This window comes from Pseudonocardia sulfidoxydans NBRC 16205 (assembly GCF_007989085.1).
GTDB classification, from domain to species: Bacteria; Actinomycetota; Actinomycetes; order Mycobacteriales; family Pseudonocardiaceae; genus Pseudonocardia; species Pseudonocardia sulfidoxydans.
In genome coordinates this window covers 1-40,678 of sequence record NZ_BJVJ01000054.1, presented here as the reverse complement: position 1 = coordinate 40,678, position 40,678 = coordinate 1, and the positions used below count along the sequence as shown (strand labels likewise).

The 40,678-nt window shown below is 73.5% G+C and carries 31 protein-coding genes and 1 pseudogene; 8 read left to right on the top strand and 24 right to left on the bottom strand.

Annotated elements, in window-relative coordinates:
* From PSU4_RS22045 to PSU4_RS22035, 3 genes are all read right to left on the bottom strand, one after another.
* Positions 1-635: hypothetical protein (locus tag PSU4_RS22045; RefSeq protein ID WP_147111723.1), on the bottom strand; the 635-nt coding region annotated here is incomplete at its 3' end.
* Positions 636-696: 61 nt separating this feature from the next.
* Complete coding sequence (locus tag PSU4_RS22040; RefSeq protein ID WP_186817112.1) at positions 697-1,857, bottom strand: glycosyltransferase family 4 protein; 1,161 nt, start codon at positions 1,855-1,857, stop codon at positions 697-699.
* Positions 1,850-3,388: a sugar transferase gene (locus tag PSU4_RS22035; protein ID WP_147111718.1), complete on the bottom strand. Its 1,539-nt coding sequence runs from the start codon at positions 3,386-3,388 to the stop codon at positions 1,850-1,852. Before PSU4_RS22035 ends, PSU4_RS22040 begins: the two co-directional genes overlap by 8 nt.
* A 472-nt stretch (positions 3,389-3,860) precedes the next feature.
* Here PSU4_RS22035 and PSU4_RS22030 point away from each other — a divergent pair, with 472 nt between their 5' ends.
* The 3 genes from PSU4_RS22030 (at position 3,861) to PSU4_RS33190 (ending at position 9,579) form a co-directional block, all read left to right on the top strand.
* Entirely contained in the window at positions 3,861-4,895 is a 1,035-nt protein-coding gene (locus PSU4_RS22030) for a glycosyltransferase (RefSeq protein WP_186817111.1), read from the top strand.
* Positions 4,892-6,028 carry a glycosyltransferase family 4 protein gene (locus tag PSU4_RS22025; protein ID WP_147111712.1) on the top strand — a complete coding sequence of 379 codons (1,137 nt, stop codon included), beginning with the start codon at positions 4,892-4,894 and terminating at the stop codon, positions 6,026-6,028. Before PSU4_RS22030 ends, PSU4_RS22025 begins: the two co-directional genes overlap by 4 nt.
* Positions 6,029-6,189: 161 nt before the next feature.
* Positions 6,190-9,579, top strand: coding sequence for a lipopolysaccharide biosynthesis protein (locus PSU4_RS33190; RefSeq protein WP_147111708.1), 3,390 nt, complete (start codon positions 6,190-6,192; stop codon positions 9,577-9,579).
* A 289-nt stretch (positions 9,580-9,868) separates the two neighbouring features.
* Here the strand turns inward: PSU4_RS33190 and PSU4_RS22015 are convergent, their stop codons facing one another.
* The 6 genes from PSU4_RS22015 to PSU4_RS21990 form a co-directional block, all read right to left on the bottom strand.
* Complete coding sequence (locus tag PSU4_RS22015) at positions 9,869-10,681, bottom strand: polysaccharide deacetylase family protein (RefSeq protein WP_147111705.1); 813 nt, start codon at positions 10,679-10,681, stop codon at positions 9,869-9,871.
* Positions 10,682-10,715: 34 nt separating this feature from the next.
* Complete coding sequence (locus tag PSU4_RS22010; RefSeq protein ID WP_147111703.1) at positions 10,716-11,777, bottom strand: glycosyltransferase family 2 protein; 1,062 nt, start codon at positions 11,775-11,777, stop codon at positions 10,716-10,718.
* Positions 11,774-12,343, bottom strand: coding sequence for an acyltransferase (locus tag PSU4_RS22005; protein ID WP_147111700.1), 570 nt, complete (start codon positions 12,341-12,343; stop codon positions 11,774-11,776). Before PSU4_RS22005 ends, PSU4_RS22010 begins: the two co-directional genes overlap by 4 nt.
* The gene (locus tag PSU4_RS22000) at positions 12,340-13,449 is read right to left on the bottom strand and encodes a DegT/DnrJ/EryC1/StrS family aminotransferase (RefSeq protein WP_147111697.1); all 1,110 of its coding nucleotides are present in this window, start codon (positions 13,447-13,449) and stop codon (positions 12,340-12,342) included. The genes PSU4_RS22005 and PSU4_RS22000 overlap by 4 nt, the downstream gene beginning before the upstream one ends.
* Positions 13,446-14,567: a DegT/DnrJ/EryC1/StrS family aminotransferase gene (locus PSU4_RS21995; protein WP_147111694.1), complete on the bottom strand. Its 1,122-nt coding sequence runs from the start codon at positions 14,565-14,567 to the stop codon at positions 13,446-13,448. The genes PSU4_RS22000 and PSU4_RS21995 overlap by 4 nt, the downstream gene beginning before the upstream one ends.
* A 67-nt stretch (positions 14,568-14,634) precedes the next feature.
* Positions 14,635-15,774 (bottom strand): Gfo/Idh/MocA family protein, encoded by a 1,140-nt coding sequence (locus PSU4_RS21990; RefSeq protein WP_147111690.1) that lies wholly within the window; start codon positions 15,772-15,774, stop codon positions 14,635-14,637.
* Between the two features lie 268 nt (positions 15,775-16,042).
* On the opposite strand from PSU4_RS21990, the gene PSU4_RS21985 reads away from it, so the two are divergent.
* Positions 16,043-17,101 (top strand): glycosyltransferase, encoded by a 1,059-nt coding sequence (locus tag PSU4_RS21985; RefSeq protein ID WP_147111687.1) that lies wholly within the window; start codon positions 16,043-16,045, stop codon positions 17,099-17,101.
* A 93-nt stretch (positions 17,102-17,194) separates the two neighbouring features.
* Here the strand turns inward: PSU4_RS21985 and PSU4_RS21980 are convergent, their stop codons facing one another.
* The 6 genes from PSU4_RS21980 to PSU4_RS21955 all read right to left on the bottom strand — a co-directional run bounded on the left by PSU4_RS21980 (position 17,195) and on the right by PSU4_RS21955 (position 25,451).
* Positions 17,195-18,154, bottom strand: a complete 960-nt coding sequence (locus PSU4_RS21980; RefSeq protein ID WP_147111685.1) for an NAD-dependent epimerase/dehydratase family protein — start codon at positions 18,152-18,154, stop codon at positions 17,195-17,197.
* 9 nt (positions 18,155-18,163) lie between these two features.
* On the bottom strand, positions 18,164-19,333 hold the full coding sequence (locus PSU4_RS21975) for a GNAT family N-acetyltransferase (RefSeq protein ID WP_147111682.1): 1,170 nt from the start codon (positions 19,331-19,333) through the stop codon (positions 18,164-18,166).
* 207 nt (positions 19,334-19,540) lie between these two features.
* Positions 19,541-20,725 carry an FAD-dependent monooxygenase gene (locus PSU4_RS21970; RefSeq protein WP_147111680.1) on the bottom strand — a complete coding sequence of 395 codons (1,185 nt, stop codon included), beginning with the start codon at positions 20,723-20,725 and terminating at the stop codon, positions 19,541-19,543.
* Positions 20,726-20,958: 233 nt separating this feature from the next.
* Positions 20,959-21,669: a phosphatase PAP2 family protein gene (locus tag PSU4_RS21965; protein WP_147111677.1), complete on the bottom strand. Its 711-nt coding sequence runs from the start codon at positions 21,667-21,669 to the stop codon at positions 20,959-20,961.
* The gene (gene pepN / locus PSU4_RS21960; protein WP_147111674.1) at positions 21,666-24,242 is read right to left on the bottom strand and encodes an aminopeptidase N; all 2,577 of its coding nucleotides are present in this window, start codon (positions 24,240-24,242) and stop codon (positions 21,666-21,668) included. The genes PSU4_RS21965 and pepN overlap by 4 nt, the downstream gene beginning before the upstream one ends.
* Before the next feature lie 108 nt (positions 24,243-24,350).
* Positions 24,351-25,451 (bottom strand): class I SAM-dependent methyltransferase, encoded by a 1,101-nt coding sequence (locus PSU4_RS21955; RefSeq protein WP_147111671.1) that lies wholly within the window; start codon positions 25,449-25,451, stop codon positions 24,351-24,353.
* A gap of 105 nt (positions 25,452-25,556) precedes the next feature.
* Here PSU4_RS21955 and PSU4_RS21950 point away from each other — a divergent pair, with 105 nt between their 5' ends.
* Positions 25,557-26,099, top strand: a complete 543-nt coding sequence (locus tag PSU4_RS21950; RefSeq protein ID WP_147111669.1) for a dTDP-4-dehydrorhamnose 3,5-epimerase family protein — start codon at positions 25,557-25,559, stop codon at positions 26,097-26,099.
* 83 nt (positions 26,100-26,182) lie between these two features.
* Here the strand turns inward: PSU4_RS21950 and PSU4_RS21945 are convergent, their stop codons facing one another.
* The 3 genes from PSU4_RS21945 to PSU4_RS21935 are packed head-to-tail and all read right to left on the bottom strand — an operon-like array spanning position 26,183 to position 29,166.
* On the bottom strand, positions 26,183-27,205 hold the full coding sequence (locus PSU4_RS21945; RefSeq protein WP_147111666.1) for an NAD-dependent epimerase/dehydratase family protein: 1,023 nt from the start codon (positions 27,203-27,205) through the stop codon (positions 26,183-26,185).
* A gap of 15 nt (positions 27,206-27,220) precedes the next feature.
* A complete protein-coding gene (locus tag PSU4_RS21940; protein ID WP_147111664.1) occupies positions 27,221-27,871 on the bottom strand; it encodes a PIG-L deacetylase family protein in 651 nt (216 codons plus the stop codon).
* Positions 27,871-29,166, bottom strand: coding sequence for a class I SAM-dependent methyltransferase (locus PSU4_RS21935; protein WP_147111661.1), 1,296 nt, complete (start codon positions 29,164-29,166; stop codon positions 27,871-27,873). Before PSU4_RS21935 ends, PSU4_RS21940 begins: the two co-directional genes overlap by 1 nt.
* Before the next feature lie 229 nt (positions 29,167-29,395).
* Between PSU4_RS21935 and PSU4_RS21930 the strand changes: the two genes are divergently transcribed.
* Complete coding sequence (locus tag PSU4_RS21930) at positions 29,396-30,022, top strand: mycothiol-dependent nitroreductase Rv2466c family protein (protein WP_147111658.1); 627 nt, start codon at positions 29,396-29,398, stop codon at positions 30,020-30,022.
* Positions 30,023-30,107: 85 nt separating this feature from the next.
* On the opposite strand, the gene PSU4_RS21925 is transcribed toward PSU4_RS21930, so the two are convergent.
* A complete protein-coding gene (locus tag PSU4_RS21925) occupies positions 30,108-30,542 on the bottom strand; it encodes a CBS domain-containing protein (RefSeq protein ID WP_147111656.1) in 435 nt (144 codons plus the stop codon).
* Between the two features lie 152 nt (positions 30,543-30,694).
* On the bottom strand, positions 30,695-31,576 hold the full coding sequence (locus PSU4_RS21920) for a DUF7161 family protein (protein WP_147111653.1): 882 nt from the start codon (positions 31,574-31,576) through the stop codon (positions 30,695-30,697).
* Positions 31,577-31,738: 162 nt separating this feature from the next.
* On the opposite strand from PSU4_RS21920, the gene PSU4_RS21915 reads away from it, so the two are divergent.
* Together PSU4_RS21915 and PSU4_RS21910 are read left to right on the top strand one after the other, a co-directional pair.
* The gene (locus tag PSU4_RS21915) at positions 31,739-33,163 is read left to right on the top strand and encodes an aldehyde dehydrogenase family protein (RefSeq protein WP_147111650.1); all 1,425 of its coding nucleotides are present in this window, start codon (positions 31,739-31,741) and stop codon (positions 33,161-33,163) included.
* 144 nt (positions 33,164-33,307) lie between these two features.
* Positions 33,308-34,873 carry a serine/threonine-protein kinase gene (locus PSU4_RS21910; RefSeq protein ID WP_147111647.1) on the top strand — a complete coding sequence of 522 codons (1,566 nt, stop codon included), beginning with the start codon at positions 33,308-33,310 and terminating at the stop codon, positions 34,871-34,873.
* 1 nt (position 34,874) lies between these two features.
* Here PSU4_RS21910 and PSU4_RS21905 read toward each other — a convergent pair whose 3' ends face one another.
* The 4 genes and pseudogenes from PSU4_RS21905 to PSU4_RS31470 form a co-directional block, all read right to left on the bottom strand.
* Positions 34,875-36,764, bottom strand: coding sequence for a S9 family peptidase (locus tag PSU4_RS21905; RefSeq protein WP_147111644.1), 1,890 nt, complete (start codon positions 36,762-36,764; stop codon positions 34,875-34,877).
* On the bottom strand, positions 36,765-38,546 hold the full coding sequence (locus PSU4_RS21900; RefSeq protein ID WP_147111641.1) for an N-acetylglutaminylglutamine amidotransferase: 1,782 nt from the start codon (positions 38,544-38,546) through the stop codon (positions 36,765-36,767). It lies immediately after the preceding gene.
* Positions 38,547-38,985: 439 nt separating this feature from the next.
* A complete protein-coding gene (locus PSU4_RS21895) occupies positions 38,986-39,759 on the bottom strand; it encodes an MBL fold metallo-hydrolase (protein WP_147111638.1) in 774 nt (257 codons plus the stop codon).
* 325 nt (positions 39,760-40,084) lie between these two features.
* Positions 40,085-40,678: pseudogene (locus PSU4_RS31470) on the bottom strand (hypothetical protein); the annotation flags it as partial.

Sequence of the window (40,678 nt, the reverse complement as noted above, 5' to 3'; positions counted from 1 at the left end):
GGGGGCGGGGGCACGCGGCGGGCGGGGGCGGGCTCGGCCGCGGCAGGCTCCTGCCGGCGCGCACGCGCACGGGTCACGACCAGCGCCACACCGGCACCGATGAACAGTCCACCCGCGAAGACGACCATGAGCAGCTGGCCCTCGGGGATGCCGGCCGAGACGGCCGTTCCCGCGGCGGGCTGCGCGACCTGGAGCACGTACGGGCCCGACACCTGCTGGACCGTCGGCGTCGCCGCCGTGACCAGCGCGGTCGCGGCCGCCTCGGCGCCCTCGGGGCTCGTCGTCGTCACGGTGACGGTGATGAGGCTGGTGCTGGCGGTGGCGGCAGCGGTAACGGTGACGTCGGCCGGGCTGACGTTCGCGGCCTGCGCCGCGGGGGCCAGCCACTGCGTCTGCTTGAGGACCTCCGCCCCGATGGTCGCGGCCTGACCGCCCGCCAGCGACTCCCAGTACGAGGGCACCTGCTCGGCGGGCACCGTGGGCGCCGGCACGAGGGCGACCTGCGTGGTCGCGCGGTACGTCGGCTGCGCGGAGCCGACGACGAGGTGGGTCACGAGCAGGGCGAGGAGCGCGGTGACCAGTCCGGTCGCGGCGATCACGAGCAACGCCTTGCGACTGAGTCCCTGGTCGTTCACGTCGCCTCCTTATGGGTCGACGGTGAGGACGGTCGGTCGTGTCGTCCCAGGTGGGACGGGGTCAGACGCGCACCCGGCGTGAACCGGCCGCCTTCACGGCGAGGGCGTCGTCGTACAGGTCCGCCAGCCGACCCGCCCAGCGGCGGAGGTCGAAGCGATCCTCGGCGAGTCTACGGGCCGCCTCTCCGAGCTCCGCACGGCGTGCGTCATCGGTGAGCAGCGCGATGACCGCGTCACCGAGCGCGGTGGCGTCACCGGGGGCGACGAGCAGGCCGGTGCGGCCGTCGTCGACGATCTCGGGGGTGCCGCCGACGGTGGTCGCGACGGCGGTCAGGCCGCTCGCGGCGGCCTCGATCACGGCGGTGGGCAGCGCCTCGGTGAGGGAGGGCAGCAGAGCGAGCGTCGAGCCGCGCAGGATGGCGGGTACGTCGTCGCGGGAGCCGGCGAACACGACACCCTCGCCCGCGAGCGACTCCAGCGTCGCGCGGTGCTCGCCGTCGCCGACGATCAGCAGGACCGCTCCCGGCACGCGCTCGCGCACCGACGGCCACGCCCGCAGCGCGACCTCGTGGCCCTTGGGCTTGCGCAGGGCGGCGACGATCGTGACGACCGGCACGCCCGACGGCACGCCGAGGTCGGCGGGCAGCGGCTCGGGGACACCACCCGCGGCGGGACGGAACGACGACATGTCGACGCCGTTGTGCAGCACCCGCCACGACGGTCGGGGCGAGCCGTGGATGGCCTCGGCGGCCGCGCGGGCGGCCTCGGAGACGAAGATGAGGGAGTGGCCGCGGCCCGCGGAGCGGATCGCGAGCTTCTCCTTGGTCCGCGCCGGCAGGGCGCGGCCGTGGGCGGGCAGGTGGTGCAGCGTCGACAGCACCGGAACCTTGGCCAGCCGGGCGGCGAGCGGCACCAGGACCGACGACGTCCCCAGGTGGGCGTGCACGACGTCGGCGCGCGACTCGCGGATCTTCTTCGCGATCAGCGGGACGGCGTTGCGCTGGCGCATGAGCCTGATCCCGATGTAGCTGGGATCGAGCCCCGCGTCCTGCAGGACCGGGAAGCTCAGTGAACGTTCCGGGGTCGGTGGCGCGAGGGAGGCCACCGACATGTGCAGCCCGAGGTCGGGGGCGACCCCGTTGAGGGTGGCGAGCAGCCGCTCGGCACCCCCGTAGGCGAACGTGTCGATGATCTGCAGGACGCGGAGCGAACGGTCAGTCACGGGGAAGGGTGATCTCGTGGGTGATCTCGAGCGACGCCGCGGTGGGCGCGTCGCGGACAGCGTCGGGGTCGGGGACGCTGGTGTGCTGCGGGAGCCGCGGCAGCACCGTGGTGGGGGCGTCGTCCATCGGGGCCGGCGGGGCCGGGACCTCGGCGGGCGGGGACGGCACCGGCAGGACCGCCTCGGGGGCACGCTTCGGGACCAGCTGCGAGATCGTCCAGAAAGCGATCTTGACGTCGAGCCAGACCGACCACGACTCGGCGTACAGGTTGTCGAAGTGCGCGCGCTGGTGGATCGAGGTGTCGCCGCGCAGACCCTGGACCGCCGCGTAGCCGGTCAGACCGACGGGGACGCGGTGGCGGAACCGGTAGCCGGGGATCGTCTCGTTGAAGCGCTCGACGAAGTAGCCGCGCTCCGGGCGGGGGCCGACCAGGCTCATGTCGCCCTTGAGCACGTTGACCAGCTGCGGGAGCTCGTCGAGGCTGGTGGCGCGGATGAACTTGCCGACGCGGCCCAGGCGGGTGTCGGTGTCGATGTTCCAGCGGACGTCGCCCTCGCCACCGACCGGGATCAGCGAGCGGAACTTGAACAGGGTGAACGGGACGCCGTGCTGGCCGATCCGCTCCTGCTTGAAGATGACGCCCGGGCCGGTCTCCTTGCGGACGGCCGCGGCGATGACGGCCAGCACCGGGCTGACCATGACGAGCGCGACGGCGGAGACGGTGACGTCGATCGCGCGCTTGATGCGCCAGGCGCCACGGGGGTGGCTGATCGGGCGCAGCCGCTGCAGCGGGATCCCGTCGACCATCTCCGAGACCTTGTTGCGCTGGTGCAGCTCGAACATGCGCGGCACGACGTAGACCTCGGCGCCGGAGCCGGTCAGCTCGCGCACGGCGTCGACGACGGCGTCGTCGCGGTGGGCACCGAAGGTGACCAGGACGACGTCGATGCGGTGCTCGTCGACCAGCTGCGGCAGCAGCTCGACCGATCCGAGCTGCGGGCCGAGGTCGGCGAGCAGGGGACGGTCGTCGTCGACGAACCCGACGACGCGGATGCCGTACTGCAGGCCGTGGTCGAGGCTGCTGCCCAGCCGGGTGCCGGCCTCGTCGGAACCGACGATCAGGGCGCGCAGGTGGTCACGGCCGTCCTTGCGGCGGCGACGCACGACGGCGAAGGCCACGGTGCGGGCCAGGGTGAGCGCGACCAGCGCGGCGGCGCCGGTGAGCAGCACCTCGAGCGGGCGCGCCAGGCCCAGCGGGACGAGGACGGCGTCGGCCAGGACCGTCGGTACGGCGACGAGCAGCGCGGTGGCCGGCAGGTCGTCGAGGACGGACAGGGCGAAGCGCCAGGCGTTGCGACGGCTCACGAGGACGCCGATCGCGATGGCGGCGGTGACGGCCACGGCGGGCAGCGGCGCGAGCAGCCACGCCGACAGAGCGGCCACCGCGACGAGCGCGGCGACCTCGAGGCTGTTCACGATGACCGTGAACTTGTTGCGAGCCGCGCTGCCCCCGCGCGCATGCCTGCCCATCGCCGATGTGCTCCCCCCGGCGGACGGGTCCGTCGGCGGTGCCGTCGGACGCTTCGCCGAATCGAATACCTCGGTCAACTACGTTCCTCCTCGAGAAGGCTCCGGGCCCCCTTGCTGTGCGGCGCGTCTTCGACGTCCACACGACCCGGGCACTCACGACGGCCATCGCCGCTATCCCTAAAGACGTTTCACCGCCGGGGATGTTGCTTCCGGTTCCTGAACAACCCATCGGGCTAGTCGGTGCCCCCTTCAGTGGGGGTCTAGTCACGGTCGGTCTCCGGCGTACACCGTTCGGCCTACCCGTTCGGGCGATCGGCCGTATGCGCGGCGCGGCGCGGCCGGCCCGGGCGAATCCGCAGGTCGTCGCCGGATCCGCGGCAACGTGCCAGGTCGGCGTCGGGGCCGGGATCGCCCGGTCGGTGCTGCCGAGTACGGTCGGGCCGCCCCGACGAACTGCCGGAAGGTGGAGTCCGTGACAGACCCGGAAACGGTCGCGCAGACCGTGACGGAGACCACACCCGCCGCGGCGGGCGACCTGGTGACCGTCTTCGTCCCCGCGCGTGACGAGTCCGGCTTCATCGGAGCCTGCCTCGCGTCCGTCCGCGCCCAGGACCATCGCAACCTCCAGATCGTCGTGGTCGTCGACGGCGGCAGCCGCGACGACACCGCCGCCCAGGTCGCCGCGATGGCCGCCGAGGACCCCCGGATCGAGATCCACCGCAACGACCGCGGCGGCATCCCCGTCTCCCTGAACATGGCCGTCGCGGCCGCCCGCGGCCGCTGGCTCGTCCGCGTCGACGCGCACTCCACGGTCCCGGCCGACTACGTCTCCACCGCCGTCGCACTCCTGCGCGAGGGGGAGTGGGGCGGGGTCGGCGGCCGCAAGGACGGTCGCGGCGTCACCCCCGAGGGCCGTGCCATCGCCGCCGCCCTCGGCAGCCCCTTCGGCGTCGGCGGGTCGGTCTACCACCACGGCACCGAACGCCAGGAGGTCGACCACATCCCGTTCGGCGCCTACCCGACCGCGCTCGTGCGCGAGCTCGGCGGCTGGGACGAGAACCTCGTCGCCAACGAGGACTTCGAGTTCGACCACCGGCTCCGCCTCGCCGGCCACAAGCTGCTGTTCGACCCGTCGATGACGATCAGCTGGCACAGCCGCCAGACGGTCCGCGACCTCTACGAGCAGTACCGCCGCTACGGCCGCGGCAAGGTCGCCGTCGCGCTGCTGCACCCGAGGTCGATGCGCCCGCGCCACCTCATGGTGCCGGCGTTCGTCGCCTACCTGGCCGGCGCCGCCGCCGTCGCCCTCAAGCGCCCGGCGCTCGGCGCCGTGCTCGTCGCGCCCTACGCCGCCGCCGTCGCGGCCGCGTCCCACCGCACCGCCCGCGCCCTCGAACCCGGCGACGGCCGCCACGTCGCGCCCGCGTTCCTCGCCATGCACATCGGCTGGGGCATCGGCTTCTGGACGGGCGTCGCCGACGCCGTGAAGGAACGGGTGTCTCGATGAGTGCCCAGGACACCACGTCGTCGGAGGCCGCCGTCGAGCCGACCGGGCGGCGGATGCGGGTGCTGCTCGTCGGCAAGTCCTACCCCGACCGTGGCGGCATCCCCACCTTCCTGGAGATGCTGCGCGGCGGCGCGCTCGCCGAGCGCCACGACGTCCGCCTGCTCAACGTCGCCCACTCCGGCGTCCGTGAGGGCGGCAAGTTCACCACCGGCAACATCGGCCGCACCGTGCGCGACGCACTCGACGTCCGCAAGCACGGCCGCCGCGCCGACGTCGTCCACATCCACTCCGCGCTCGCGCCCGCCGTCACCGTGGTCCGTGCCGGGCTGCTCGCCCTCGCCGGCCGCAGCCGCGGCTGCACCGTCGTCGTCCACGCCCACGGCGGCAACATCCAGACCTGGCTGACGACGCCGCTGCGGCGCGCGATCATGCGCCTGGCGATGGCGCCCGCACACAGCGTCGTCGCCGTCTGGACCGCCGGCGAGACCGCGCTGCGCGACGTCCTGCCCGCGGGCAAGGTCACGCTGATCGACAACGGGGTGCCGCTCGACCGCGTCCCCGAACCCGGCGCCCCCAACGACCCGCCGCGCATCCTCTACGTCGGGCTGCTCACCCCGCGCAAGGGCGTCCTCGACCTCGTCGAGGCCTCCCGCATCCTGCGCGAACGCGGCGCCGACCACGAGCTCCACCTGCTCGGCGGCGCCCCCGACGAAGGCCCCGAGGCCGAGGCCGCCGTCCGCGACAACCTGCCGCCCTGGGTCACCCTGCTCGGCACCCGCGACCCCGCCGACATGCCCGCCGAGTACGCCGCCGCCGACATCTTCAGCCTCCCGTCCTGGTGGGAGGCCATGCCGCTGTCGATCCTCGAGGCCATGGCCGGAGGCCTGCCCGTCGTCGGCACCGACGTCGGCGACATCGGCCGCGCGATCGACGACGGCGTCACCGGCCGCGTCGTGCCCGTGCAGGACCCCGAGAAGCTCGCCGACGCCCTCGAACCCCTCGTGCGCGACGTCGCCGTCCGTCGCAAGATGGGTGCCGCGGGCCGGCGCCGCGTCGAGGAGCACTTCGCCGCCGACGTCACCGCGCGCAACCTCGACCGGCTCTACCAGGACCTCGACCACCGGAAGCGGTGACGCCCGCGGCGAGTTGGTCCGGCCGTCGCAACGTCGAACGGGCACGCCGTTACCCTGCTCGGGGTAACACTTCGCCGAGGCGATCCGAGGATGCCGAGTTGACCAGTGCACGTGGAACGGCCGTGGGCCGTCCCGTCGTCGCTCCGGCAGGGCGGTGCTGAGTGGCTCTCGGGAAGCACCGGGCGAGCGTCGCCACCACGCGGGAAGCGACGAGTGACCCGGACATCTCCACACTCGGCAGCACGCTCAAGCGCGGCGCCATGCTGTCGGCGCTCGCGCTCGGCCTCGTGCAGGTCGTCTCGTTCGTCCAGACGCTGATCCTCGCCCGCATCCTCGACCCGGAACAGATCGGCCTCTACGCGGCCGGCACCGTCCTGATGGGCTTCCTCCTCGGGTTCTCCGAGGGCGGACTGCGCGGGGCGCTGATCCAGCGCGAGGGCGACGTCGAGGACGCCGCCGACACCGTCTTCTGGGTCACCTTCGTCTCCGGTCTCGGGCTGGCCCTGCTGTCGCTCGCGACGGCGCCGATCGTCGGCATGGTGTTCAAGAGCGAGGTCGCCGGCACCATCGCCGCCGTCTCCTCCGGTGCCGTCGTCCTGCACGCGCTCACCAACGTGCCCGACGGCCTCATGCAACGCCGCTTCAACTTCAAACGGCGCCTCATCGTCGACCCCACCCGTGTGCTCGGCTACGCCGTCGTCACCATCGCCCTCGCCGCCCTCGGGTTCGGCGTGTGGTCCATGGTCATCGGCAACTACGTCGGCATCGCGATCTGGCTGTTCCTGAGCTGGCGCTACGCCCGCTGGCGCCCCGGCGTCGGCAAGTTCTCGTTCCCGCTCTGGCGCCAGATGGCCGCCTACGCGGCCCCGCTGCTCGTCGAGGGCATCGTCGACCGGGTCCGCACCGCAGCCGAGACCGCCCTCATCGGCCGCCGCCTCGACGCCAACACCCTCGGCCAGTACCGCTACGGCATGAGCCTGGCGCAGCTGCCGTCGCTGGTGATCGTCCAGATCGGCTCCTACGTCCTGTTCCCGGCGTTCTCCCGGCTGCAGTCCGACCCGCCGCGCTTCGCCCGCGCCGTCGAACGCGCCCTGCAGGTCACCTGGGTCGGCGCCGCACCCTTCGCCGGGCTGATGATCGCGGTCGGCGAACCCGCCGTCGTCGTACTCCTCGGCGAGAAATGGCGCGAGGCCGGCGTCGCGCTCATGGTCATGTCCGGCTACGGCGTCGGCATCGCGCTGCAGGCCGTCGGCAGCGAGGTCGTCAAAGCCGTCGGCGCGTCCAAGATGCTCAACTGGACGACCGCCACCAGCCTCGTGCTGGGCATCGGCTCGCTGGTCGCGCTGCTCCCGCTCGGCCTCATCGGCGTCGGCATCGCCATGTCGATCACCGAGATCGTCGTCGGCATCGTCGTGCTGATCCTGTCGCGGCGCGTCGTGAAGTTCTCCGTCGGACGCCTCGCCTGGATGCTCGTCCCGCCCGCCATCGCCGCCGCGATCGCCATGGCCGCGGTCTGGTGGCTCGACCGCAACGTCTTCGGTGCCGACGAGCACGGCGTCATCCTCGGCATCCTGCTGCTGATCCTCGAGACGATCATCTTCGCGCTGATCTACCTCGCGGTCCTCACCGTCATCGCCCCCAAGCTCGGCCGCTCCCTGATCGGCGCGGTGATGAACAAGGTCCGCCGCGGCGGTGGCGACGACGAGGACGACGAGGACGGCGACGAGGACGACAACGCCGGCGTCGGTTCGGGCCCCCGCCCCACCGGCCCCGATCGCGAGCTGGTCGGCGCCGCACCCGGCGCCTCCGAGATGACGATCCAGCTGCCGCCGATGACCGCCAGCGGCATGATCGGGCTCGCGCGCCAGGTCATCTCCGAAGGACTCGACGACGCGACCGTCCAGATGCGGCTCATCCAGCCCATGCCGACGGTCCGGTCCCGCAACCGCAGCGACCGCAAGCTCCCCCTCGCCCCGTTGCCGCAGCGCACCAGCGCCGACGACGGCCGCAACGCCACCGACGAGACCATCGTCATGAAGGCGGTCACACCCGACGGCCCGTCGCCCGCCGCCGCGGGACCGGCGCCCGCCGGACCGGTGGATGCGGAGAAGACCGTCACGACGCAGGCCGCGGGCAGCAGCGGTTCCGACCTGTTCGCGGCACCCGACGACTCCTCCCGCGACGCAACCGTCACCAGCGACGGCCGACGCTGGAGCGGACAGCTGGAGAGCCTGCGGCCGACCTCGGGCTCGGACCCGGCGAAGGGCGCCGCAGGGAAGCCTGACGCAGACGAGCCTGACGCAGCGAAGTTCGCCGCAGGGAAGCCTGACGCAGCGAAGTCCGGCGCAGGGAAGTCCGGCGCGGGCGTGCCCGATGCGGGCAAGCCGGGCCCTGCGGCACCTGCGACGTCCGGTCCTGCGGCGCGCGGCGACGCGACGTCCGGCGCCGCGAAGCCCGGCCCGGCCGCGGATCCGGAGGCGACCCGCGCCCAGGCGCCGGTGTCGCCGAAGCAGGGCGCCGACGCCGAGGCCACGACGGTCACGCCTTCGGTCACCCCGCCCCCGCCGTCCGGTGCGGCCGCGCCCCGGCGTCCCTCGCCGCGGCCGCGCCCCACCCCGCGCGACGACAAGGCCCAGCCGCCGGGGGACTCGTCGGCGACGGCCAAGGTCCCCGCGGCTCCGGGGAAGCCGGTTCAGCCGCCGAAGGCGACCGAACGGCCCACCGAGCAGAAGTCGGCGCAGCCGGGGAAAGCTCCCGGACCTGCCCCCGGCACGCCGGCGCAGGCCCCGGCCGACCGTCCCGCGCCCTCGCCCGCGAGCGGCCCCGCCGACGAGGAGACCCGGAAGCTGGCCGCCCGGCCTCCGCAGGGCCCGACGAAGCAGGGCCCGGCGAAGCAGGCCCCGGCGAAGCAGACCCCGACGAAGCAGGCCCCGACGAAGCAGGCCCCGACCCAGAACGGCCCGGCGCCGCACAGGCCGGGCTCGAACGGTGTGCCGTCCCGCACCGCTGGTCCCGGCGGAACCCAGGTGCCGCCGACGGGCCCGAAGACCGCACAGCCGAAGCCCGCCGGCCCGAGCGGCACACCGCAGACTCCCGGCCGACCGAACGGCACCACCCCGGGCGGGAGCCCGAACGGTGGCGGCCCGAGCAAGGGCAGCCCGAACAGCGCCCCGCCCAGGAGCAGCAGCCCCAACGGCGCCCCGCCCAGGAGCAGCAGCCCCAACGGTGTCCCGCCCACGAGCGGAGGCCTCAATGGCGTCCCGCCCACGAGCGGGCACCCCAACGGCGCCCCGCCGACGGGCACCGGGTCGAACGGCGCTCAGCCGCGGACACCGGTCCAGAAGGGCGCGCTGCCCGGAACCAACGGCAGCCGGCCCAACGCCGCCAACGGGAACGGACGGACAGACGGCACCTCCCGCGACGGCGGCACCCCGCGCGGGAGCAGCGCCGCCCGTGACGGCGGTGCCGACGAGAACGGCTCGGCTCCGCGCCGGCCCTCCCCGCGCCCTCGTCCGCGGCCGACCCCGCCGGACGGCAACCCCCAGAAGTAGTCCTTGCGCACGGACACCGGGCGTTCGTCGTGCGGGGGGCATGGGCGTCACGATCGGCGTGCAGGTCCCTGTTCCAGCGATCGCGACGGCCCAGCCTCGACGCGCGGCCGCCTCCCGCCGCGCGCAACCTCACTGCTGTCGCAAGCGCGAGCACGACCGTCAGGTTGCGCCCGGATTCCAGCAGCCACCACCACCGCCACCACCACACGCAGCCGCTCGGGCCCGGAGACGCGAATGCCCGCCTCGCGCGGCGAGACGGGCACCCGGCAGGACAGGGCTGCTGCTGAGGCTAGTACCACTCTTCCCAGCGGTCGTACGCACCACCGAGGGCGGCGCGGAAGATGCGGTCGTCGTCGAAGCGGGTCACGAAGGTACGAGGCACCGTCCCGGTGGGGCGGCGGTCCATCGACTGTGCGTAGACCGTCGTGTAGCCGGCGTCGGCGGCGGCGCGGCGCGCTGTCTCCGGCCAGTCCTTGGACTGCCCGAAGGGAATGGCGAACTCGGTGGTCTCGATGCCGAGCTTGGCGCGCAGGGCGGCCCGCGACGTCTCCAGCTCGTCGACGACCTGCCCGTGGGACAGCGTCGCGAAGTTGGGGTGGGTGACGGAGTGGCTCGCGATCGTCACGCCGCGGTCGTGGAGGCCCTCGACCTCGTCCCAGTTCAGGAAGTCCTCGTGGCCCTTCTTCCCGTCGGCGAACCCGCTGACGATGAACGCGGTCCACGGGATGTCGAGGGAGCGCAGCAAGGGCTCGACAGTCGTGAGGATGCTGCGGAAGCCGTCGTCGAAGGTCAGTGCGATGCGGCGGTCGCCGGGTGTCGGGTCGGTCGGCTCCGCCACGAGCTCGGAGGCGGGCACGAACCGGTACCCGGCGATGCGCGCCATCTCGAGCTGTCGACGGAGGCGCTGCAGGGAGACGTCGTTGAGCCCCATCTTGGGCATGCCGACCGTGTGGTAGCAGAGGATGCGGCTGGTCGGCGGCTTCGGCGTCGTCGCGCGTGCGATGACCTGCCGTTCCGCGTAGGCGCGGCCGCGGGCCGCCCGGTCGCGGGCGGCTTCGGTGCGCCACTCGGCGGAGTGACGGACGCGCTCGATGAGCGACACGGTTGTCCCTCGGCTTTCCGGAGATGAACGGCGATCAGATGCCGACGCGGACCAGGCGGGCGGTGCGGCCCTCCTGGCGGATGCGCCGGCCGGCCTTGCTCAGAACGGGTGGGCGGACGACCTGGCCCAGGGGGCCCAGCCAGCGGCGCAGTCTCAGGGTCCGCCATTCGGGCAGTGTCGTGACGTCGCCGGTGATCTCGGCGGCCCAGTCGGTCAGCAGCTGCGCGGCGTCGCCCAGCTCCCAGCCCTTCTCCTCGGCACGCTCGACGCGCAGCATCGCCTCGCGCGCGAGAGCGCGGCGCATGCGCTCGTCGAGGTCGTTCGCCTGGGTGTCGCCGAGGACGGTCCGGCCGTGGTCGAGCGTCGCGTCGAAGGCGAGCTTGCGCATCTTCAGGTCGGGCAGGCCGGCGTCCTTGTCGTAGTAGGCCTGCGACATGTTCGCGCCGTGCACCCGGAACCACGCCTGGTCGACGCCGGAGACGAAGGCGACGTCGGAGTAGAGGGCGAGCTTGAGCCACATGTGCAGGTCGGAGGTCTGGAGCATGCGGGCGTCGTACCCGCCGACGCGCTTCTGCAGCTCGGTGCGGATGACCGCCGACGGGGAGAACACAGGGTTCGAGCCGCGGCTGTAGACGCGCCGCAGCCAGGACTCGCTGGTGTGCACGACGGGTTTCCAGCGACCGGTGCGGACCTCGGGGCGCGGGTTGCCGGTGACCCAGCGGACGGAGTGTCCGTAGACGAAACCGACGTTCGGGTTGCGATCCATCACCTCGGTCGCACGCGCGAGGGCGCCGGGGGTGAGCTCGTCGTCGGCGGAGATCAGCAGTGTGTAGGGGGCCTGTGCCCAGTCGAGGATGCCCTCGTTGAACGTGATGATGTGGCCCTTGTTGGTCTCGTGGATCTGGGCTTCCACGCGCTCGTGCTGCGCGGCGAGCTCGCGTGCCACGTCGGCGCTGCCGTCGTCGGAGGCGTCCTCGATGATCAGTACCCGGACGTCGACGTCGTTCTGGGCCAGTACGCTGCGCACCGCCTCGGGCAGGAGGTGGCCGTACTTGTAGCAGGGGATGACGACGTCGACCTTCGGACCTTCGTTCATGCCTGGACGAGCCCCTTGTCGCTCTCGCGGTAGCGCTCGCCGCATTCGGTGCAGGTGAGCTCGCTGTCGAGACGGGCGCCGCAGCGGCAGACCCATCCCTTGTGGACGGCAGGATTACCGGCGACGAACGAGTGCGCAAGGACGTCGCGGGTGACGACGGCTCCGGCGCCGGCGAACGCGTACTCACCGATCTCCGTGCCGCACACAACGACCGTGCCCGCCCCGAGTGACGCTCCGCGCCGCACGAGGGTGGTGACCAGGGCGTCGGGGTCGACCTTGTTGGCGGCGCGGGGGCGCAGGTCGTTGGTGAACAGCACGTTGGGCCCGAGGAAGACGTCGTCCTCGCACGTGACGCCGCGGAAGACCAGGGTGCCGTTCTTGACGGTGACGTTGTCGCCGAGGGTCGCGCCGTCCTCGACGAACGCGCAGTCGCAGATGTTGCAGTCGCGGCCGACGCGGGCGCCGGGCAGGACGTGGGCGAACGCCCACACCCGGGTGCCCTCGCCGACGTCGTCGCTCTCGCACAGCCCCTGCGGATGCACGCGCACCCCGGCGACCGCGGTCATCGAACGACGGCCTTGGCCAGCGCCTCGACGACGCGCTCCTGCTGGGTCTCGGTGATGCCCGGGAACAGCGGCAGCGACAGGATCTCCCCGGCGAGGGTCTCGGAGGCGGGGAACGCGCCCGCGCCGTGCCCGAGGTGGGCGAACGCGCCGGTGAGGTGCACGGGCGTCGGGTAGTGGATGCCGGCGCCGATGCCGGCGGCGTGCAGGTCGGCGAGCACGCGGTCGCGCTCGGCGACGCGGACCACGTAGAGGTGCCAGACGTGCTCGTTGCCCTCGGCCGTGACCGGGGCGACGACACCGTCGACGTCGGCGAGCAGGCCCGCGTAGTGGTCGGCGGCGGCGCGGCGCTGCGCGTTCCACTCGTCGAGGCGGCGCAGCTTGGTCGAGAGGACGACGGCCTGCAGCGCGTCCATCCGGCTGTTGAAACCGACGACGGTGTGCTCGTACTTGCGGGGCGAGCCGTGCTCACCGAGCAGCCGGACCGCAGTGGCGAGCTGGGGGTCGGAGGTGAGGACCGCGCCTGCGTCGCCGTAGGCGCCGAGGTTCTTGCCCGGGTAGAAGCTGGTCGCGGCGAGTGCACCGAGGGTGCCGGTGGGCTCCCCGTGGCGACGCGCGCCCTGCGACTGCGCGGCGTCCTCGACGATCGGGACGTCGCCGACGGCGGCGCGGATGGCCTCGACGGGCGCGGCCTGGCCGTAGAGGTGCACCGGCAGGACGGCCTTGGTGCGCGACGTGACGGCGGCGCCGGCGGCAGCGGGGTCGAGCAGCGCGGTGGCCTCGTCGCAGTCGGCCGGCACGACGGTGGCGCCGGTGCGGGCCACGGCCTCGGCCGTCGCGATGAAGGTGTTGGCCGGGACGATGCACTCGTCGCCGTGGCCGACGCCGAGCGCGCGCAGGGCCATCTCGATCGCGTCGGTGCCGTTGCCGACACCGATGCAGTGCGCGGCGCCGGTGTAGGCGGCGTAGGCCTCCTCGAACTCCTTCACCGCCGCACCGCCGACGAACGCGGTGCGGGCGAGGACGGCGGCCCAGCCCTCGGCGACCTCGTCGGCCACCTGGCGGTGCTGGACGCCGAGATCGACGAGGGGAACGGGGGTGTCGGTCACGATGCTCCAGTCGGGACGGCGAGTGCGGCGGTCAACGAGCCGACGACGTGGTCCTGGTCGGACTCGGTCAGCTCGTGGTGCAGCGGCAGGATGATCGTGCGCCGCGTCAGGTACTCGGTCACGGGCAGCGGGACGTGCGGGTGCCCGTCGAAGGCCGGTTCGAGGTGGGAGGCCATGATGCCGCGCCGGGCGGAGACGCCGGCGTCGGCGAGTGCCTGCAGGACCTCGACGGAGTCGGGGGCGTTGTCGGGCAGGTGCACCCAGTACGACTGGAAGCTGCTGGTCCCGAACTCCGGGTCGCCTACGGCGCGCAGGCCGACCTCGCCCAGCAGCCCGGCGTAGCGGGCGGCGAGCTCGCGGCGCTGCACGATCAGGCCGGGCAGCCGGCCCAGCTGAACCAGGCCCATGGCGGCCTGCATGTCGGTCATCCGGTAGTTGAACGCCGTCTCGAGGTAGGCCTCGAGCTTGACCGTGTTGCCCGCGGCGTGCCGGTCGGCCGCGGAGACGGACATGCCGTGCTCGCGCAGCCGGCGCAGCCGGGCGGCCTGCTCGGCGTCGTCGGTGGTGACCATGCCGCCCTCACCGGTGGTGAGGAGCTTGCGGGGATGGAACGACCAGGCCGCGAGGGTGGCGCCGGTGCCGACCGGCGCGCCGCGCAGCGTCGACCCCGCGGCACATGCGGCGTCCTCCAGGACGGGCACGTCGCCCGCGACGGCGCGCAGCGCAGCGATGTCGGCGGGCTGGCCGCCCTGGTGGACGGCGAGCACGGCCTTCGTCCGCGGCGTCATGACCGCCGCCACCGAGGCCGGGTCGAGGTTGCCGTTGGACTCGCACACGTCGGCGAACACCGGGGTGGCCCCGACGTAGCGGACGCAGTTGGCCGTCGCGATGAACGAGAACGACGGCACGACGACCTCGTCGCCGGCGCCGACGCCCAGCAGGTGCAGCATCAGGTGCAGGCCGGTGGTGCAGTTGGACACCGCGACACCGTGCTCGGCGCCCACCGACGCGGCGAACGCCTTCTCGAACTCGGCGACCTTCGGGCCCTGTGCCACCCAGCCCGACCGCACGACCTCTGCGATCGCCTCGGCCTCCTCCTCGCCGAGGAGCGGCTTCATGACGGGGATCACGCGGACGCCCATCCGATGGCGACGCGGATGCGCCGGCCCGCGTTCGAGGCGGTACTCACACCGTCACCTCTCCGCGGCCGCGCCGTGCCTCGTCGATCGTGGTGGCGGGCGCGCCGCCGATGGGCCGGGGGGTCCGCTCGCGCACGATGTCGGGCACCGGGACGTACACCCCGTCCTTGGCCAGGCTCGTCGCGGCGGCCTCGAGCAGCGCCAGCACCCGCAGACCGGAGCGGCCGTCGGTGAACGGCGCGCGGTTCTCGGTGATCGAGTCACGGAACTCGACCATCACGCTGCGCAGCGCCTCGGTGTTGGCCAGTGCCGGCGCAACGGTGTCGCCGGTCCGGTAGGAGACGATCGTGCGGCCGCGGTTGTCCGGGCCGAGCGTCGTCGGGTCGGAGGTGTCGACGCCCCGGTCGTGCACCGACAGCCGCTGCGTCGGGTTGAGGTCGTCCCACACGATCATCCGGTTCGAACCGCCGACGATCATCGTGCGGATCTTGGTGGGGGACAACCAGTTGACGTGCACGTGGGCGAGCGCCCCGTTGGACAGCTGGATCGTGAGATGCGCGACGCACGCGTGGCCGGCGCCGACCGGGTCGGACCCGTGCGCGGAGACCGCGACGGGGAACAGGTCGTCGGGCAGGATCGCGTCGAAGATCGACAGGTCGTGCGGGGCGAGGTCCCACAGCACATCGACGTCCGGCTGCACCAGCCCGAGGTTGATCCGCACGGAGTCGAGGTACTGCAGATCGCCCAGCTCGCCGCTGCGTAGCCGGTCGCGGATGTAGCCGACCGGCGAGGTGTAGCAGTAGGTGTGGTCGAGCATGAGGATGCGGCCGTGCCTGTCGGCCGTCTCGACGAGCGCCTTGCCCTCCTCGAACGTCGGCGCCAGCGGCTTCTCGACCAACACGTGCTTGCCGGCCTCGAGGGCAGCGGTGGCGACGGCGAAGTGCGTGGCGGCCGGGGTGGCGATGGCCACCGCGTCGACCTCGGGATCGGCCAGGACCTCGTCGAGCGACGGGGTCGTCGTCACCGTCGAGTACTCACCGAGGACGGTGCGGGCTCGCTTCTCGTCGATGTCGCACAGGTACCGCAGCCGCAGGCCGGGTGTTGCCTGCGCGTTGCGCACCAGGTTGGGTCCCCAGTACCCGGCTCCGACGACGGCGATCCCGATCTGTGGGTTTTCGGTGGTCACGTTGGTCCTTCCTACGCCAGGCCCGGTTCGGGGAGGGAACGGGGTCCGGGGCGGAACCCCCGCCGTGCGGCGTCGGCGTCGACGGTCCAACGATAAGGTGAGGGTCGGAGATGCCGACCGGCGGGCCGCGTGGCCCCTCGCGGTCGTCTCCGCCCGCAGCGGTGACCCGAGGCCGCACCGGCGGGCCCGGGCCTCGACGCGCACAGAGTCGCGGGCGGGACCCGGGTCGCTCCCCGCTCCGCCGGGTCCCGCCCCGAGCTACGGAGGAATGTTGGGACTCCCGACGTTTGACGTCGCCATCCCGTGTTACCGGTACGGCACCATGCTCCCGACGGCGGTGCGCAGCGTGCTGGACCAGGAGAGCGTCGAGGTCCGGATCCGGATCATCGACGACGCGTCCGGCGACGGCAGCGCCGACGTCGCGCGTGAGCTGGCCGCGGCCGACCCGCGGGTCGAGGTCGTCGAGCATCCCGTGAACAAGGGCCACATCGCCACGTTCACCGAGGGTGTCATCGACTTCCCGACGGGTGACTACACCCTGCTGATGTCGGCCGACGACGCGCTGACCCCGGGTGCCCTGCGCCGCGCCGCCGACCTCTTCCGCGAGCGCCCCGACGTCGTGCTGGTCTACGGCAACGCCATCTACTGGGACGACGGGGAGCCGATGCCGACCGCGCGCACGGGCCCGGCGCGCCACATCGTGTACGACGGCCGCGACTGGTTGCGCCGCCGGTTCGCCGTCGGCGCCAACTGCGCCGCATCGCCCGCCGTGATCACACGCACCGAGACCCAGCAGAAGGCCGGCGGCTACGACGCGGCGTGCCTGCACACCAGCGACTTCGAGATGTGGATGCGGCTGTCGCTGTACGGCTCGGTGGGTTTCCTCGCCGATGTCGACCAGGCCTACTGCCGTGGTCACGGCGAGAACATGTCGGTGGAGGCCGAGGAGCGCAACGGCGGCGTGGGCGACCTGCGGATGCGGCTGCTGGCCTGCACCGTGCTGCTCGACAAGGCCGGAGTCATGCTTCCCGACGCCGACAAGCTCGACCGCACGGTCCGGCGCAGGCTCGCCGCCGACGCGCTGCTGCGCGTGTCCCGTTCCTACGACAAGGGCGCCCGCGACGAGGATGCCAACCGTCAGCTCGTCGAGTTCGCCCGTGAGGCCGTCGACGATCTGGCGTCGCTGCCGGAGTGGCATGCCCTGAAGCTGCGTGAGCGGCTCGGCCCGCGGGTCAGCCACGCGGTCAGCCCGCTCGTCATCACCGCCGCGGGTCGTCGGGTCCGCCAGATCTGGCGCGACCGCCGACTCGACCGCGCCGGCGTGTGAGGCGGATCGCCGCGATGCGTGCGCTGCGTCGCGGCGCGGTCACGGAGATCACCACGCGCATCCGCGCGTGTGCCCCCGCGTGAGTGACGGGGCTCAGGCGCCCGGTGTGACCGTCCGCACCCAGTCGAGGGTGGCGCGCAGGCCGTCGGCGAGCGGTGTCGGGGCCCCGAGGCCCAGGTCGGTGCGGGCGCGGGTGACGTCGAGGCAGCTGCGCTGCACCTCGCCGTGGCGGGCCTCGGCGAGTTCGGCGGCGAACGTCCCAGGCGCGAGCCCGGCCGCGGTCCCGACGGCCTCGACCAGCTCCAGCACGCTCACCTCGGTGCCGGTGCCGACGTTGTAGCGGTCGAACCCGGGCGCCTCGGCGCGGGCGGCGGCGAGGTTGGCGGCGACGATGTCGCCCACGAACACGTAGTCGCGCGTCTGCGCGCCGTCGCCGAACACGGTGGGGCGGCGGCCGGTGAGCACGCGGTCGCAGAAGATCGCGATGACGCCCGCGTCGCCCGCCGGGTCCTGCCGGGGCCCGTACACGTTGCCGTAGCGCAGCGTCACGGTGTCGAGGCCGTGCGCGGCCCGGAACCAGGCGGCGTACTCCTCGGCGGTGCGCTTGGACAGCCCGTAGGCCGACAGCGGCTGCGCGGGCTCGGTCTCCGGCGTCGGCACCGTCGTGGTCTCGCCGTAGATCGCGCCCCCGGTGGAGGTGTTGATCACGCGCCGCACCCCGGCCTCCGCCGCGGCGGCCAGCACGTTGACCGACCCGACGACGTTGGTGGTCGCGTCGAGGGCGGGTTCGCGCATGGAGACGCGCACGTCGATCTGCGCGGCCAGGTGGAACACGACTTCGGGGGCGAAGGCGGTGACGGCCTTGGTGACGGCCGCGCCGTCGCGCACGTCGACCTGCTCCAGCCGGGTCCCGGCGGCGAACGCCGCGGCGAGGTTGGCCTCCGAGCCGTGGCTGAGGTCGTCGAGGACGAGCACCTCGTCGCCTGCGGCGACGAGCCCGTCGACGAGGTTGGACCCGATGAACCCGGCACCGCCGGTGACGATTGCGCGCACGCGGCGAGCCTACGAGGGCGCGGGACCCGGCCCGTCGGCACCCGTTTGCGGGGTCCTGTCCCCGGACCGGGATCCCCTGCTCACGACGGCACCGATGGCCCGCACCGGGCGGTCGGCCAGCCGGCCCGCGACCGTGCCGGCCCGCCGCCCCGCCGTCTCGCCGAGACCTGCCAGCCGCGCGGCGCGTCCGCCGACGGTCGGCGGGAAGAGCCGGACCTGCTCGATGCACCGGGTCTCACCGGTCCAGCGCATCTTGTCCTCCGACGCCGACCCCATGAACTCGAACGTCGCGAGCCCCTGGGAGAAGGACCGTTCGATCAGGTCGTGGGCGAGGATGAAACCGGGGCCCGCCGCGCGGAACCCGGGGTCGATGCCCATCTTCAGGCCGTAGTGCGACTGTCCGTCGACCAGCGCCAGCTCGCCGGCGATCGCGCGGCCCCCGAGCGTCAGCAGCGACAGCTCCAGCAGGCCCGCCGTGGCCGCCCAGCCGGCGACCGAGCGGTAGAAGCGGTGTGTCGAGGCCTGGGCGAGGATCGACGACCCCTGCTCGGCCTTCCAGCCGAGGTTCTCGATGCGCAGCAGCTCGCGCAGCGCGGGCTCGACCTCGTCCGGTGCGGTGTGCACCACCAGGCGCAGCTCGCCCGACTGCTCCAGCTTGCGCCGCCGCGACCGGATGCGGCCGACGAACTTGGAGCTCAGACCGCTGCGGTAGGCGTCGAACGTCCCGTCGAGCGGCACGTACGGCGAGCGCTGGATCATCGAGCGGCGCACCCGGCAGCCGCGGTCGGCGGCGAGCGCGGCGACGTGCTCGGCGTCGTCGCTGCCGAGGTGCCCGAGGTCGGCCGACAGCCCGGCGGCGCTGATCGCGCGGTCGACCAGCGACGACCGCGTCGCCGCGTCCTCGGCGAGCGGGCCGCACAGGAAGCTGTGCCAGTTGTCGAGCGTCGTGACCCGGCCCCAGCGGCGCGTCACCGGCAGCACCCCGGCGAGGCGGCCCTCGCGGCGGACCTGCACGAGCCGCACCGAGCTGGTGCCGAACGCCGACCACCACGCCCGGTACCAGCCGGGACGCTGGAAGGGGCCGGCCCCGACGCGGTCGGCGAGGTCGTCCCACTCGGCGAGCAGCGCGTCGTCGGCGAGGACGGAGGTGCCCGGTGAGGCCACGAGCGCGGCGGTCACCGGACGTCCACGGTGGGGGGCGGTGTCGTCGACGGCCCTGACGACGGCTGGTGGAACGACAAGCCGGAACTCCTCGGTCTCGCGAGCGCGGACGGCTCAGGTTCGCGAGGTGCTGCACCCGGCGTTACCGGGACGGTCGCAGCTCGCACGCGGCGTCGTCCGACGGCTGAGCCGATGCGTCGAACGGTTGAGCGGTCGGGCGGCCGATCAGCCGTGACGACTGCGCAACGCGCGCAGCGCCGCACGGGCCGGGCGGGCGACGGGGGCCGCCGCGGCGGCGCGGCGGAGCCGGCCGTAGCCGAGGTAGGCGCCCGGGAGCCGGCGCACGATCGGCCGGCGGCGGTTGATGAGCAGCCGCGCGAAGTCGGGAGCCGGGTGGGCGATGTGGCGCGGGACGTCCTCGAACCAGCGGGCGCTGCCGCGGGCCTCGGTGACCAGCGGCGCGATCTCCGACGTGCGGCGCAGCCCGTAGGCGGCGAGCGCGGCGGTGACGGTGTCGTGGCGGCCGAGCTCGGCGGCCAGCGCGATGGCGTCCTCCAGCGCCAGCCGGGTGCCGGAGCCGATGGTGAAGTGCGTGGTGTGCGCGGCGTCGCCGAGCAGCGCGACGTTCCCGTCGTACCAGCGCTCGTTGCGCACCGTGCGGAACCGCAGCCACGGCAGCGTCTCGCCGGTGCCCTGCGGCGCGTGCAACGGGTGCCCGTCGAGCTGCGCCGCGAACAGCTCGCCGACGAGGGCGAGCGCGTCGGCGGTGGGCATCGTGTCGAGGCCGAGCGCCGCGTGGGTGGCCGCGGTGGTCTCGACGACGAACGTGCTGGCCCCGGGGGCGTAGCCGTAGGCGTGCGCCCACAGCCAGCCGTGCGCGGACTCGACGAACGGGAACGTGAACGAGTCGAACACCGTGCTCGTGCCCAGCCACACGTAGCGGTTGTCGCCCGGGGTGACGGTGGTGCCGAAGTTCCCGGCCGCGCGCACGGCGCTGCCCACCCCGTCGGCACCGACGACGACGTCGTAGCCGGCGAGCGTCGCCGGGTCGAGCTCCGCGCCGAACCGCACGTCGACGCCGACCTCGCGGGCGCGCGCGGTGAGCAGCTCACGCAGCTGCGCACGGCCGGTGCTGTGACCGTGCCCGCCGAGGTTGACCGGTTCGCCGCCCGCGACACCGATCACCTGGTCGTGCCAGGTGAAGGCGACGTCGCGCAGGGCACGGGCGGTCGGGGCGTCGGCGGCGGCGAGGTCGTCGAGCAGCTCGTCCCAGAAGACGACGCCCCACCCGTAGGTGACACCCTCGGGCGACCGCTCGACGACGGTGACCTCGTCGACCCGGGGCAGCTGCGCGGCGAGGATGGAGAAGAACAGCCCGCCGGGGCCCCCGCCGATGGTTGCGATGCGCACGGCGCGACGCTAGGAGATCACGGACGGTGAACCCGATGGGGTGCAGGTCACACTCGGGTCCGACACGCCGACCGGTCACGCACATCGTTCCCCGTCGGATCCGCACGATCGTGCGCTGCACGGGCGGCGAGCTGCGCTCGGCGGTCAGGGACACGGAGATCGAGCGGCTGCCCTGGGGCGCGTTCGTCACCGGCATCCGGCGTCCCGCGGTGGCGCGGGCGGCCTGACCGGCGTCAGGCCGCGTTCCCGGCGCGCCGGGCGAGGACCTGGCCGGCGGTCCGGTCGATCACCAGTGCCACGGTGAGCACCGCGACCAGCGCCGTGCACGCGCCCCCGACGGTGTCGGTCGGGTAGTGCACGTTCTGCACGACCAGTGCGGTCGCCATCGTCGCCGCCACCACTGACGGGAGGACGACGACGATCACGATCCGCGCCGCCGTCGCCCGCACCGCCGACGCCAGCAGCAGCGCCACGACCAGCGTCAACGCCGTCGCAGCGCCGGTGTGGCCGCTCGGGTAGGAGTCGGCGCCGTCGAGTGTGCGCCCCACGACCGGCTTGAGCACGATCGACGTCAGCACCCCGGTCAGGGCCGGCCCGAACAGCGCCAGCAGCGCGATCCGTGGCCGCCCCACCGCCAGACACACCGCCGTCACCACCACGACCAGCACGACCATCGACGCCACGTTGCCCAGCGCGATGACCACCGGGAAGAAACCCGCCCGGCCGGCCCGGACCGCGCCGAGCGACTCCTCGATCCGCTCGTCGAGCGCGCTGCCGTAGTCGTGGCCCGCGACCAGCACCGCGCCCACGACGAGCACGACCAGCGCCGGCACGATCACGACGACCGCGATCACGTTCAACGGGCGGGGCAGGACGACACGGTCCCAGCGCAGGGTGGTGACGGCCTCCCGCGCCTCGGACCGCAGCCGTTCCGCCCCCGTCACGACCGGTCGAACTCGCGGGCAGCCAGGGCCCGGACGATCCCGGCGCGGCCCTCGGACACCAGCCGGCGCAGCGCCGGCGGGTGCGACTCGTCGGCCAGCCACGCGTCGGCGGCGTCGACCGTCGACTTCTCGACGGCCCACGACGGGAACAGCCCCAGCACGACCGACTGCGCCCGCTCCGACGTGCGCCGCTCCCACACGTCGGCGACCTCGGCGAAGTAGCGCTCCACGTACGGCGCGAGCAGCGGCCGCTGGCCGGGGTGGGAGAAGCCGCCGATGATCGCCTCGTTGACGGCGTTGGGGAGGTCGTCGTCGTGGACGGCGCGCTCCCACGCGGTGGCCTTGGCCTCCGCGGTGGGCACGAGGGCCCGGGCCCGCTCCGCCTGCCGGCGCCCCGTCGACGTCGGGTCGCGCTCCAGCTCGGCGTCGATCTCGGCGTCGGTGGCCTTGCCGTGCGCCGACAGCGCCTGCAGCAGCCGCCACCGCATGTCGGTGTCGACGCTGAGCCCGTTCGGCACGTCGACGTCGAGCAGCCAGCCCCGGAACCGCTCCAGCGTCGCGTCGTCGAGGACGCACGCCGCGAGCGAGTTGACCACCGACAGCTGCGCGTCCGACCCGGGCGGGGCCGTGTCGAGGCGGAACCGCAGCGCATCGACGAGCAGCGGCCAGCCGCGCTCGGCCGCCCAGGTCTCGTCGGCGTAGGACGCGACCGACGTCTGCGCCTGCATCAGCAGCCGCTGCACGACGCCGATCTCGGTCTCCGCGCCGAACCCGCCCGCCACGAGCGAGACGAAGTCGCGGGCCTTCAGCTCGGCCTCCCGCGTCATCTCCCACGCCGCCGACCAGCACAGCGTCCGCGGCAGCGGCTCGGCGATGTCGCCGATGCGGTCGACCAGCACCGTCAGCGAGTCCGGGTCCAGCCGCAGCGCGCAGTAGGTGAGGTCGTCGTCGTTGACCAGGACGAGCTTGCCGCGCGGCACCCCGATCAGATCCGGGACCGGGGTCCGCTCGCCCGTGACGTCGACCTCGACGCGGTGCGTGCGCACCAGCCGCGGGCTGCCCTTCGCGTCGCCGGCCTGCGGCTCGTCGTCGTAGACACCGACGGCGATGCGGTGCGTGCGCAGCTCACCCGCACCCGGGCGGGCACCGCCCTGCACGACCTCGAAACGCACGATCCGGCCGTGCTCGTCGACGTCGAACGACGGGCGCAGCATGTTCAGCCCGGTCGTGCGCAGCCACTGCGCGCCCCAGTCGGACAGGTCGCGACCCGACGCCTTCTCCAGCGCGCCCAGCAGGTCGCCGAACGTCGCGTTGCCCCACGCGTGCGCCTCGAAGTAGGCCCGCAGGCCCGTCATGAACGCGTCCTGCCCCACGTAGGAGACCAGCTGCTTGAGCACCGACGCGCCCTTGGCGTAGGTGATCCCGTCGAAGTTGACCTCGACGGCCTGCAGGTCGGGGATGTCGGCGGCGACCGGGTGCGTCGAGGGCAGCTGGTCCTGCCGGTAGGCCCACGACTTCTCGACGTTCGCGAACGTCGTCCACGCGTTCGTGTACTCCGTCGCCTCGGCCTGGCAGATCACCGACGCCCACGTCGCGAACGACTCGTTGAGCCACAGGTCGTCCCACCAGCGCATGGTCACGAGGTCGCCGAACCACATGTGCGCCATCTCGTGCAGGATCGTCTCAGCGCGGCGCTCGTAGAGGAACCGCGTCACCCGCGACCGGAAGACGTAGTCCTCCAGGAACGTCACCGCGCCCGCGTTCTCCATCGCGCCCGCGTTGAACTCCGGCACGAACAGCTGGTCGTACTTGCCGAACGGGTAGCGCACCCCGAAGTTGCGGTGGTAGAAGCCGAAACCCTGCTTGGTCTCGGTGAACATCCGCTCGGCGTCCATGTGCTCGGCCAGCGACGCCCGGCAGTAGATGCCCAGCGGGATGTCGGGGCCGTCGCCGTCGGAGTAGACATCGGTCCACACCGCGTACGGGCCCGCGATCAGCGCGACCAGGTAGGTCGACATGACCTCCGTCGTCGCGAACCGGTGCACACCCCCCTCGACGCTGTCGGCCGCGGCGTTGGAGACGACCTTCCAGCTCTGCGGCGCCGTCACCGTGATCGTGTAGCGCGCCTTGAGGTCCGGCTGGTCGAAGCAGGCGAACAGGCGCTTCGCGTCGGCCGTCTCGAACTGGGAGTAGAGGTACACGCCGTCGTCGACCGGGTCGACGAAGCGGTGCAGGCCCTCACCGGTGTTCATGTACCGGCCGGTGGCGACGACCGTCAGCTCGTTGTCGGCCGCCAGGTCGGGCAGCGCGATCCCGTCGTCCTCCCGGTAGCCCGAGACGTCGAGCGCCGTGCCGTTGAGCGTGGCCGACTCGACCGAGTCGCCGACGAAGTCGATCCAGCTCGACGACCCGGGCGTCACCCCGCGGAACCGGACCGTCGTCGTCGTCGCGAAGGTCGTCTCGCCCGGGGCGCCCGCGCCGTCGGTGAGGTCGAGGTCGACGGTGTAGGAGTCGACCTCGATCGCGGCTGCGCGCAGCTCGGCGTCGGCACGGGTCAGGTTGGGCGGGGCCATGCGTTCTCGGAACTCCTCCGGGGGGCGGTTGCGACGGGTGCGATCCAATCACGGAACGGACGCCGCGTCGCGCGCGATCCCGCCGCGGAGGTGACCCCCGTTACCCGGTCAGACCGTGGCGCCCGCGGCCACCCAGCGTCCGCCCGCGGCCTCGACCTCCGGCAGGGCGCGGCGTACCTCGTCCATCAGGTCGGGGACGAACAGCACCACCACCCCCGGCTCCGCGACCAGGAGGTCGGCGGGCGGGACCACCGGGATCCCCGACCCCGGCATCCGGCAGCCGTGCTTGGCGGGGGAGGCGTCGGCGACGGCGGTCAGGGTGTCGGGCCCGACCCCGGCCATGTGCAGCAACGCCACCGCCCGCGAGGCCGCGCTGTAGCCCATGACCCGGCCCCCGCAGGCGACCGCGGCGTCCACCGTCTCGCGCAGCGCCGTCGCCGACGTGCCCACCGACTCCTGCAGCGCCGCCGCCCGGACCGGGTCGTGCACCCCACCGGCCAGCTCGGCGTCGACGACCTCGCCGACCGACGGCCCCGCGGCGCCCCCGCGCCGGGCGGCCAGCAGCACCGTGCCGCCGTACAGGGGGAAGGTCCACGCGTCGGTGACGGTGAGCCCACGCCCGGCGAGCATCGCGACGGCCGTCGGCGCCGAGTAGTAGGCGAAGTGGCCGTGCCGCACCGCATTCCACTGCCCGTGGCGCAGGATCGCGGCGAACGTGTGGAACTGGAAGAGGAAGACGCCGTCGTCGGCGAGGCGCGCCAGCAGCCCGTCGAGTGCCGCGGCCTGGTCGCGGGCGTGCATCAGCCCGAACGACCCGTCGACGACCACGTCCGCACGGACGCCCGGCCCGGCGGGGTGGATGCCGCGCGCGGACAGCTCCGGCAGCCACGACCCGCCGTGCGGGGTCGGGCCCTCGACGACGGTCCCGCCCGACGGCAGCAGACCGGCCGCCGCGGCGGCGGCCACGGCGTCGCGGCGCTGGTCGGTGAGGGCCCGCGGCTCGACGCCCTCCGGCTGTTCGGGGACCTCGTCGTCGTCGGGGAGCTGGGCCAGCCCGCAGCCCGCGCACAGCCAGAGCCGCAACGGGAACAGCGGGTCCGGGCCCGGTTCGGTGATCGGCGGGAAGTACTCGCTCGCGGGCTGGGCGCCCAGGTCGAGGACGAGCTCGCCACGGTCGCCGCCGCACCAGCGGCACACGATCGACGACACGGACCGGTCCTTCCGCAGCGGGTGCCGGCGACCCCGGCCGGCACCGGGTCACTCGCTGTCCGACCCCACTGCGTTACCCCTCCACATGTGGAGCAGAGTGGCCACGTGGACGTTCGCACCTGCGCCATCGAAGGCGTACTGCTGTTCGTACCGACCCCGTTCCGCGACGACCGCGGCCTGTTCACCCGCACCTTCGACGCGGCGGTCGGCGCGGCCCACGGGGTCGACCTCGGCCCGCTGGCCCAGGACAGCCAGTCCCGGTCGCGGCTCGGCACGATCCGGGGCATGCACGGCCGCCGCGGCGAGGGTGAGGCGAAGCTCGTCCGCGCCGCCCACGGCGCCGTGCACGACGTGCTCGTCGACGCCCGCCCCGGCTCCCCGACGTTCGGCACCGTCGCCTCGTTCCGGCTCGACGACGAGGAGTTCCACCACCTCTACGTCCCCGCCGGGCTGCTGCACGGGTTCCAGGCGCTCACCGAGGTCGCCGACGTCTGCTACCGCATCGACCGCCCCCACGCCCCGGGGGAGGACGTGTCGGTCGCCCACGACGACCCCGACCTCGCGATCGCCTGGCCGCTGCCGGTCACGGCGATCAGCGACCGCGACCGCGCGGCGGGCAGCTGGGCCGCCCTCGTCGCGGCGACGTGAGCGACGTCAGCAGCGCCGGGCCGGCCGCGAGACCCCTGTGAGCGGTAATAGTCGCTATAGCGACTATTACCGCTCACAGGGGTTCATGCCGGGCGCAGGGTCGCGTCCAGGGTTCCGGCGGCCTGGCGGTCGGCGAGCACCGCGAGGCGGGTGAAGCGCCGGTCGAACGCCTCCTGGGTCAGACCGTGCGTCCGGTAGGCCTGCGCCAGCTCGGCGGCGCCGTCGGCGACCGACCACGCCGCGCGGAAGTCGGGCAGCAGCTTGCCGATCTTGGTGAAGTCGACGCGGTAGGAGCGCGGGTCGCCACCGGTCTCGCCGGTGACCAGCAGCTCCGCCTCGGGCACGACCTTCGCGACCTCGGCTGCGATGTCGCTGACCTGCACGTTGTTGTCGGTCGACCCGACGTTGAACGCCTCGCCGCGCACGACGTCGGCCGGTGCGGCCAGCGCGGCGACGACGGCGCCGGCGATGTCGCGGGCGTGCACGAGCGGGCGCCAGGGCGTGCCGTCGCTGAGTACCTTGATCGTCCCGGACAGGACGGCGTGCCCGACGAGGTTGTTGAGGACGATGTCGGCACGCAGCCGTGGCGAGAACCCGAACGCGGTGGCGTTGCGCAGCGACACGGGCACGAAGTCGGCGTCGGCGAGGTCGACGAGGTCGCCCTCGACGCGGACCTTCGACTCCGCGTACGGAGTCACGGGCCGCATGGGTGCGTTCTCGTCGAGGATGTCGTCGGTACCGGACGCGCCGTACACCGAGCACGTCGACGCGTAGACGAAGCGCCCGACGCCCGCCTGTTTCGCCAGCCGCGCGAGCCGCGTCGAGGCGTGGTGGTTGATGTCGTAGGTGTGCTGCGGCGCGAGGGAACCGAGCGGGTCGTTGGACAGCGCCGCGAGGTGCACCACGGCGTCGAACCCGGTGAGGGCGTCGACCTCGACGTCGCGCAGGTCGACGGCGATGCCCGGCGGGTCGGACGGTGCGGGGCCCAGCACGGACGTCGCGTAGAGGCCCGAGTCGAGGCCGACGACGTCGTGGCCCGCGTCGGTGAGGATCGGGGCCATGAGCGTGCCGAGGTAGCCCTGGTGGCCGGTGAGCAGGACGCGCATCGCGCAGTTCCCCTTTCAGGCGCCTGGAGCGCCGACGATCATCCGGGTGGGGTGGAAGCCCTCGGCGTAGCGGCGCCCGCACTGGACGCCGCGGATCCGGGCCAGACCGCGGAACGTCTCCTCGTCGAACCAGTGCCGGGCCTTCTGCGACGGGTAGTGCTCGTGCAGCAGCCGCACCTTCTCGTCGACGACGTCGGCGTCGAGGGGCCACAGCACCGCGGGCTGGGCGAGGTCGGGCTCGGCCTTGAGGATCTCGTAGCCCAGCACCAGGTGGTCGCGGAAGACGGTGGGCGCGAGCCGGGCGAGGCCGCGGTGGTCCTGGTGGTCGTCGTGGCGCGACGTGCACAGCACCAGGTCGGGTTCGCAGGTCCGCCGGAACTCCTCCAGCGCCTCCTTGGCCCGGTCCCAGTGCGCGGGCAGCCGGCCGTCGGGGACGTCGAGGACGGTCACGGCGAGGTCCGTGTCCGGGCAGAACGCCGCGAGCGCGGCACGTTCCTCGGCCTCGCGGTCGGTGCCGGCGCCGGACAGGACGAACGAGCGCACCCGCAGCCCGGGCCGTGACCGGCACAGCGACAGGACGGTCCCGCCCGCCCCGATCGCGATGTCGTCGCAGTGCGCGCCGAGCAGGACGAGCTCGTCGAGTGTCTCGGGGGCGAGGCCGCGCATCAGGTGCGCGCCCCGGGGTCGACGACCTCGAGCGCCGGGATCGGGAACACCAGCTTGCCGCCCCACGCACCCACGACCGGGGCGAGCTGCGCGGTGATCTCCTCGCGCAGGTTCCACGGCAGGACCAGCACGTAGTCGGGGCGGTCGGCCTCGATGCGCGCGGGGGCGTGGATGGGGATCCGGGTGCCGGGGGTGTACCGGCCGTGCTTGTACGGGTTGCGGTCGACGGTGTAGGCGAGCAGGTCGGGCCGGATGCCGCAGTAGTTGAGCAGCGTGTTGCCCTTGCCCGGCGCGCCGTAGCCGACGACGGTCTTCCCGGCGTCGGCGGCGTCGATGAGGAAGCGCATCAGGTCGTTGCGGATGCGGGACACGTCGTGGGCGAACCCGGCGTGACCTTCGACGGTGTCCAGCCCGGCGGCGGCCTCGGCGGCCAGTACCTCGGCGACGGCGGGCGCGGGCGCCGCACCCAGCTCCGACGGCCGGGCCCACAGCCGGATCGAGCCGCCGTGGGTGGGGACGAGCTCCACGTCGACGACGTCGAGGCCACCCGCCGCGAGCGCCTTCTGCGCGGTCGCGACCGTGTAGTACTGGAAGTGTTCGTGGTAGATCGTGTCGAACTGGCGCAGCGCCACCAACGTCAGCAGGTGCTGCACCTCGATCGACACCCAGCCGTCGTCGGCGACCATCGCCCGCAGGCCACGGGCGAACCCGACGACGTCGGGGATGTGGGCGAACACGTTGTTGGCGACGACGAGCCCGGCTGGCCCGTTCTCGGCCCGGACCCGGGCCCCGGTGCCGGGGGACAGGAACGCGGTGAGCGTCGGGACGCCCTTCTCGCGCGCGGCCTCGCCGACGTTGACGCTGGGCTCCACCCCGAGCGCGCGGATGCCGCGGGCGACGACGTGCTGCAGGAGGTAGCCGTCGTTGCTGGCGGCCTCGACGACGAGCGAGTCCGGGCCCAGGCCCGCCCGCTCGACCGCGGCGTCGACGAACCGTCGCGCGTGCTCCACCCACGAGGAGGAGAACGACGAGAAGTAGGCGTACTCGGTGAAGGTCTCACCGGGGTCGATCAGCGGTGGCAGCTGCACGAGCAGGCAGTCGGCGCACACCCGCGCGTGCAGCGGGAACGTGGCCTCGGCCCGTTCCAGCGCCTCGGCGGTGAGGAACAGCTCGCACGGCGGCGTCGCACCGAGGTCGACGAAACTCCGCAGATCGGTCGAGCCGCAGAGCCGGCAGCTCAGCGCGACCTCGAGCACGGGTGTGCCCGCCGCGCGCTCGGTTGTCGACGACGTCATCGGTTCCTCCGGTCGGCCGAACGTGTCTCACGTCTGGACTCGGATCGGACGCCGATTACGTTTCGTGAGCGCCGGCGGGGCCGTGTGGTGACCGGCCGGCCGGGGGGAACACGTCGCGACACCCCGGGGTTGTCAACGTCGGGGAGGCACGTCCAGGTCAGAGAGCTCCGCATCCCGGCCCGTTCGCGGACCCCCACGACGAACCCGGAGAAGGACGAACGGAGAGAACGTGAGCAGCACCGAGTCCGCACGGACGCGAGTCGACGTCTGGTTCGACCCGAGGTGCCCGTGGGCCTGGCTGACGTCGCGCTGGATCCTCGAGGTCGAGAAGGTCCGCGACATCGACGTGAACTTCCACGTCATGAGCCTGTCGGTCCTCAACGAGAAGCGTGAGGACCTGTCGGAGAAGTACAGGGCGATGCTCGGCCCCGGCTTCGGCCCGGTGCGGGTGTGCATCGCCGCCGCGCGCGAGCACGGCCAGGAGATCCTGCGCCCGCTGTACACGGCGATGGGGGAGCGCCTGCACAACAAGCAGATCAAGGACCTCGACCTCGTGATCAAGGAGTCGCTGGCGGAGCTGGGCCTGCCGGAGACGCTGGCGGAGGCGGCCACCAGCACCGAGTTCGACGAGGAGCTGCGCGAGAGCCACCACCGCGGCATGGACCCGGTGGGCGCGGACGTCGGCACGCCGACGATCCACGTCGACGGTGTGGCGTTCTTCGGCCCGGTGATCTCGCGGGTCCCGAAGGGGGAGGAGGCGGGATCGGTGTTCGACGGCGCCCGGCTGCTGGCCGCGTATCCGTACTTCTTCGAGCTCAAGCGCACCCGCACCGACGACCCGCACTTCGACTACTGACGCTCCACGCACACCCGGAACGGCCCGCCACCCCCGCGTGGCGGGCCGTTCCCTGTGCGGCGAGGTGTCAGCGCGCGGCGAGGTGTCAGCGCGCGGCGAGGTAGGCGTCGCGCAGCACGCCCGTCTGCAGCTCCATCTCGCGCACCCGGTGCTGCACCAGGTCACCGATGCTCACCAGCCCGACCAGCTGCCCGCGGTCGACGACCGGCAGGTGCCGGTAGCGGCCGCGGGTCATGAGGGCCATGGCGTGCGTGAGCGACTCGGTGGAGGACGCGGTCGAGACGTTGCGCGTCATGATGTCCTCCACGTTGGCGGCGAGCAGGCGCGTGCCGCGCCGGGCCAGCTCCCGGATCACGTCGCGCTCGGAGACGATGCCGTTGATGCGGCCGTCGCCGTCGCTGACGAGCAGCGCTCCGACCCGGTGCTTCTCGAGGCGTTCGACCGCCTCTGCCACGGTCGCCCAGGGCACCACACTGTGCACGGTCCGCCCCTTGGCATCGAGGACGTCTGCGATGTTCATGAGTTCCTCCTCGCGGTGGCGCGGCCCCGGTGACCGGGGCCGACGGCCAGACTGCTCCCGCGCGGGGCGGTCCGCCTCACCGACGCGGGTGAATTCGGAGCGGACCCGGTCGGCCGTCCGGGGGACGTGGGCCACCACGCCGACGACGGCGCTCAGCCGCGGCCGAGGTGGTGGGCGGCGATCCGGACCACCTCGCCGGTGGTCCCCGGCAGCCGGACCCCCACGTCGCCCCGTTCGTCGACGGCGTCGTCGACGATCCGGACGAACGGTGTGCCGGGTGGCAGCCCGCCGACCGGTGCGCCGTCCGCGGTCGTCGGACGGTCGGTGAGCACGGTGACGAGCTTGCGCGCGAGCCGGGTGCCGTCCCGCGGGATCGGGGTCAGCCCGGGGAACCCGGCGGGCGGGAGCCAGCGATCGGCGTGCTGTCCGGCCCGGCACTGCGCGGCGAAGCGGCGGGCCGCGTCCGGTTCCGCGCCGAACGTCGTGTACATCGCGATGTCGATGCCGAAGTACTCCCGGTACTCGCCGTCGCGCTGCGGCATCGGTGTCCGCAGGTACCGCCGGCCGGTGTGCTGCTCGACCCCGACCTCGAGGTGCAGTGACCCGTCGTCGATGCGGTGCGAAGCGGTGTAGGTGAACGTCGGGGGAGAAGCGGTGGGTCCGGTGGGCTCGGTGGGGACCGTACGGCGACGCCGCTCCTCGTCGGTGCCGAACACCCGGACGTTGACCACGACGATCCCGAGTCCGAGCGCGTACACCACGACGGCGGCGAGGGTGCCGACGACGAGGGCGAGCAGCGGGAGGTGGAACGTGACGCCGTCGGTGCGCAGGGCCAGGACGACGGCCGTCACGTAGGCGGCGATCACGGTGGCGGGGACGCCGACCACCGCCAGCGCGACCCCGAGCCAGGCCACCCCCGGCGTCCCGCTGTCGGAGAGCATCACGGCCGAGGTCCCCACGGCGAGGCTCATCCACACCCAGGCCAGCAACACCACGAAGAGCAGCACCGTCACGACGGCGTCGAGGACCTGCACGCACACGATCCTGCCAAACCGTACTGATCGGGCACGCCGTGTCGCACCGGCGAGCGGCTGCGCAACGACCGGCCCCGGTTGTGACCGATGTCGTGCCCCGGGGCGCGGATCGGCCCCGCCCGACACGGCACGACCCCGGGCAACCGTGTGAGGATCGGGCGCATGGCAGCACCGACGCTGAACACAGCCGGACACTGGATCGCAGGAGAGACTGTCGCCGCGACGGGCGAGACGATCGACGTCGTCAACCCGGCGACGAGCGAGGTCGTCGGCACGGTGCCCGCGGGCACCGCCGAGGACGTCGACCGCGCGGTGCGCGCGGCTCGTGCCGTGCAGCGGGAGTGGGCGGACGTCGACGTCGCCGAGCGCGCGGCCGTCGTCCAGCGCATCTCCGACGGCCTCAAGGCCCGCGCGGAGGACGTCGCGTCGTCGATCACCGCCGAGATGGGTTCGCCGATCACCTTCTCGCGCAAGGTGCAGGCCACGATGCCGGTCGGGTCCTCGCGCGGGTTCGCGAAGCTCGCCGCCGACTTCCCGTGGCAGGAGGAGATCGGCAACTCCCTGGTCGTGAAGGAGCCGATCGGCGTGGTCGGGGCGATCACGCCCTGGAACTACCCGCTGCACCAGATCGTCGCGAAGGTCGCGCCCGCGCTGCTGGCGGGCAACACCGTCGTGCTGAAGCCGACGGAGATCGCGCCGCTCACGGCGCAGCTGCTCGCGGAGGTCGCCGCGGAGGCCGGCCTGCCCGCGGGGGCGTTCAACATCGTGCACGGCACCGGCCCCGTCGTGGGCGAGGCGATCGCGGGGCACCCGGACGTCGACATGGTGTCGTTCACCGGCTCGACGCGGGCGGGCAAGCGCGTGTCGGTCGTCGCCTCGGAGACGGTGAAGCGCGTCGCGCTGGAGCTGGGCGGCAAGTCCGCCAACGTGATCCTGCCCGACGCCGACCTGGGCAAGGCCGTGAAGCTCGGCATGGGCAACGCCTGGATCAACGGCGGCCAGACCTGCACGGCGTGGACGCGGATGCTCGTCCCCGCCGACCGCCAGGACGAGATCCTCGAGATGGTCGAGGCCGCGGCCGCGAAGTACACCGTCGGCGACCCCGCCGAGGAGACCACGCGGATCGGCCCGATGTCGTCGGAGACCCAGCGCCAACGGGTGCACGGCTACATCGAGCGCGGCATCGCCGACGGCGCGCGCGTCGTGTTCGGCGGTGCCGGACAGGTCGAGGGCCTGGAGGCGGGCGCCTACGTCCGGCCGACGGTGTTCGCCGACGTCGCCCCCGACGCCGTCATCGCCCGGGAGGAGATCTTCGGGCCGGTGCTGTCGGTGATCCCCTACCGCGACGAGGAGGAGGCCGTCGCGATCGCGAACGACACCGTCTACGGCCTCGCCGGCGCGGTGTTCGGCGAGGACGACCACGCGCTCGCCGTGGCGCGGCGGATCCGGGCGGGACAGGTCGACGTCAACGGCGGCGCGTTCAACATCATGGCGCCCTTCGGCGGCTACAAGCAGTCGGGCAACGGTCGCGAGCTGGGACGATACGGTCTCGAGGAGTTCCTGGAGACGAAGGCCATCCAACGCTGAGACTGGCGCATCCGGGCGACGGACGGCGTCGCTGAGCGTGACGAACCGGGCCGAACCGGACGGGGTGCATCCCCGCCCGGGCGGCCCGGCGTCGCTCGATAGGATCGTGGGGAGCCGAACCGCGACCCTCCACGCTGGAGTTCGATGAGCCCGCCCGAGTCCGACGTCCGCCCCGAGAACTCCACCGTCCGGCGGATCGGGAACCGGTACCGGCTCGACGAGCGGATCGCCGCCGGAGCCATGGGTGCGGTGTGGCGCGGCACCGACGAGCTGCTGAACCGCACGGTCGCGCTCAAGGAGCTCCTCGCGGCCGCGTCCCCCGGCGAGGAGGACACCCTCGAGGAGTCGCGCCAGCGGATCCTGCGCGAGGGCCGGATCGGCGCGCGGCTGCAGCACGCGCACGTCATCAGCATGTTCGACGTCGTGGTGCACGACGACCGGCCGTGGCTGGTCATGGAGTACCTGCCGTCGCGGTCCTTCGCGGCGGTGCTGGCGGAGAAGGGCCCGATGGTGCCGCGCGAGGCGGCGGCCGTCGGGGAACAGGTGGCCGACGGGCTGGCGGCCGCGCACGCGGCGGGTGTCGTGCACCGCGACGTGAAGCCCGGCAACGTGCTGATCGCCGAGAACGGCACCGCCAAGATCACCGACTTCGGGGTCTCCCGCGCGGTCGACGACGTGCAGCTCACCCGCACCGGCATGATCGCCGGTACCCCGGCGTTCCTGGCGCCCGAGATCGCCCGCGGTGGCCAGCCGACGCCCGCGTCCGACGTGTTCGCCCTCGGCGCCACGATCTACACCGCCGTCGAGGGCCAGCCCCCGTTCGGCCTCGACGACAACGCGTACGCGTTGCTGCACAAGGTCGCCACGGGTGCGGTGCACCCGCCGTCGTCCGCGGGTGAGCTGGCGCCGGTGCTGTCGACGCTGCTGGCGCCCGACCCCGCGAACCGGCCCACCGCCGGCCAGGCCCGGGCAGCCCTCGCGGCCGTCGCCGCCGGGCGGGAGCCGTCGGGTCTGCCCGCGGGCACCGCGTTCGCCACGGGCGAGAGCGCCGACCCCGAGGCGACCCGGCCGGCCGCGCCGTCGGTACGGCCCACGGTCGCCCCGCCCGCCGCGACGCCGACGCTCACCGCCCCGCCCGCGCCCCCGGCGTCCACCGGCCCCTCGGGCGCCGGTCCGTCCGACGGCGGGCGTCGCCGTCGGCCCCTGGTGATCGCCGTCGTCGCCGTGCTGGCGGTCCTCGTGGTCGGCGCGGGCGTCGTCATCGGGCTCGTGCGGTCGTCCGGCAGCGGGCAGGAGCCCGGCGCGCTCGGCGGCGCGCCGACGGTCTCGGCGACCCCACCCAGCGGCACCCCACCGACCACCACCCCGCCCCCGCCGACGACGACCGTCAGCACCCCGGGCTCCGGGATGGCGTCGGTGGAGTTCGTGCAGCAGTACTACGGGATGCTGCCCGGCGACGTCGACGGCGCCTGGAACCTGCTCGGCCCCCAGGCGCGGGACGCCTCCGGCGGGTACGACCGGTTCAAGGGCTTCTACTCGGGGCTGAGCAAGGTGTGGGCGGAGACGCTGCGCGCGGTCGACGCCGACACCGTCACGGCGACGATCGTGTTCCTGCGCCCCGACGGCAGCACCACCCGCGAGCCCTACCGGTTCGAGATCTCCGGCGGGCCGGGCTCGCAGAAGATCGAGTCGTTCACCAAGACGGGCTGACTCACGCCGTCCGGGTGGACGCCCCGATGAGGTGCCCGCCGACCCAGCCGACGACCTCGCGCACGAACACCGCCCGGTTGCCCAGGTCGTGCACCTCGTGTCCCTCGTCGTCGAAGACCAGGTACGAGTGCGGGACGCCCCGCTCACGCAGCGCCGCGACGACCCGCTCCGGCTCGGACACCGGCACGTTCGTGTCGTGGCGGCCGTGCACCACCAGCAGCGGGGCGACGAGCCGGTCGATGCGGTGGATCGGCGACAGCTGCCGCAACAGGTCGGCGTCGGCGCCGGGATCGCCGTACTTGCTCGTCGCGGCCTCGGCGATCCACGGCTCGGTCCCGGCGTAGAAGGCGTGCAGGTCGGCCATCCCGCACACGTCGACACCCACGCCGAACAGATCCGGGTGCCGGACCAGCGCGGCCAGCGTCAGATAGCCGCCGTAGGAGCGGCCCGCGACACCGATCCGGGCAGGATCGGCCAGCCCCGACCGCGACAGGAACCCGACGACGGCGCGCACGTCGTCGATCGCGGCGAACCGCAGATGCACGTCGTCGGCGCGGGAGAAGGCCCGCCCGAACCCGGCGGAGCCCCGCACGTTGGGCGCGAACACCGCGACCCCGGCCGCCGCCAGCGCCTGGAACAGCGGCTGGAAGACGGGCCGCTCCTGCGCCTCGGGCCCGCCGTGCAGCCACACCAGCGTCGGCGTCGGACCCGGCGTGCCGCGCGGGCGGAACAACCACCCCGTCAACGTCAGGCCGTCGTCGGCGCGGAACTCGTGCAGGGTGGGGGAGACGAGGACGTCGTCGTCGGGGGCGTCGTCGGCCCCGGGCGGCAGAACCGCCTCCGCCTCGGTCCCGGGCAGCCCGTCGACCAGCGGGACCAGCGACAGGTGCGGTGCGACCGTCGGCCCCTCGCTCGCCAGCACCAGCCCGCGCCCGTCGCGGGTGAACGCCGCATCGGTGACGACGTCGCCCGCCGGGTCGGGCAGCGGCGACAACATCCCGCTGCGCAGGTCCAGCATCTCGGCCTCGCTGCGGCCGTCGACGTTCCACACCAGCACCGCGCGGGCACCGGCCGGGTCGAGCGCGACGAGATCGAGATCGTCGTGGGAGCGCTCCGCGACCGGTGACGCGATACCCGGCCGGCCCGCGTGCAGAGGCACCGCGAGCAACGCCGGCCGGTCGCGGTCGGCGTCGGTGTGCAGGTAGACCATGCCGCCGGTGACGCCGAACCGGGCCTCGGCGACGGTCGCGCCGCCGGGGACGAGCTCGGCGCGGACGCCGGTGCGCAGGTCGACGAGCTCGAGATGGCGGTCGCCGCGGCGGCCGTGACGGACCACGACGCGGTGCCCGTCGCCCGACACCGCGCACACCACCGCGGCGGGCCCGGACGCCAGCACCGTCGACGTGCCGTCGCGCAGATCCACGAGACACGCCTGCCCCTCGCCGCGACCCTCGCCGTACACCGTGACACCCAGGTGCGAGCCGCTCGGCGACCACGACCCGAGCACGACCGCCGCCGCGCCGGGCGCGATCTCGTGGCGGCGGCTGCCGTCGGGGGAGACCAGCAGGACGCGGGTGCGTTCACCTCCGCCGGGGGCCAGCTGGCAGGCCAGCCACGACCCGTCGGGCGACCAGGCGACACCACCGACGTCCGCCGGCGGGAGGTCCGGGTCGTCGAGATCGGTGGGGACGAACCCGGGCGGCTCGACGACCGACCCGTCGACGAGGGCGCCGACGTAGAGCCGCGGCCGGCCGTCGCGGTCGGAGACCCACGCCAGCAGCCGCCCGTCGGGACCCGGCCGCGGGGACCGGTACGACACGGCGCGCAACACGTCCGCGGCAGGGCCGGCATCGGCCACGAGACGGTCCAGGCGACGATCCGCCAACGTCATCTACACCCCCCTCTCCTGCAGCCACATCTCCAGCAACGCCACCTGCCACAACGCGTTGGAACCCAGGTTGGTGCGCCGTGTGTTCGGGTCGGCCAACATGGCCTCGAGCCAGTCGCCCCGGACCAGGCCCCGCGCCTTCGCCGCCGGGTCGGTGACGGCGTCGCGGACCCGCTCCAGGAACGGCCCCTCGAGGTGCCTGATGGCCGGTACCGGGAAGTATCCCTTCGGCCTGTCGATCACCGCGTCCGGGACCACCCCGCGGGCCGCCTCCTTGAGCACCCCCTTGCCGCCGTGGGCCAGCTTCAGCCCCGGCGGGCACGCCGCGGCCAGCTCGACGAACTCGTGGTCGAGGAACGGCACCCGCGCCTCCAGGCCCCACGCCATCGTCATGTTGTCGACGCGCTTCACCGGGTCGTCGACGAGCATCACCGTCGAGTCGATGCGCAGCGCGGCGTCGAGGGTGTCGGTCGCGCCTTCCCTCCGGAAGTGGTCGGCGATGAACGACCGGCTCGGGTCGTGGCCGAGCAACCACTCCGGTTCGAGGATCGACGCCAGGTCGGCGTGCGGGCGGTCGGTGAACACGCGGGCGTACCCCTCGACGGCCCGCTCCCGCGGCACCCCGGCCAGCGGCGGGTACCAGTTGTAGCCGGCCAGCACCTCGTCGGCGCCCTGGCCGGCCTGCACCACCGTGACGCTCTTCGTGACCTCCTCCGACAGCAGGTGGAACGCGACACAGTCGTGGCTGACCATCGGCTCGGCCATCGCCGCGACCGTGTGGTCGACGGCCGGGAGCATCCGCGCGGGGTCGACGAGAATCCTGCGGTGGTCGGTGCCGAACTCGGCGACGACGCGGTCGGACCAGCGGAACTCGTCGCCCACCTCGCCCCCCGCGGGGTGGAAGCCGATGCTGAACGTCCTCAGCCCGGACTGGCCCTCCTGCGCGAGCAGCCCCACGATCAGCGACGAGTCCAGCCCACCCGAGAGCAGCACCCCGACCGGGACGTCGGCCACCATCCGCCGCCGGACCGCGGTGCGCAGCGACTCCAGGAGCGCGTCACGCCAGTCCGCGGCGGTCATCCCCGCGTCGGCGGGCCGGCGTTCGTGGCGTGGCGACCAGTACTCCCGGTCGGTCGTCGTGCCGTCGGCGAGGATCGTGCGCACCGTCGCGGGCGGCAGCTTGCGGACGCCCGTGAGGATCGTGCGCGGCGCCGGCACCACCGAGTGGAACGTCATGTAGTGGTGCAGCGCAACGGGATCCACCGAGGTGTCGACGTCCCCGCCCGCCAGCAGCGCCGGCAACGACGACGCGAACCGCACCCGCCCCGGCCGCTCCGCCAGGTACAGCGGCTTGATCCCCAGCCGGTCGCGGCCCAACACGACGGTTCCCGAGTCCCGCTCGTGGACGGCGAAGGCGAACATGCCGTGGAAGTGCTCGACGCAGCGGTCGCCCCACCGGTGGTAGGCCTTGATCAGGGCCTCGGTGTCGGAGTCGGAGAAGAAGCGGTAACCGTGCCCCTCCAGCTCCGCGCGCAGCTCCCGGAAGTTGTAGACACAGCCGTTGAACACCGCGGCGAGCCCCAGCTCGGGGTCGACCATCGGCTGCGCGGCCCGCTCCGACAGGTCGATGATCTTGAGCCGCCGGTGCCCCAGCGCGACCGGCCCCGCCGCGTGGATGCCGTGCCCGTCCGGGCCGCGCCGCGCCAGCGCGTCGGTGATCCTCGCGACGGCCGCGACGTCCGCACCCCCGCCGTCGAACCGGATCTCACCGGCGATCCCGCACATGCCCGTCCCCTGTCTGACTGCCCCCGCGACGAGTTGACGACGAGGTCGCCCGCCGGCGCAACCCCCCGACAACCTCCACCTGTGAGCGGCGATAGTCGCTATAGCGACTATCGCCACTCACGAGTCCGTGGGGTGCGCCGGGGCCGGCGGCCCGGTATCGGCACCTCGGAAGGGGCGCCTGCCGGGTCCTGGCGCGCCCCCGCCGAGCGTGTGATCAGCGCGGGTGGTCGGCGCTGGTGACACGCTCGGGTCCGGTGTCGCCGTGGAGTGTGTGATGGGCGCGGGTGGTCGGCGCTGGTGGCACGCTCGGGTCCGGAGTCGCCGTCGAGCGTGTGATCAGAGCGGTCGGTCGCGGCTGGTGACACGCTCGGGTCCGGTGTCGCCGTCGAGCGTGTGATCAGAGCGGTCGGTCGGCGCTGGTGACACGCTCGGGGGAGGCTCAGCCCGGCCAGCGGACACCGGGGAACGGGGAACCTGCCTCCGCTCCGGCGGCGTCGAGCTCTCCGCGCCCGACCGCCGCGTACAGGGCGGCGACCTGCGTCAACCCGTCGCGCTGCGCCTCGACCTCCGGCCGCGACATCGCGTCGCCGTGGCCCGGGACGAACGTCGTCACCCCGAGCGCGAGCAGCCGGGTGACCGTCGCCGGCCAGTCCGCGACGACCGCGTCGCCGAAGTCCGGCGGAGCGCCCTGCTCGATCAGGTCGCCCGCGACCACCACGTCCCCGGCGACGGCGACGACGTCGTGGTCGGTGTGCCCGCGTCCCGGGTGCAGCAGCGTCACGGTGCGGTCACCGAGGTCGAGCACACGCTCCGGGTCGACGGTCGCGTCCGGGAGCGGGGGGTCGGTCGCGGCCAGGGTCTCGGCAGTCGCGTCCTCGCCCCGGTCCCGGTAGTACCTCGTCCATTCCTCGCGCTGCGCCGCCGCGGTCCGCCCGATCGCCGCCCGGCACCGCGGATGCGCATGCACCGATCCCGGCGGGAACGCGCCCGTGCCGAAACAGTGGTCGAAATGCGCGTGCGTGATCGCGACGACCAGCGGCAACGCCGTCACCTCCCGGACCGCCGCGTACAACCGGGCACCCTGGGCCGCGTCGCCTGCGGTGTCGACGACCAGCGCCCGCTCCCCGCCCACCACCAGCCCGGTGGTGAGGTCGAGCTCCTCGTGCCGCCGGGCCAGCACGCCGTCCCCGACCTCCACCCACCGGTCCGCCACGGTCCCAGTCTGCCGGGCGCGCGGGGGCACCGGGTTCCTGCGGCCCAGGTTCTGGCTGCGCGCGGGTGATCGTCGCCCAGGGGCCCGGTGATCCGACACCGGAAGCAGAGACCACGTGCCCGAACCCAGCGCGGTGACCCCAGACCCGGCGTGATCGTCGTTCCTGGCGGATCGGCGTCGTATTCGTCGTTCAGGCGCCGGAAGCGGTGATCATGGGGTCAACCCCACCCCACCCGGTGCCGGCGCCGCGACCCTCGAAACGCACGAACGGCCCTTTCCCGCAACTGAGCTGCAGGAAAGGGCCGTTCGTGCACTAGGGAAGGCCTCAGCCGACCGGCACCCCGCCAGGTACCACCGGAGCGGTCGTCGTCGGCGTCACCGGTCCGGTCTGCGGCATCACAGGCTGCGCCTGCGGCACCACAGTCTGTGGGGCCACCGGCACCGCCGTCGGCGGCACGGCAGGAGCACCAGTACCAGGGGCGGCCGGAGTGCCAGGGGCGGCCGGAGTACCGGGGGCGGCCGGAGCATCAGGGGCGGCCGGGGCACCAGGGACGGTCGGCACCCCAGGGACCGCGGGCGCGCCAGGCGTGGCCGGAGCATCCGGGACGACGGCCGCGCCGCTGCCCGGGACGCAGTCCGTAGGCGCGGCAGGGGTCGTCGGCGGCACCTGTTCGGTGTCGGCGGAGTCGTCGGAGGACGAGGACGAGTCGGGGTCGGCGGGGGTCGGCTGCGTGCCGCCGCTCCAGTCCGACAGGACCCGCAGCTTGTTCCACGGGATCGACCTGAGGCCGACGTAGTCGCCGGACAGTCCGGCTTTCTCGTAGGCGTCGGAGTCGGGCGCGTACTCGGCGATGAACGCCATCCGGGCGCCGCCGTTGTCGCCGACGTAGGCGCCGTAGGTCTGCAGCGCCTTGGCGAT

What these genes read in the sequence shown, in the direction of transcription:
- PSU4_RS22035 (WP_147111718.1), bottom strand. Translation starts at nt 3,388, where the DNA reads ATGGGCAGGCATGCGCGCGGGGGCAGCGCGGCTCGCAACAAGTTCACG.
- PSU4_RS21995 (WP_147111694.1), bottom strand. Translation starts at nt 14,567, where the DNA reads ATGAAGCCGCTCCTCGGCGAGGAGGAGGCCGAGGCGATCGCAGAGGTC.
- PSU4_RS21940 (WP_147111664.1), bottom strand. Translation starts at nt 27,871, where the DNA reads ATGCGCGGCCTCGCCCCCGAGACACTCGACGAGCTCGTCCTGCTCGGC.
- pepN (WP_147111674.1), bottom strand. Translation starts at nt 24,242, where the DNA reads ATGGCCCCGCCCAACCTGACCCGTGCCGACGCCGAGCTGCGCGCAGCC.
- PSU4_RS21915 (WP_147111650.1), top strand. Translation starts at nt 31,739, where the DNA reads ATGGCAGCACCGACGCTGAACACAGCCGGACACTGGATCGCAGGAGAG.
- PSU4_RS21905 (WP_147111644.1), bottom strand. Translation starts at nt 36,764, where the DNA reads ATGACGTTGGCGGATCGTCGCCTGGACCGTCTCGTGGCCGATGCCGGC.
- PSU4_RS22005 (WP_147111700.1), bottom strand. Translation starts at nt 12,343, where the DNA reads ATGACCGCGGTCGCCGGGGTGCGCGTGCATCCGCAGGGGCTGTGCGAG.
- PSU4_RS21985 (WP_147111687.1), top strand. Translation starts at nt 16,043, where the DNA reads ATGTTGGGACTCCCGACGTTTGACGTCGCCATCCCGTGTTACCGGTAC.
- PSU4_RS21910 (WP_147111647.1), top strand. Translation starts at nt 33,308, where the DNA reads ATGAGCCCGCCCGAGTCCGACGTCCGCCCCGAGAACTCCACCGTCCGG.
- PSU4_RS22025 (WP_147111712.1), top strand. Translation starts at nt 4,892, where the DNA reads ATGAGTGCCCAGGACACCACGTCGTCGGAGGCCGCCGTCGAGCCGACC.
- PSU4_RS21900 (WP_147111641.1), bottom strand. Translation starts at nt 38,546, where the DNA reads ATGTGCGGGATCGCCGGTGAGATCCGGTTCGACGGCGGGGGTGCGGAC.
- PSU4_RS21945 (WP_147111666.1), bottom strand. Translation starts at nt 27,205, where the DNA reads ATGCGCGTCCTGCTCACCGGCCACCAGGGCTACCTCGGCACGCTCATG.
- PSU4_RS22010 (WP_147111703.1), bottom strand. Translation starts at nt 11,777, where the DNA reads ATGAACGAAGGTCCGAAGGTCGACGTCGTCATCCCCTGCTACAAGTAC.
- PSU4_RS21935 (WP_147111661.1), bottom strand. Translation starts at nt 29,166, where the DNA reads ATGACGTCGTCGACAACCGAGCGCGCGGCGGGCACACCCGTGCTCGAG.
- PSU4_RS21925 (WP_147111656.1), bottom strand. Translation starts at nt 30,542, where the DNA reads ATGAACATCGCAGACGTCCTCGATGCCAAGGGGCGGACCGTGCACAGT.